45 protein-coding genes (1 of these 45 running past the window's edge) are annotated in these 57,671 nt (G+C 34.2%); 17 read left to right on the top strand and 28 right to left on the bottom strand.

All coding sequences use genetic code 11. The annotated features are described in order from the left end of the window. The 14 genes from FND99_RS09525 to FND99_RS09460 form a co-directional block, all read right to left on the bottom strand. Positions 1 to 213 carry the 5' portion of a RagB/SusD family nutrient uptake outer membrane protein gene (locus tag FND99_RS09525; protein WP_144337761.1) on the bottom strand. 1,719 nt of this gene lie to the left of the window's left edge, so only the first 213 of its 1,932 coding nucleotides appear in the window; its start codon is at positions 211 to 213; its stop codon lies off the left edge, out of view. Positions 214 to 224: 11 nt separating this feature from the next. Then, entirely contained in the window at positions 225 to 3,317 is a 3,093-nt protein-coding gene (locus FND99_RS09520) for a SusC/RagA family TonB-linked outer membrane protein (protein ID WP_144337760.1), read from the bottom strand. Between the two features lie 551 nt (positions 3,318 to 3,868). After that, complete coding sequence (locus FND99_RS09515; RefSeq protein ID WP_144337759.1) at positions 3,869 to 4,843, bottom strand: aldose epimerase family protein; 975 nt, start codon at positions 4,841 to 4,843, stop codon at positions 3,869 to 3,871. A 37-nt stretch (positions 4,844 to 4,880) separates the two neighbouring features. Further along, positions 4,881 to 5,537, bottom strand: a complete 657-nt coding sequence (fsa, locus tag FND99_RS09510) for a fructose-6-phosphate aldolase (RefSeq protein ID WP_144337758.1) — start codon at positions 5,535 to 5,537, stop codon at positions 4,881 to 4,883. 213 nt (positions 5,538 to 5,750) lie between these two features. Continuing rightward, the gene (gene xylA, locus FND99_RS09505) at positions 5,751 to 7,076 is read right to left on the bottom strand and encodes a xylose isomerase (protein WP_144337757.1); all 1,326 of its coding nucleotides are present in this window, start codon (positions 7,074 to 7,076) and stop codon (positions 5,751 to 5,753) included. A gap of 8 nt (positions 7,077 to 7,084) precedes the next feature. Then, a complete protein-coding gene (locus tag FND99_RS09500) occupies positions 7,085 to 8,566 on the bottom strand; it encodes a xylulokinase (protein ID WP_144337756.1) in 1,482 nt (493 codons plus the stop codon). Positions 8,567 to 8,569: 3 nt separating this feature from the next. Then, positions 8,570 to 9,577: a GntR family transcriptional regulator gene (locus FND99_RS09495; protein ID WP_144337755.1), complete on the bottom strand. Its 1,008-nt coding sequence runs from the start codon at positions 9,575 to 9,577 to the stop codon at positions 8,570 to 8,572. 437 nt (positions 9,578 to 10,014) lie between these two features. Further along, positions 10,015 to 11,040, bottom strand: a complete 1,026-nt coding sequence (locus FND99_RS09490; RefSeq protein WP_144337754.1) for a glycoside hydrolase family 43 protein — start codon at positions 11,038 to 11,040, stop codon at positions 10,015 to 10,017. Positions 11,041 to 11,069: 29 nt separating this feature from the next. Beyond that, positions 11,070 to 12,503, bottom strand: a complete 1,434-nt coding sequence (locus tag FND99_RS09485) for an MFS transporter (protein ID WP_144337753.1) — start codon at positions 12,501 to 12,503, stop codon at positions 11,070 to 11,072. Between the two features lie 220 nt (positions 12,504 to 12,723). Next, on the bottom strand, positions 12,724 to 13,833 hold the full coding sequence (locus tag FND99_RS09480) for an endo-1,4-beta-xylanase (protein ID WP_144337752.1): 1,110 nt from the start codon (positions 13,831 to 13,833) through the stop codon (positions 12,724 to 12,726). 205 nt (positions 13,834 to 14,038) lie between these two features. After that, positions 14,039 to 16,891: a glycosyl hydrolase 115 family protein gene (locus FND99_RS09475; protein ID WP_144337751.1), complete on the bottom strand. Its 2,853-nt coding sequence runs from the start codon at positions 16,889 to 16,891 to the stop codon at positions 14,039 to 14,041. Between the two features lie 462 nt (positions 16,892 to 17,353). Next, complete coding sequence (uxuA, locus tag FND99_RS09470) at positions 17,354 to 18,517, bottom strand: mannonate dehydratase (protein ID WP_144337930.1); 1,164 nt, start codon at positions 18,515 to 18,517, stop codon at positions 17,354 to 17,356. A 182-nt stretch (positions 18,518 to 18,699) separates the two neighbouring features. Then, the gene (locus FND99_RS09465; RefSeq protein WP_144337750.1) at positions 18,700 to 19,437 is read right to left on the bottom strand and encodes an SDR family NAD(P)-dependent oxidoreductase; all 738 of its coding nucleotides are present in this window, start codon (positions 19,435 to 19,437) and stop codon (positions 18,700 to 18,702) included. Between the two features lie 167 nt (positions 19,438 to 19,604). After that, a complete protein-coding gene (locus tag FND99_RS09460; protein ID WP_144337749.1) occupies positions 19,605 to 21,761 on the bottom strand; it encodes an alpha-glucuronidase family glycosyl hydrolase in 2,157 nt (718 codons plus the stop codon). A 509-nt stretch (positions 21,762 to 22,270) separates the two neighbouring features. Between FND99_RS09460 and FND99_RS09455 the strand changes: the two genes are divergently transcribed. Further along, entirely contained in the window at positions 22,271 to 23,884 is a 1,614-nt protein-coding gene (locus FND99_RS09455; protein WP_144337748.1) for a L,D-transpeptidase family protein, read from the top strand. Positions 23,885 to 23,934: 50 nt separating this feature from the next. Here FND99_RS09455 and FND99_RS09450 read toward each other — a convergent pair whose 3' ends face one another. Beyond that, positions 23,935 to 24,861 (bottom strand): hypothetical protein, encoded by a 927-nt coding sequence (locus FND99_RS09450; protein WP_144337747.1) that lies wholly within the window; start codon positions 24,859 to 24,861, stop codon positions 23,935 to 23,937. Between the two features lie 375 nt (positions 24,862 to 25,236). Here FND99_RS09450 and FND99_RS09445 point away from each other — a divergent pair, with 375 nt between their 5' ends. The 8 genes from FND99_RS09445 (at position 25,237) to FND99_RS09410 (ending at position 30,853) form a co-directional block, all read left to right on the top strand. Beyond that, the gene (locus FND99_RS09445; RefSeq protein ID WP_144337746.1) at positions 25,237 to 25,416 is read left to right on the top strand and encodes a hypothetical protein; all 180 of its coding nucleotides are present in this window, start codon (positions 25,237 to 25,239) and stop codon (positions 25,414 to 25,416) included. Positions 25,417 to 25,692: 276 nt separating this feature from the next. Continuing rightward, complete coding sequence (locus FND99_RS09440; RefSeq protein ID WP_342777778.1) at positions 25,693 to 27,168, top strand: tetratricopeptide repeat-containing sensor histidine kinase; 1,476 nt, start codon at positions 25,693 to 25,695, stop codon at positions 27,166 to 27,168. 6 nt (positions 27,169 to 27,174) lie between these two features. Continuing rightward, entirely contained in the window at positions 27,175 to 27,843 is a 669-nt protein-coding gene (locus tag FND99_RS09435) for a response regulator (protein ID WP_144337744.1), read from the top strand. A 142-nt stretch (positions 27,844 to 27,985) separates the two neighbouring features. After that, entirely contained in the window at positions 27,986 to 28,543 is a 558-nt protein-coding gene (locus tag FND99_RS09430) for a hypothetical protein (RefSeq protein ID WP_144337743.1), read from the top strand. A 29-nt stretch (positions 28,544 to 28,572) separates the two neighbouring features. Next, on the top strand, positions 28,573 to 28,911 hold the full coding sequence (locus FND99_RS09425; RefSeq protein ID WP_144337742.1) for an ABC transporter: 339 nt from the start codon (positions 28,573 to 28,575) through the stop codon (positions 28,909 to 28,911). Between the two features lie 182 nt (positions 28,912 to 29,093). Continuing rightward, a complete protein-coding gene (locus tag FND99_RS09420; protein WP_144337741.1) occupies positions 29,094 to 30,149 on the top strand; it encodes a type I restriction endonuclease in 1,056 nt (351 codons plus the stop codon). 76 nt (positions 30,150 to 30,225) lie between these two features. Beyond that, positions 30,226 to 30,633 carry a hypothetical protein gene (locus FND99_RS09415; protein ID WP_144337740.1) on the top strand — a complete coding sequence of 136 codons (408 nt, stop codon included), beginning with the start codon at positions 30,226 to 30,228 and terminating at the stop codon, positions 30,631 to 30,633. 10 nt (positions 30,634 to 30,643) lie between these two features. Beyond that, positions 30,644 to 30,853: a hypothetical protein gene (locus FND99_RS09410; RefSeq protein ID WP_144337739.1), complete on the top strand. Its 210-nt coding sequence runs from the start codon at positions 30,644 to 30,646 to the stop codon at positions 30,851 to 30,853. A 112-nt stretch (positions 30,854 to 30,965) separates the two neighbouring features. Here FND99_RS09410 and FND99_RS09405 read toward each other — a convergent pair whose 3' ends face one another. Then, entirely contained in the window at positions 30,966 to 31,883 is a 918-nt protein-coding gene (locus tag FND99_RS09405) for a hypothetical protein (RefSeq protein ID WP_144337738.1), read from the bottom strand. 547 nt (positions 31,884 to 32,430) lie between these two features. On the opposite strand from FND99_RS09405, the gene FND99_RS09400 reads away from it, so the two are divergent. From FND99_RS09400 to FND99_RS09390, 3 genes are all read left to right on the top strand, one after another. Then, on the top strand, positions 32,431 to 34,095 hold the full coding sequence (locus FND99_RS09400) for a tetratricopeptide repeat-containing sensor histidine kinase (protein ID WP_342777777.1): 1,665 nt from the start codon (positions 32,431 to 32,433) through the stop codon (positions 34,093 to 34,095). Between the two features lie 7 nt (positions 34,096 to 34,102). Beyond that, positions 34,103 to 34,771: a response regulator transcription factor gene (locus FND99_RS09395; protein WP_144337736.1), complete on the top strand. Its 669-nt coding sequence runs from the start codon at positions 34,103 to 34,105 to the stop codon at positions 34,769 to 34,771. A gap of 257 nt (positions 34,772 to 35,028) precedes the next feature. After that, positions 35,029 to 36,381: a GH1 family beta-glucosidase gene (locus tag FND99_RS09390; protein ID WP_144337735.1), complete on the top strand. Its 1,353-nt coding sequence runs from the start codon at positions 35,029 to 35,031 to the stop codon at positions 36,379 to 36,381. 60 nt (positions 36,382 to 36,441) lie between these two features. Here FND99_RS09390 and FND99_RS09385 read toward each other — a convergent pair whose 3' ends face one another. After that, positions 36,442 to 36,807 (bottom strand): hypothetical protein, encoded by a 366-nt coding sequence (locus FND99_RS09385; RefSeq protein WP_144337734.1) that lies wholly within the window; start codon positions 36,805 to 36,807, stop codon positions 36,442 to 36,444. A 1,002-nt stretch (positions 36,808 to 37,809) separates the two neighbouring features. On the opposite strand from FND99_RS09385, the gene FND99_RS09380 reads away from it, so the two are divergent. Further along, positions 37,810 to 38,022, top strand: a complete 213-nt coding sequence (locus FND99_RS09380) for a hypothetical protein (RefSeq protein WP_144337733.1) — start codon at positions 37,810 to 37,812, stop codon at positions 38,020 to 38,022. Between the two features lie 51 nt (positions 38,023 to 38,073). After that, positions 38,074 to 39,783 carry a tetratricopeptide repeat-containing sensor histidine kinase gene (locus tag FND99_RS09375; protein ID WP_144337732.1) on the top strand — a complete coding sequence of 570 codons (1,710 nt, stop codon included), beginning with the start codon at positions 38,074 to 38,076 and terminating at the stop codon, positions 39,781 to 39,783. Between the two features lie 222 nt (positions 39,784 to 40,005). Here FND99_RS09375 and FND99_RS09370 read toward each other — a convergent pair whose 3' ends face one another. The 5 genes from FND99_RS09370 to FND99_RS09350 all read right to left on the bottom strand — a co-directional run bounded on the left by FND99_RS09370 (position 40,006) and on the right by FND99_RS09350 (position 47,022). Continuing rightward, positions 40,006 to 41,445 (bottom strand): TolC family protein, encoded by a 1,440-nt coding sequence (locus FND99_RS09370; RefSeq protein ID WP_144337731.1) that lies wholly within the window; start codon positions 41,443 to 41,445, stop codon positions 40,006 to 40,008. Beyond that, entirely contained in the window at positions 41,438 to 44,605 is a 3,168-nt protein-coding gene (locus tag FND99_RS09365; RefSeq protein ID WP_144337730.1) for an efflux RND transporter permease subunit, read from the bottom strand. Before FND99_RS09365 ends, FND99_RS09370 begins: the two co-directional genes overlap by 8 nt. A gap of 112 nt (positions 44,606 to 44,717) precedes the next feature. Beyond that, positions 44,718 to 45,800 (bottom strand): efflux RND transporter periplasmic adaptor subunit, encoded by a 1,083-nt coding sequence (locus FND99_RS09360; protein ID WP_144337729.1) that lies wholly within the window; start codon positions 45,798 to 45,800, stop codon positions 44,718 to 44,720. A gap of 174 nt (positions 45,801 to 45,974) precedes the next feature. Further along, positions 45,975 to 46,358 (bottom strand): hypothetical protein, encoded by a 384-nt coding sequence (locus FND99_RS09355; protein WP_144337728.1) that lies wholly within the window; start codon positions 46,356 to 46,358, stop codon positions 45,975 to 45,977. A gap of 259 nt (positions 46,359 to 46,617) precedes the next feature. Beyond that, a complete protein-coding gene (locus FND99_RS09350) occupies positions 46,618 to 47,022 on the bottom strand; it encodes a GNAT family N-acetyltransferase (RefSeq protein WP_144337727.1) in 405 nt (134 codons plus the stop codon). Positions 47,023 to 47,202: 180 nt separating this feature from the next. Between FND99_RS09350 and FND99_RS09345 the strand changes: the two genes are divergently transcribed. Further along, entirely contained in the window at positions 47,203 to 47,766 is a 564-nt protein-coding gene (locus tag FND99_RS09345; protein WP_144337726.1) for a hypothetical protein, read from the top strand. A 46-nt stretch (positions 47,767 to 47,812) separates the two neighbouring features. Here FND99_RS09345 and FND99_RS09340 read toward each other — a convergent pair whose 3' ends face one another. From FND99_RS09340 to FND99_RS09325, 4 genes are all read right to left on the bottom strand, one after another. Continuing rightward, complete coding sequence (locus FND99_RS09340) at positions 47,813 to 48,424, bottom strand: hypothetical protein (RefSeq protein ID WP_144337725.1); 612 nt, start codon at positions 48,422 to 48,424, stop codon at positions 47,813 to 47,815. Positions 48,425 to 48,576: 152 nt separating this feature from the next. Then, entirely contained in the window at positions 48,577 to 50,448 is a 1,872-nt protein-coding gene (locus tag FND99_RS09335; protein WP_162615546.1) for a M1 family metallopeptidase, read from the bottom strand. 265 nt (positions 50,449 to 50,713) lie between these two features. Next, positions 50,714 to 52,294 (bottom strand): NADP-dependent glyceraldehyde-3-phosphate dehydrogenase, encoded by a 1,581-nt coding sequence (locus FND99_RS09330; RefSeq protein WP_144337724.1) that lies wholly within the window; start codon positions 52,292 to 52,294, stop codon positions 50,714 to 50,716. Positions 52,295 to 52,369: 75 nt separating this feature from the next. Then, the gene (locus tag FND99_RS09325) at positions 52,370 to 52,681 is read right to left on the bottom strand and encodes a rhodanese-like domain-containing protein (RefSeq protein WP_144337723.1); all 312 of its coding nucleotides are present in this window, start codon (positions 52,679 to 52,681) and stop codon (positions 52,370 to 52,372) included. Positions 52,682 to 53,117: 436 nt separating this feature from the next. Here FND99_RS09325 and FND99_RS09320 point away from each other — a divergent pair, with 436 nt between their 5' ends. Beyond that, positions 53,118 to 53,759 carry a Crp/Fnr family transcriptional regulator gene (locus tag FND99_RS09320; RefSeq protein ID WP_144337722.1) on the top strand — a complete coding sequence of 214 codons (642 nt, stop codon included), beginning with the start codon at positions 53,118 to 53,120 and terminating at the stop codon, positions 53,757 to 53,759. Between the two features lie 274 nt (positions 53,760 to 54,033). Then, complete coding sequence (locus FND99_RS09315) at positions 54,034 to 54,819, top strand: sulfite exporter TauE/SafE family protein (protein WP_144337721.1); 786 nt, start codon at positions 54,034 to 54,036, stop codon at positions 54,817 to 54,819. 197 nt (positions 54,820 to 55,016) lie between these two features. Here the strand turns inward: FND99_RS09315 and cydB are convergent, their stop codons facing one another. Then, entirely contained in the window at positions 55,017 to 56,093 is a 1,077-nt protein-coding gene (gene cydB, locus FND99_RS09310) for a cytochrome d ubiquinol oxidase subunit II (RefSeq protein WP_144337720.1), read from the bottom strand. A 2-nt stretch (positions 56,094 to 56,095) separates the two neighbouring features. Continuing rightward, a complete protein-coding gene (locus FND99_RS09305; protein ID WP_144337719.1) occupies positions 56,096 to 57,442 on the bottom strand; it encodes a cytochrome ubiquinol oxidase subunit I in 1,347 nt (448 codons plus the stop codon). Between the last annotated feature and the right edge of the window lie 229 nt (positions 57,443 to 57,671).

Raw genomic sequence — 57,671 nt, 5'->3', positions numbered from 1 at the left:
GGTTTCTGTTGTATTGTAATAGTAACCTTGCCCGTAAATATAGCGTAAGTGTGCATACATAGAAGTCAATCCTGCCGTAACTCCTTTTTCGGTTTTGAAATATTCAGGAGTATAAATACTGCGAGGCTCTTCTTCTAAAACATTAGAACATGCTCCCAAGAACAGCGCTGTTATTGCTGTTGCTATAAAAGTTTTTATTTGTATAGGTTTCATTGTTTTCTTTTTTAAAATGTTAAATTAAGGCCAAGCAAGAAAGTGCGTGTTGAAGGAGTATTTGTTCCTAATGTCAGTAAACGTCTTTTGTAAAAATCAGTTACTGCTGCATTTTCGTTACCATACGAGTTCGTTTCAGGATCCATACCCGTTTCTTTGTGGTAAGGAGAATAAATTACGAACGGATTTTGCACCGTGCAATAAAGTCTGAATCTATCTACTCCTAAGTCCTTAATGAATTTTTCAGTAATATTATAACCAAGTGTAATCGTGCGGATTTTAACATAAGAAGCATCAAAATATCCTAAAGTCGATCCGTATTTTGGGTTGTCATTACTTGAAATTCCACCTGGTCTTGGGTATTTAGCATCTGTATTTTCTGGAGTCCAATAATCTACTTTTACGTTTCCTCTACGTCCGCTCAACATATTTAAATATCCTGTAGAAGAATAAAGCGTACTGATCAAAACTCCTCCGCTTTGAAAAGCTCCTACTACACTAAGATCTAAATTTTTGTAAGCAACACGTGTATTGAAACCTCCAAGGAAATCAGGATTTACATCGATGATTTGTCTGTCAGCAGGTCCAATTTGTCTTGTTGGCGTTCCGTCAGCATTAAAATCTCCTGTATATTTCACTTTAATCATACCCACATTTCCTCCTGGCTCATATTTAGTAAGATTTGCATCTCCTTGCTGCCAAAGTCCAATTTTCTCATAGTCGAAGATTACGTCGATTGGATGTCCAACAAACCACCAGTTATTTTCATCTCTGTCTTGTCCAGAAGATAATGCCGTTAGCTTGTTTTTGTTTGAATAAAAGTTAACTCCAACATCCCAAGACCAGCCATTCGGATTGTTGAATATTGATCCGTTAAGCGTAAATTCATAACCTTTATTTTGAGTTTGTCCAATATTTGCTGTGTAGCTTCCCACACCTGCTGTTGGAGGCAAACCAACACTTAAAAGAATATCTTTTGTATCTGTAACATAGTATTCTGCTGTACCTGTTAAACGATTTTTGAAGAAACCAAAATCAATACCATAGTTCATTGTAGTCGAATATTCCCAGCCTAAATCAGGATTTGGAAGTGTCGATACGTAATATCCAGTTGCATTTGTTTCACCAAAATTATACGGTCTAGAAGCTAAACTTCCTAATGTAGAATAAGGTGCAACTGCTTGGTTAGAAGTTTCTCCATAACCTGCACGCAATTTTAATTGGTCAAGCCAACTAACATTCTGCATAAATGATTCATTTTTCACATTCCATCCAGCAGATACCGCAGGATAAGTATGCCATTGGTGTCCTTTTGCAAGTCTTGACGAAGCATCTGAACGAACAGTAGCTGTAAGCATATAGCGATTATCGTAAGAATACATTGCACGCGCCATGTATGAAACCAGTCCGCTTTGTTGATAATCTTGATTGTCTGGGTTAACGGCAATTTCACCATTTGCTCTTCCTAAATTGTAGAATTGGAACGAGTCAGAAGGGATATCTTTTGCACTAACCTGCGATTTATTGTAGGTAGTTTGTTCTGACGAATACATAGCAACTGCATTCACTTGGTGTTTTCCAAAAGTACGATCGTACGTAATCAAGTTTTGGATTGCCCAGTTTGTATTAAGTGTATTTGTGATCGAAGCTGTAGAAACAGTTGTCGGATTGATGCTGAAAACACCTTCTCCTGTATATTGACCTCCGCTTGTAGTACGGAAATTACCACCTAAATCGATATGGTATTTCAAACCTTCAACGCCTGGTATTTTTACTTCAGCATATAAAGTGTTGTAAGAGCTGTACGCTTTTGTCTGGTCGATCCATTTATCACCCAAATTATTTACTGTTTCTCTTGTGTACACCCAGTTTTCATCCAAAGGCATTTTTACTGTTCTCTTCAAAGATCCGTCTGGATTATAAGGATTCGAAATTGAAGTTGTACTTAACGTATTATACAAACTTAAATTTGAACCATTTGAAATAGAGTAATTGTTATTTGTAGTAAAACCAACTTTAAAATATTTTCCTATTGCCTGATCTACAGCAGCTCGCAATGAAATACGGCTATAATCCTGTCCTGGCACAACTGCTTCTTCTTTATAATAACTAGTCCCAAAATTATAGTTTCCAGTCTCCGTTCCGCCCGAAACACCTACATCATGATTGGTTACCAAACCTGCACCATACATTAAATTCTGCCAATCTGTATTTATATTATCAGCTTCGTCAGCACCATTTGTATAAAGCGGTGCTGTTGATCCCGGAAGCGTCGCGATTTTACGTAAAGCAACAAATTCAGGTCCGTTCATCATTGGGAATTTTGCAAAAATTGTTTTCAAACCACTATAAGTGTTGTATGTAAATTTAGCTTTTTGCCCTTTTAGCCCTTTATTTGTTGTAATCAAAATAACACCATTTGCTCCACGAGAACCGTAAATCGCTGTTGCTGAAGCATCTTTCAAGATATCAATACTTTTAATATTGTCTGGACTGATATCGCCAATTGAACCTGCAAACGGAATTCCGTCTAATACGACAAGCGGATTATTATCAGCCGTTAGCGAGCGCGTACCTCTAATACGAATCTGCATTTCAGAACCTGGTTTTGATGAAGTCTGATTCATTTGAACCCCAGCCAAACGACCTTGCAAAGCCTGAGTAATATTTGCCGATGGAACCTCGCGAACAACATCTCCTTTAATTGACCCCACAGAACCCGTTACCGCTTCTTTTCGCTGCGTACCGTAACCTATGACTACAACCTCTTGCAGATTATTTTGGTTTTCTTCTAAAACTGCATTTACCTTATTTTTTCCCGCAACAGCAATTTCTTTATTCTTTAAACCTAAAAAACTGAAGACCAACACTCCATTTGAAGGAACGTTAGTTATAGAATAATTTCCGTCAAAACCTGTAGCAACACTGTTTTTAGTGCCTTTAACAGTAACATTAGCTCCTGGAATTGGCCCATTTGCATCAGATACAACTCCCGTTACTGTAGTCTGAGCTGTGGCACTCACAGAAAACAGAAACATAAGGGATAAAAACCCCAGACATTTCAGGAGCTTTTTTTTGCTTTTCATTGTAAAAAAGTCGGTCATAAAAATTGATTTAGATAATTAATATATAGTTTGAGTTAGTTTTATTTTTAAATATAAACGCAGCTGTTTTTGAGGTCGAAAAAAAACAACTGTTTTACATTTCTTTAACAAATATAAATAAAATTCTAAATCACACAACCGGTTGTGTATATTTTTTTTATTTATACCGAAAAAAATTACCACATAAATTAGACTCTAAATAATTTTAAACCTAAAAATTTAAACGATTCTCAACAAAAGTTCAGTTTTAACAAAACAATTAAAACTATATTTAGGGTTTTTAAAAAATAACAAACAATTCATTAAAATCTACAGAATTACAGATATACAGCATTTTAACACTATAAAAAAGATTAAAAAACAAGTGTGTTTTCAACAGTTAAAAAAGAGCATTTAAAAGCAATCCGCGCAATTTTAAGAACATAGACTCCTATCAAAATTCTTATTTTTTTGTACGAAAAAGCGAAGGCTTTTTACACAATCGCTTGCATAAAACAATAAAAAAAGCTTCTTTTATAAAAAAGAAGCTTTAAAATTTAACTTGGGATTAACTATAAAAAAGTAAACGCAAAAACCATTTCGTTTACATAGGTTTCATGCACATTCAAAATTGAATTTGGGAAATGTTTTTGGTTTGGTGCATCGGGAAAATTTTGCGGTTCAAAACAAATCGCCGGAAACGTTTCATATTGGCTGTTATTTGAAAATGGCAAAACCGGAAATTCCTTTGGAGTATAAACCACCATTGCTGGCTGATTTGAAAAAATTTCCATATTGATCCCGCTTTCTGAAGATGATAAAGATGCTTTTAACTGCTTGTCGTTAAACACAAAAGTATCATCAAAACCTTTAAAATCTTCTCTTCCGATTTTATCTTTTTCATTTCGGTCAAAAGCAGTTCCTTCGGATTTATTTAATTTTCCTGTCGGAAGCAATTGCGAGTCAACATCTAAATGAAAATCGCTGTTGATTTGAAGTTCATGATCTAAAACAGAACCTTTTCCGTTTAAATTGATATAAACATGACTGGTCAAATTTACAGGAGTCGCATGATCGGTTGTTGCGGTATATGTAATTTTTACTTCATTTTTTGGAGTAAGCTCAAATCGAGCTTCAACATCTAAATTTCCAGGATAACCTTCTTCTAAATGTTTGCTTTGATAAGAAAAAATCACAAAATCAGCAGCCACTTCTTTTACCGACCAAAACCTTTTAAAAAAACCATTTTCGCCTCCATGAAGATGAACGCCATTTTCATTTTCGATTTTGTAAACAACATCATCAATTTCAAATTCACCGCCAGAAATCCTGCCTGCATACCTGCCAATGCTAGATCCTAAAAAGAGTTTTACATTTGAATACGGCGCTTCAAGATAATTCGACGCTTCTTTTAAACCCGCCGCAACATCATAAATTTCACCTTCCGAATTTTTAACTTTCAATCCTATTACCGTCGCACCGAAATTAGAAATTGTCATTTCTAAAGCGCTGTTATTCTTAATTGTAATTACTTCTAATTTTTCCATTTTAATGCTGTTAAAGCTTTTGACTTTTCAGAAAAAATTACAAATTCATTTTTTTAGCATCAGCTATAAATTGGTTTAAACCAATGTCTGTCAAGGGATGTTTCAACAAACCTTTAATTGCAGATAACGGCCCCGTCATCACATCAGAACCAATTTTAGCACAATTGATTACGTGCATAGTGTGTCGAACTGAAGCCGAAAGAATTTGGGTATTGAAAGCATAATTATCATAAATTTCTCTGATTTCAGAAATCAAATGCATTCCATCAGTCGAAACATCATCGAATCGTCCTAAAAACGGAGAAACATAAGTTGCACCAGCTTTTGCTGCTAAAAGTGCTTGCCCTGCAGAAAAAACCAATGTAACATTTGTTCTTATTCCTTTGTCCGAAAAATATTTACAAGCTTTGATTCCGTCAGCAATCATTGGCAATTTCACGACGATTTGTTCGTGCAAAGCCGCAAGTTCTTCACCTTCTTTAATCATTCCGTCATAATCAGTCGAAATAACTTCTGCCGAAACGTCGCCGTCAACAATATTGCAGATATCCAGATAATGTTTTAAAATATTTGCTTTTCCTGTAATCCCTTCTTTCGCCATCAATGACGGATTTGTGGTTACACCGTCTAAAACACCTAGAGCCTGAGCTTCTTTAATGTCTTCTAAATTTGCTGTATCTATAAAAAATTTCATTGTTTTTTGTTTTGAGGTTGGTTTAATAGGATGGTTTGAAGAGTAAGTTTGTCATTTCGACTGAAAGGAGAAATCACACTAGAAATTCCACATGCAAAATCGCCAATCTTTGTAGAGTTTCTGGTGTGATTTCTCCTTTCAGTCGAAATGACAAAGATTACTTAAAAAAGACCCGACAGTTTTTAAAAACCTGTCAGGTCTAAAAAATTTCAATTAAATATATTGATTGATAATATTTTCAAACAATTCTTGTTTACCGCTTTGAAGAGTTAATTCTCCGTTTTGGTTCGCGATATCATAAAGATCTTTAAGCTTTAATTTTCCTTCTGCAAAATCTTTTCCTTTACCAGAATCGAATGAGCTGTATCTTTCTTTTCTTAATTTTTCGTAAGGAGAAGAAGTGATGATTTTATCAGCAGTCAACAACGCTCTTGCGAAAGTATCAGCTCCACCAATGTGTGCTAAGAAAACATCTTCTAAATCTGTAGAATTTCTTCTGATTTTAGCATCAAAATTAACTCCACCACCTTGCAATCCACCAGCTTTTAAGAAAACTAACATCGCTTCAGTTGTTTCTTGGATGTTGTTTGGGAATTGGTCAGTATCCCATCCGTTTTGGTAATCTCCTCTATTTGCATCGATGCTTCCTAACATTCCTGCTTTTGCAGCCACTTCTAATTCGTGTTGGAAAGTGTGTTGTGCCAATGTCGCGTGGTTTACTTCGATATTGATTTTGAAATCTTTATCTAAACCATAATTTTTCAAGAATCCAATTGCTGTAGCTGAGTCAAAATCGTATTGGTGTTTTGATGGTTCCATTGGTTTTGGCTCGATGAAGAAAGTTCCTTTAAAACCTTGTGCTCTAGCATAATCTCTAGACATTGTTAAGAATTGCGCCATGTGGTCTAATTCTCTTCCCATATCTGTGTTCAATAAAGACATATAACCTTCTCTACCACCCCAGAATACATAGTTTTCTCCGCCTAAAGCGATTGTTGCGTCCAAAGCCAATTTTACTTGTCCTCCTGCTCTTGCAACTACATTGAAATCTGGATTTGTAGCCGCACCGTTCATGAATCTTGGGTTTGAGAAACAGTTTGAAGTTCCCCAAAGCAATTTAATTCCAGAGTCTGCTTTTTTCTGTTTTAAATAATCAGTAATAAAAGCCAAGCGTTTTTCTGATTCTGCGAAAGTTGCTCCTTCAGCAATCAAATCGTAATCGTGGAAACAGAAATAATCGAATCCCATTTTGCTGATGAATTCAAAAGCAGCATCTGCCTTATCTTTTGCCGCTTGATACGGATCTGATGATGCATCCCAAGCAAATTGCTGTGTCCCTGGCCCGAATGGGTCGCTACCTTGTCCGCAGAAAGTATGCCAGTAAGCGATTGCAAATTTAAAGTGCTCACGCATTGTTTTTCCAGCTACAACTTGATCTGGATTGTAATATTTAAATGCCAACGGATTATCAGATGCTGCCCCTTCAAATTTAATTTGGCCAATACCTTTGTAGTATTCTTTATCTCCTAAAACTATCATTTGATTTTTTATTTATTTGTTAATATTAATTCTAATTCTTTTTTCCATTTTTTATAAGCCGTTTCATAAGGCTCTTTATTGTGCAACGGTAAAAACGTCATTACGTGGTCGTTGTCGCTTACATTAGCTCCAAATTTGCTGTAATCACCATCTTTTAAACCAACTGCTCTTCCCGCTCCAACTGCTCCGGTTGTGTTGTAAATTTCGATTTCATGACCAATTAAAGTCGCCACAGTATTTGAGAAAATTTCTGAACGGAAAAGATTATCATTTCCGGCTCTAATGACATTAATGGTCGCATTGTCATCTTTCAAACATTCCATTCCGTACACGAACGAAAACGCAATTCCTTCAAGAGACGCTCTAAACAAATGCGCACTGTTGTGAATATTTAGGTTCAGATTTAAAAAATGGGTTCCGATGTTTTTATTGTTGAACATACGCTCAGCACCATTTCCAAACGGAATTACAACTAAACCTTCTGAACCAACTTCAACATTCGAAGCCTTTTCGTTCATTACCTCATAACTTTCATTCCCCATATTATTGCGAAGCCATCTGTACTGAATTCCTGCTCCGTTAATATTCAAAAGTTTACCTACTCTTGGCGTTTCCAATTCGTAGTTTACGTGAACAAAATTGTTTACTCTTGTGCTTTTTCCAGACGACATTTCGCTTACTGCATAAAACACGCCTGAAGTTCCGCCGGTCGCAGCCACTTCTCCTGGATTCAAAACATTTAACGACAACGCATTATTTGGCTGATCTCCTGCTCTGTAAACAATCGGAATTCCTGCCGGAAGACCAGATTCTGCTGAAGCTTTTTCAGTAACAAAACCTTGATTCGTAAAATTCTCTACGATTTTTGGAGTTAATGACTGATCGATTCCGTAATAATCCAAAAGCCAGTCTGCTACTTTATTTTCTTTATAATCCCAAAGCATTCCTTCAGACAAACCATTTTTGGTTGTCGTTACTTCGCCTGTCAACTTCAAAGCGATATAATCTCCCGGAAGCATGTATTTAGCGATTTTATTGTAAACTTCTGGTTCGTTTTCCTTTACCCATTTCAGTTTCGAAGCCGTGAAATTCCCAGGTGAATTCAATAAATGCGACATGCATTTTTCTTCTCCAATTTCGGCGAAAGCCTTGTTTCCAATTTCAACCGCACGGCTATCGCACCAAATAATTGAATTTCGAAGCGCTTTTCCAGCATTATCAACAATCACCAATCCGTGCATTTGATATGAAATTCCAATTCCTTGAATTTTCGATGCGTCGATATTCGCTTCTTTAATCGCTCTTTTGGTTGCTGTACAAATGTGCTGCCACCAAATTTCTGGATCTTGTTCTGCCCAGTCTGGGTGAATTGACAAGATTTCCATTTCGTTTTGAGGTTCATTCAAAACGATTACTTTTTTGCCCGTTTCTGCTTCTACCAAGGCTGCCTTGACAGAAGAACTTCCAATATCATATCCGATATAATACATAACTTATAATGATTCTCTTATTATTAATTTTGTCGGCACATAACACTTCGTTTCTTCCTCGTGTGTGATAAATGCCGCTGCTTTGGTTCCTATTTCTTTAAAATCAGTTGACACAACCGAAATTCCTTTGTAAATAAATTTCTTCATTGGCGTTTCGTTGTAAGACAAAAATCCAACGTCTTTTCCAGGCTCGAAATCCTTCTCTTTGCATTGCTCTAAAAAGTGCCCTAAAATCCTGTCGCTTACACTTATATAAGCAATTCCTTTTTCGATATTGAACTTTTTAGGATCCGTACTGATTTCATATTTAAATTTAAAATCGGCACAGAATTTTTTGAAATATTCTACCGTTTCCCAAGGGTGATTCGTAAAATCCGGATATACAAATTCTATTTTTTTGTACTTTTTAAATAAATCTACAGCCTCGGTTAAAGCATCATAAAACGCTTTTCCAAAATCCTGAAAAACATAATTATTCGTTTTTTCAGCATGAATATTCCAATCGATCAAAAGCAATTTATCACTCGAAATTGCCGACAAGGCCGGCGCAATATCTTCGTGATCAAAATTCATGACTACATATTTGTAATACTTACCAATTCCGTTATTGACGATCGTTTTAAAAACATCAATATTATAATGATGAAATTGCACATCGATAATCACATTATCCGGCAAATTATTCACAACCGAATGATACAAAACCTCTTTATAAGCCTTGAAAGTATCTAAAACCAAAAGCACTTTTCGCGTTTCTCCCGCTACATAATATCCTTTATTTGGCACCGAATCAATTGTATTCTGGTCCTTCAAAATCGAATATGCCTTAAAAACCGTATCTCTCGACAGCTGATAGGTTTTGCAGATCACATTCACTGACGGAAGCAAATCTCCCTTTTGCAAAATGTTCTCAGCAATCGCATTTGTAATTCCGTCAACCAATTGCTGGTACTTCGGAATATCACTTTCGTGATTAATTATAAACTCAAATTTTCCTTCTTCTTTTAGCATACCGTTCTGTTCCGTTCTGTTATGCTAAAGTAGCTAAAAATCTTTTATAAAAAATTAATTTTTATATGAAATATGTTATTTTTTTAAATGTTGTATTTAATTATTTAACCGCAAGGTTCGCAAAGGTTTTTGTCATTTCGACTGAAAGGAGAAATCACACTCGGGATTCGACAAAGATTGGCAACGCACTTTGCGGCGCTTCTAGTGTGATTTCTCCTTTCAGTCGAAATGACAAAACTATACTTAATTTTTTTTTAATGTAATTAAACCAATCAAAAAAAAAAAACTGCCGCATTTTCTTAAACAACCGGTTGTGGTTTCGTGAAAATTTTTTTTCATGCCATTACATTGACCATAGAAAAGGTCAATAAAATACTATTTGAACCGGCTGTTTTTAAATTAATCATAACTCAGAAATACTTTTGAAAATCCTCTGTTTAGTCTTCTTTATCGTACGGATCTATTGTTACAATCGAACCATCTTCATTATAATTGATTTTGGTCACTTTTATAGATCTTAAATGTGTTACTCCTTTTGACAAGCTCGAATCGTGGTAAAACAAATACCATTCGTTATTTATCTCGCAGATAGAATGATGCGAAGTCCAGCCCACAACCGGATTCAAAATTCTTCCTTGATACGTAAAAGGCCCATACGGACTGTCGCCAATGGCGTAACAAATAAAATGTGTATCACCTGTTGAATACGAGAAATAATATTTTCCGTTGTATTTATGAACCCAAGAAGCTTCAAAAAAACGACGGTCGTTATCGCCGGCAAGGAGCACATTTCCGTTTTCATCCAAAATTTTAATTTCTTTTGGTTCTTCGGCAAATTCCATCATATCATCTGTCAGCATCGCTACAATTGGCCCTAATGCTGGCTCATTTGCTTTTGGCTCTTCATTTGATTTATCGTACTTATTGTCTCGGTATTTTTGAAGCTGACCACCCCAAATTCCACCAAAATAAATATAAAACTTACCGTCGCAATCCTCAAAAACAGCCGGATCAATACTGTAACTGCCTTCTATCGCATTTTCCTCAGGCGTAAAAGGTCCGGTTGGAGAATCGCTTACCGCAACGCCAATTTGGAAAATTCCGTCTGGGCGTTTTGCTGGAAAATACAAATAATACTTTCCGTTTTTGCAGGCAGCATCTGGCGCCCACATTTGCCTTACAGCCCATGGAACGTCGTCAACATGAAGCGCAACACCATGGTCTATAGCTTCTGCGTCGACATTTTCCATTGAAATGACATGATAATCTTCCATTCCAAAATGGTCGCCATTATCATTAAACGGAATTCCCGCATCAATATCATGCGATGGATAAATATATATTTTGCCGTTAAAAACGTGTGCCGATGGATCAGCAGTATAAATATGATTTACTAATGGATTTGAAATTGCACGTTTATCTAATGCTGCAAAGTCAATGTTTTCAATACTATCTTCAGGCATGTTCTCTTTTTTTAATTTTTTTTAATACATTAAACTCTTCTCTCTTTTAAATCAAATTCAATCTGCACTTCCATTTTCTTGTCAATTTTGTAGAAAAACAATAATCCAACACCAATCAAAAAAGGTATTGCCGGAAAAATACTTACTAGCAATTTTATTCCGTTTATTGCAATATCAGTCTGTTGTGCGGCATTTGGCACGTAATTAAAATGTCCTAATAATGAAGTTGTCAAGGCTCCGCCAATGCTTAAACCTGCTTTTAATCCAACCATCATAGCCGAGAAAATAATAGCAGTTGCACGACGATTGTTCAGCCATTCCGAGTAATCGGCGACATCGGCAATCATCGCCCAAAGAAGCGGAATGGTGATTCCGTAGAAAAATCCATGCAAAATTTGGGAGAAAAATATAAAGCCAATCGATGTTGATGGAAAGAAATAAAAAGCGATAATAAAAAGTGTTGAGATGAATAGAAACAACCCAAATATATTTCGCTTTCCATATTTATCAGCAAGTTTTTTAGACAACGTGATTCCAACAATCATGAAGATAATTCCTCCTGCATTGAACAATCCGAATCCGGCAGCAACGGGATCATTACCAAAATGATTCAATCCAATACTTGACAAAGTATCTAAAATTGGCTGAATAAAAATCGCTAATTGATTTTTATCTACATAGTTTTCAAAATAATACACGTATGATCCGCCTTTCATTGCCAACGTAATAAAAACCAAAGTCGTTAATGAAAGCATGATTACCCACGGTCTGTTTTTTACCAAATCGCTTAAATCTTCTTTTACGCTTGATTTTTGCTCTGGTTTTGGAATAATTCTTTCTTTCGTAGTGAAAAAAGTAATCAAAAGCATAATAGTTCCAACGATTGCCAAAACGGTCATGACTTTTTCAATTCCAACAGCTTTATCGCCATTTCCGGCACTTTTTATAATGCCGAGCATAAATACCTGAACAAAAAACTGGGCAAACATAACGGCTACAAAACGGTATGCCGACATACTGTTTCGCTCGCCCATATCGCCAGTAATAACACCACTTAAAGCCGAATATGGCAAATTGTTTCCGGCATAAAAAAGCAGTAATAAACTATAGGTTGCAACTGCATAAATTACTTTTCCTTGGTATGAGAAATTTGGTGTCGTAAAAGCAAGCAAGGCAATTACGCCTAACGGCACGGCAGTCCATAAGATCCAAGGTCTGAATTTCCCCCATTTGCTGGTCGTTCTATCTGCCAAAACACCAATAATAGGATTAAAAATAAAAGCTGCAATTAAACCGACAACGAGCATTATTATAGATGAATGGGCTGGCGATAATCCGTAAATATCAGTGTAAAAATACGCCAGATACGTCATGAGCGTTTGAAAAACTAAATTTGCGGCAAGATCACCTAAGCTGTATCCAATTTTTTCTTTTATGGATAATTTTTGGGAATTAAAATTCATTATTGGTTCGTGGTTATTTTGGTTAGTTCTATAATCAACATTTACAAAATATTGATTATTTAGTTAGCTCTTGCACTGATTTCAAAAGGTTTCTGCTTAAGCAATCGGTTGTGTAAATTTAGTAAAAAAAATATACCGTCCAAATTTACTTAGCGTTATTGCATAATTTTCACAAAAACAGTCTGTAAGCATTCTCAATAAGCAGAATTCGCACTCTTTTTTATTCTTTTTTCTCTTTAAGCTGCAGAATACTATTGTACGCTTTTTTATGTTTTAAATTAGCATCAAATGGCAACGGATAATTTGTTCTTCCTTTTATAGGCCAGTCGTTTAACCAAGATTGCCCGTCATGAACTCCCCAAAAAGTAACTCTGCTGATTTTGTCTCTATGCTTTAAAAACAACTTGAAAATAGAAGCGTAACGCTCTGCCAATTTGTTCTGAATAGAATCTGGCAATGCTTTTGGATACGGATTCATTTTGTCATTTCCTTCAAATTTCTGATTCACATCAGCACCTTTTAAATCCCACGGATTTGGCAAAACTGTAATGTCTAATTCTGTAAACGCTACTTTAATTCCTAAAGCAGAATATTCCAAAATACTTTTTTCGATTTCCTCTAATGATGGGCTGTTCAATCGCCAATGTCCTTGAATTCCAACGCCGTCAACCTTTCCTCCCGCTGCTTTTATTTTTTTGATCAAAGCAATTGCTCCCGCTCTTTTTGCTGGTTCTTCGATATTATAATCGTTGTAATACAAATCAGCTTTTGGATCTGCTTTTGCTGCCAATTTAAAAGCATCAACTAAATATTTTTCTCCAAGCGTATTCAAAAAAACCGATTTTCTCAACGTTCCATCATCATTTAAAGCTTCATTAACAACGTCCCACGACTTCACTCTTCCTTTGTATTTAGAAACAATTGTCGTGATATGATCTTGCATAAACGCTTTCATTTCGGTACTGTCTTTTATTTTTTCCATCCAAGGAGCTAATTGACTGTGCCAAATCAAAGTATGTCCGTGAACAAACATTTTATTTTTTTCTCCGTAAGCAACAAATTTGTCCGCCAGAGTAAAATCATATCTATCTTTTTCCGGATGTGTGAACATTGATTTCATAATATTTTCTGCGGTAATCGCATTAAATTCTTTTTTGATCAATGAATCTTCTTTGCTATTTTTTTCTTGAATTTGGTCTGCGCTTAAAGCCGTTCCGATATAGAAATCGTTTTTATAGGCGTCTTTTAACGACAGTGTTTCTTTTTTCGAAGAACAACTTACCATCAGCAACGTTGCGACGGCAAACACATAAGGGTTAATAAATTTCATATATTTTGGTTTTAATAGTTAATAGTTTTTTTATCTTAAAGTAGACCCTGACAGGTTTTTAAAACCTGTCAGGTTTAATCTATGTTCATAGTTTTGTCATTTCGACGGAGGAGAAATCTCCACAAGTAGCTCCGCAATTAGAATCAAAACTTTATAGAGTTTCTTGCGGAGATTCCTCGTCCCTCGGAATGACAAACTTTGCGCATCATTCCTTCCTAAAACTCTCCGGCGGTCCTAAATACGACTCCAATACTTTTCCTTCTTCTGTCTCAATTACAATTTTCTGAAGCACCAAAGCCGGATCAATTCCGTAAAATTTAAGGATATGATTTCCAGATTTTTCAATTGTATGCGATGATGTTATAATTTTGATATTATTTGCAACCGATTCTGCCCAAGCTTTTTCTGAAGAATCTGCATTGAGGTTCATTATCTGTGGTTTTTCCGAATCAAAACCAACTCCATATTTCAAGCCGTCACCTATTTTAAAATTAATTGTCGGTGAAAAATAAGCACGGACCTTTACGTTTCCTTTGCTGAAAAAGTGAACATCATATTCTAGTCTAGGCGATTGTTCGGAAATTTCAAATGGTTTTATATTCGACGGTTTGATTGTAACTCCTGAGTCTGTTTTACCAAGATTTGGAATTATCGTCCATTTTGCAGCATTAGCATTTATTGCTTTTGAATAATTCTGAGCTTCTATAGAAATACAACCATTGCTTTCTATAAAACCATGTACTTTATTTGGATTTACATTATTAGTTTTCAATGAAAAAGTGTACTTCAGAAAATCCCCCATAACCGTAAATTGACTCTTGGTTGCTCCTTTTGGCGCCTTATTCCAATCAATGCTTACAATAATTCTTTGTTCTGTTTTTACCAAACCTTCCCTAGAAGAAAAATTAATCCAATTTTTATCGCAAATAATTTTATACCAATAACTTCTCTCTCCACAGTTTATCAGATCGAAGTATGTTGTTTTATTATCTAGCGAATTTAAATCCCTTAAATCAGCTTTGCTTTTAAGAACGCCATCCAAAACTTCTTTGGTTCCTTCAGTCGCAATTACTTTATTCACTATCGGGTTATAAAAAACGAAGTTCGTTCCCGGAATCACATTTTTATCTGGTTGTTGCCAATTTGTGTAACCAATATGCGTTTGCGACATCATGTGATTCCATTTGCCGTTTGCCACTTTAGTATGATAATAATCAGTCAACAGACTGTCTTTTTCGAATAACTCTTTTACTTTTTCTTTATAATCATTTGCCAAAGGCGTTCCTTGTTCTGTATATAAAAAATTTTTCGCCTGAGCAAAATACAATTCATTCAAATTTGCACTTGCCAAAACAGGAAATAAAACCAGCTGATAAAAAGCATCTTTATATTCGGGCTGCAGTTTCTCGTTTATTGTACTGGCTATTTTTGCCAATTTCTGATAATCGGCTACCACTCGATTTGCTTCATTGTAATTAGTTATGCTATAGGTTTTCCTGTCTAATAATTCAGGTTTTCTTCGAGCATTATATTTGGTGTATAATTTTAAAATCTGCGCAATTTCGCCTGTAAATTGATTTCCAAAATTCTCTTTCGCCCAATTCACATAATAATCTTGTAAATTTCCGGCATTAACCTTTTCAGGATTCCAAGCCATGTCTAAAAAAAACTCAATCGGAAATTCCATTGGTTTTATGTCACCCACATTTACAATCCAAATTTTATCAACTCCATGTTGATATGCCAAATCCATTTGTTCCCAAGTTCGCTCAATTTGGTTGGTGTTGATCCATTTATAATTTCGCGGTCCGCCAACGTAATCATAATGGTAATAAATTCCGTAACCGCCTTTTCTTGTTTTGGCATTCAATTCTGGCAGTTTACGGATATTTCCCCAATTGTCATCACATAATAAAAGCGTAACATCATCAGGCACCGTCATTCCTTTGTCGTAATAATCCTGAACTTCTTTGTAAAGCGCCCACATTTGAGGTGTTTCTTCAATTGGCTTTTTAGTGATTTCTTGAATGATATTTCGCTGGGTTTTTACAATATTTTCCAAAAGTCCAATTGCAGTTCCTTGCGTCATCGGTTCATCGCCGTCGCCTCGCATTCCAATAGTCACAATGGTTTCTTTATTTCCCATTCTTTTAATTCCGTCTTTCCAGAAATTAATCAAAGCTTCAGAATTGGTATTAAAATCCCATTTTCCTTTTTCTTTTCCCCATTCAGCGTGCGCACGTGTCAGCGGTTCATGATGTGAAGTTCCCATCACAATTCCGTATTCATCGGCCAAAACAGCATTCTGCGGATCATCAACATAAAACATTCTTCCCCACATTGCCGGCCATAAATAATTGCCTTTCATTCTCAAAATCAATTCAAAAACCGTATCGTAAAATTTCGAATTGAATCCGCCGTATTTTTCATAAGCCCAACCAGTTAATGCTGGCGCTTCATCATTTATAAAAATACCGCGATATTTTACTTTTGGTTCTCCCTGCGAATGAATTCCAGGCAAAACATGTAATTCCGATTGCTTTTTAACCGGAACATCTGCCCAAAAATACCAAGGTGAAATCCCAATTTGACTGGACAAATCGTAGATTCCGTAAATCGTTCCGCGTTTATCTGAACCTGCAATTACAAGTGCTTTTTTTATTCCTTTAAATGGATTTTCAACAATTTGCGTTGTAAATTTTTCCCATTTTCCGTCGAGTTGTTTTCCATCAATTTTTCCGTCTTTGACTAATTGCTTGATAATTTCGCTTTTCCCAAATGTTCCAATAATTACAACAAAATCTTCGGCTTCAGCAATATTTTTTATTTGTTTTGGATGCAAATCTGAAACTTTAAAAATATCATTTTCCAAATGTCCCGCAACTTTCAAAACGCCCGAAAAATCAGTTGAACTCACTAAAATTGAAGTTGCTTTTCCTTTTGAAACCAAAGGAAAATTTTCAGCAGAAGCTTGATTTACTACGTATTTTTCTGGATTTATAGCATACGATTTTGCGCTTAATCCGATAAGGAAAAGCGATAAAATGATATTTAGCATCTTAAATTTTAAACACATAGAATCATAGTTTTCGGATGTTAGACCCGACAGGTTTTAAAAACCTGTCGGGTCTAAAATTCATTATAAGCGACGTCTTTTTTGTCATTCCGAGGAACGAGGGCACGAGCGATAGCGAACTGGCGAAGCAATCTCCACAAGAAACTCCGCACAGAATGTTGCCAAGCTTTGTAGAGCTTCTCGCGGAGATTCCGCGTTCCTCGGAATGACAAACAAGACGTTTTGTTTTTATCATCACAATTTTGTCATTTCGACGGAGGAGAAATCACAATAGTAATTCCGCATAGCATTTCGCCAATCTTTGTCGAATTCCGAGTGTGATTTGCTTCGCCTGTTCGCTGTCACTCGGGTCTCGTTCCTCGGAATGACAAATAGTACGTTTTTCTCTTCTCATCGCAAACCTGACAGGTTTTAAAAACCTATCAGGTTTAACACAAAGGATATTTACAAATTCAATTTATAAGCAATTCCCATTTCCAAACCTCTCAACTCAGCAAGACCTTTTAAACGTCCTGTCAATGAATAACCAGGATACGTTTCTGTAACCTCATCAACTGCGTGTAGAAATCCGTGATCTGGGCGCATTGGCAGACTTACTTTTGTTTTATTCATTAACAATAGAATCTTTTCCAGAATAACCTCCATTTTTACATCACCATTCAAATGTTCGGATTCGCGGAAAATAGTTTCGCTTTCGCGGATGGTATTTCGTAGATGCAAAAAGTGGATTCGGTCACCATAATCATCAATTATTTTCTCCAGATTATTTTTTGGATCGGCACTCAGCGAACCCGTGCAATAACACAATCCGTTAGCTTCAGAAGGAACCTCATCAAAAATCACTTTTAGGTCGGCTTCAGTAGAAACAATTCTTGGTAAACCTAAAACCGAAAACGGCGGATCATCAGGATGAATTGCTAATTTGGCTCCAACTTCTTCCGCAACCGGAGTAACTTCTGACAAAAAGTAAATCAGGTTTTCTCTTAGTTTTTGATTGTCGATATCAGCATAATTTTCTAAAAGCGCCAAAATTTGTTCGGCAGTAAAATTGATTTTGCTTCCCGGTAATCCTAACAAAACATTTTTAAACAATAGCGCTTTTTCATCTTCAGATAATTGATTCCCGAACTTTAGCGCATTTTCTTTTTCTGGATCCGAATAATCATTTTCTGAGTTTGGTCTTTTTAACAGAAAAATATCAAAAAACGTAAAAGCGTCTTGATTATAAAGCAATGCTTTGCTTTTGTCCTGATTAATAAAATTGTGATTTGTTCTTACCCAATCCAAAATCGGCATGAAATTGTAGGTAATGATTTTAATACCGCATTCCGCCAGATTTCTTAAACTGATTTTATAATTTTCAATGTATTGAAGATAATTTCCAGAAGCTCTTTTGATTTCTTCATGAACCGGAAGACTTTCCACAACCGACCATTCCAAACCAGCATTTCTAATGATTTGCTGTCTCTCTTGAATCTCACTGATTGTCCAGATTTCTCCAACCGGAATATGATGCAAAGCCGTTACAATTCCAGTTGCTCCGGCTTGTTTGATATCTATTAAAGTAACGTTGTCCTGAGGTCCAAACCAACGCATTGTTTGTTGCATTTTTGTCATACTAATCTATTGTTAGATTTTTTTTAAACACATAGAAACATAGTTTTGAAACAACGTAATAAAAGTTTAAAATAAAATCAAGATTTTACACATAGCTATGTTTGTTAAAATAAGTGAAACGCCTTTTTTTGGAGACAAAGAAAAGCTATGACTCTATGTGTTTAAATAATTTTTTAAAAACCAATACTATTTCCGCCGTCAACAGGCAAAATAGTTCCTGTTGTGTATTTTGATTCACTTAAAGCAAAATAATAAACGGCATCTGCAATGTCCGAAGGTTCGCCCAAAAATCCCATTGGCGTTCTTCCCAATACTTTATTTTTTCTTTCTGGATCGCTGTCTAAAGCTTTTGCCGACATTTTAGTTTTGATAAACCCTGGTGCAACACAATTGACACGAATTCCAAACGGCGCCAATTCTACCGCCATAGCGCGCGTCATCGACTCGATTGCGCCCTTGCTCGCTGAATAAGCAATTACTTTTGGGATTCCGTATTGCGATGCCATCGAGCTGATGTTTACAATACTTCCTGAACCATTTTCTTTCATATTTTTTACAACCGCTTTGCTTACTGCAAAAACACTCAAAAGATTGGTGTGAATTATCGACAGAAAGTCTTCATCTGTCACATCTAAAAATTCTTTTTTCAGATTAATTCCGGCATTATTCACCAAAATATCAATTGGGCCATTTTTAGCGATGTTTTCAATCATTGCTGGAATTCCAGCCAAATCATTCAAATCGAAGATTACCGGAATGGCGTTTTCTCCAATTTCCTTGCAAGCTTCTTCTGTTTTTTCTTTCGATCTTCCTATAATGTAAGTCGTGATTCCGTTATTACAAAGTTTTTGTGCTGTTGCAAATCCTAAACCCGAATTTCCTCCTGTTACTATTGCTGTTTTTTTGCTCATAATTTTTTAATCTATAAATATTTTTGACGCAGATGAAACGGATTCGCTATCACGAAAACGCTGATTTGAACGGATTTTTTATTATTATTTTAAAAGGAAAAAATCCGTCTTTTTTCCGTGTCTTCACGATAGCGAATCCTTTTTATCCGCTTTACAATTACTCCAATTTATTTTCCATTTCCCGGTGCAAACGGGAATTTTAATGATTTAAAATACTCCAATGTCTGCGTTGGTTTTTCCACTCCTGCCGGAAGCTCTTTCCCTGAAAACTGCTGAAAATATAACAAACAAGCATCTCGCCACCATTTTGCTTCTTTGTTCTGAATTTCTAATAACATTTGAACTTCATGAAAACGCTCGCTATCAATATATTTTTCAGTTTTATTCCAAACGTTCTGCATTGCCGCTACTTGATTTACGCCTTCTTGATATTTTAATGCCAAACCATTCCAAAGAGTTTGTCCGTTTTTCAATTTATAATCCCACGAAACATGATGAAACCATAATAAATCTTTCTCTGGACAGGTTTCTAAATTATCAAAAAGTTTTTCAACTTCGGGTGCGTATTGTGCGGTGGCATTTGTACCCGATTTTGATCGGTCAAAACCAATTCCGTTTTTATCTGCTTTATGATAATACGTCGGGTTCCATTCTGGTCTTGACAAATTTGAAACCCACGGTCCTGGTCCGTAATGATGACCAGTATCCATAATATGATGCAGTCCGAGCGGTGTCATATAATTTACAACTGCTTCGCGTGATTCTATCATTATATTTTTAACTGGTTTTATAAAATTCTCATCGTTAGAAAAAGTACACCTCAACCATTCGTCAGCAATAGTTTCGGAATCTAAATAAGGATTCCACGCCAACCTTCCGAAACCGTACCAATTTGCCTGTGCAAAAGGATGTCCCGTCCAGTTTAAATCATTTCCAATATTTGCCACGCCGGCAATTCCGGTTAATTTATGTTGATATAAAGTTCCGTCGACGGCTTTGGCAACAGTCGAACCTTTTCCTTTTTGGTACGTATCTGATTCTAAAACTTCTTGAAATAATTTAGGTAGAAAAACCAAATGTGTGCTGAAACCCAAATATTCCTGCGTGATTTGAAATTCCATCATTAAAGGCGTTTTGGGCATCGCACCAAACAAAGGATGAAAGGGTTCTCTCGGCTGAAAATCAATTGCTCCGTTTTTCACTTGAACGATTACATTTTCTTTGAATTTTCCGTCATAAGGCTGAAATTCGGCGAAAGCCTGTTTCGCGCGGTCGTTTGCATCGTGCTCCGAATATACAAAAGCACGCCACATAATCACACCGCCAAAAGGCGCAACAGCATCGGCAAGCATATTCGCTCCATCAACGTGATCTCTTCCGTAATTTTGTGGTCCCGGCTGGCCTTCAGAATTTGCTTTAACCAAAAAACCTCCAAAATCCGGAATTCGTTTATAAATTTCAGCTGCTTTATTTTTCCACCAATTGATCACTTCTGGATCTTTTGGATCGGCAGTTTTTAGATTTCCAATTTCAATTGGTGCCGAAAATCTTGCGGTTAAATACACTTTTATTCCGTACGGCCTAAAAACATTGGCTAAAGCTTCGACTTTTTCTAAATATTGTGGTGTTAAAATCAGCGCATTGGCATTTACGTTGGTCAAAACCGTTCCGTTGATTCCTATTGAAGCATTTGCTCTCGCATAATCGATATAACGCTGATCAATAAAATCAGGCAGTTTTTGCCAATTCCAAAGTGAAATTCCGGCGTAACCGCGTTCAACGTAGCGATCGAGATTGTCCCAATGATTTAAGATTCGGATGTTTGTTTTTGGAGAATCGGCAATATTTAAATTATTGATCGGCTTGTTTGTTTGTAGGATTCTCAAGAAACTGAAAACACCGTATAAAACAGCAACATCATTTTTTCCGGTAATAATCAACTGTTTTTTATTTTTTACAGCAATTGATTTAATGATAAAACCTTCCTTATTTATTTTTTCAAAATCGGCTTCAAGTGTTTTTAGCAGATTTGAATCCAAAGAAGATTTACTTCCAATTATCAAATTGTTTTCGCCTTCGATTTGAGTTTTGACTTCTGTTTTTTTATCCAACATGCTGAAAACTCCAGTTTCTAATTCTTTTACTGAAATTTTAATTGTTTCTGAATTTCCAAAAGAAACGATATTGTTCAAACTGTTTTTATATTCTGAAGCAATTTCGGCATTGTCAACTTTATTATACTGCAACCACAATTTATAGTCTTTTTGGGCCGAAGCCGAAAAAGAAATCAGAACAAACAGGAAAACAAATCGTACTAAAGCCATTTTAATTTATTCTTTAAAATTTTCATTCTGAAAGAATCAATGTTTTTAAGCGGAATAAAAATATTTGATAAAAATTTAATCTAAAAAATACATTATCACGAATAAAACAACAATTGCAATCGGTTGCGTAAAAATATAGGATTGTTAGAGAAGAAAAAAATTTTAACTCCACTTTTATTCAAAAAATAATTTCTAACACAAATAAAAGCATGAAAATTTAAAAAACTGTCCTGCACTTTCTTTGCACTAAAAATTGAGAAGTCAAGCCATAAAACAGCGGAATTTCAATTCTAGAATCGGCAAATTTTTTACGTACAAAAAGCCCTTTTTTTGATCTTAAAAGCAATTTGTTTTTTGGTACAATTTCTTAAAACATAAAGATCTGAATATTAAGATATTTTTTATAAATTTGAGTAGAAATACCGATTTTCCCCCAAATCATTTTTTTGCCAGATTGCCTTTTATTTTCAATGTTTCATTAAAGGACTAATAACGTAAATCAAAAAAAAATGAAAAACTTTACCTTTGTTGTAATTCTTTTATTTGGGTATTTTTTAAATCCTTCATTTGCTTACTCAAATCATCATCTGGACTTTCCTACAGATAAAAAGAATCATTTTATTGTTAGCGCACCTGCCATTACAAGCGCCTCGATTACCGCTTTTTTCAAAAAATATTCTGCCTTAAAAGACTATCAAACGGATGTTGCGGCTTTATATAAAAGTAAGGCGTATAAATCGATTTGGTATGACGGAAATGACATAAATGAATTTGGATATCTTTTATATCACAAATTAAATTCAACTTACGAAGAAGGTGTACATATTGAAATTCCGTACAAAGATAAACTTGATGAAGTTTTTAATGAGGAATCGAAATCAAAATCGAAAATTTCAGACGCAGATACCGAGCTTTTGCTGAGTTCCATGTATATTTTATACGCAAAACATGTCTATCAAGGAATTGATGGTGCTGAACAAGATAAAATTCAATGGTATCTGCCTAAGAAAAAATTATCATATGAAACCTTATTGGATTCTATTGTAAGCAATCCCAACTTATTGCAGGAAAACAAACATGTTCTTTTTAGCCAATATTACAAGCTTCAGGAAGTTTTGAAAAAATACCGCGAAATCGAAAAAAGCAAACAATGGACTCCTATCTATATGGACAACCCTTATCAAGATTTGCGTCCAGATGCTACTTCTCAAACCATTGCCGATGTTAGACATCGTTTATTCATAATTGGCGATTTAGCAAACGACTCCAAAAGCAATTTTTATGATCGTGAATTGATGGATGGCGTAATGAAATATAAAATTCGCCATGCCTTGACGCCAAATTATATACTTTCAAAAGAACATATCGACCAAATGAACGAACCGATCAGCGATCGTATAAAAACCATAATGTTGAATATGGAACGCTGCAGATGGATTCCGCCAACGCTGGAAAATCAAGACGAATTTGTTATGGTCAATATTCCGTCGTTTATGCTGTATTTTGTACGAAACGGAAATTTTGATATTGTCTCGAAAGTTTTCATTGGAACACCGCTAACTAAAACTGTGATTTTTAGTGGGCAAATTGACCGCATTGTCTTTAGTCCGTATTGGTATGTTCCAACAAGTATTATTCAAAATGAACTAAAACTAAAAATGGCCGAAGACAAAAATTATCTTGCCGATCACGGTATGGAATGGAACGGCGGGAAAGTGAGACAAAAACCGGGTCCGGAAAATGCTTTAGGACTTGTGAAATTTATGTTCCCGAATCCGAATGACATTTATATGCATGATTCGCCATCAAAAAGTTTATTCGGGTTTGAAAAACGTATTTTCAGCCATGGTTGTATCAATGTTGAAAAAGCCAAAGAACTTGCCGTTTCGATGATGAAAGATTATCCAGAATGGACTATAGATAAAATAAATGATGCCATGAGCGGCGAAAAAGAAACGCCGTTTTTCCTAAAGAAAAAAATTCCTATTTATATTGGTTATTTCACCGCGTGGGTAACCAGAGATGGAAATATGAATTTCTATCCTGATGTTTATCAACGAGATGTCAACTTAAACAAGTTGCTTTTTCCTAACGACACCGGTTATAAATCGGATCAAGAATAAAAATCAAGTCAATGAAACCTCCCAAAAAGATCTCTTTTGGGAGGTTTTTTTTATTTTTTAGAACCACATTTTTCTGCATATCTCTCAAAAATATGTTTTGTTACAGCTCTAAGTGGTTTATCATTTACTGGATTTCTTCCGTGTGTATTAAAAAATTCTACAACATTATCACATTTGGAATACCATATATCGGTATAATTAGTTGTTGTATCGCAGACTCTTATTTTTTTAAACTCAAGAAGATTACCATCATACGGAATTATCTTGTTTTGATTTTCTGTTTTTACATTGCAATCAACAACATCAAAATGATCTTCAGACCATTGCATACAATGCTTTTTAATAAAAGCAAAATAGATTGTTGCTGCTATCAAACAAAAAATTACCGCAGTTGTAATCATTGTCGGTTTTGATCTATTAAATAGCTTTTCAAAATATTTATTTCTCTTAATTGATTTTTTTGATTCTGAATTTCTTTCTTCAGTAACATAATCAGTTTTTAAAACATTAAAATCTTCACTTTCTGCTTGAACTTTCAAACTATTAGAAGAATCCTCTTTATCAGAATTGTTAGTAAGCCTCAACTCATTTATCAACTCTAAATCTTCTTGATCAATAAGCTTCTTAAACTTATTAAAAGGTCTTGGCTGAAGATCAACAAGTATGGCCGCTAATTGAATAGTATCTTCTGCTGGTTTCTCAGTTCTACCTAAAAAAAATCTCTTAACAGATTCTAATTTATTCAGTTCATCTTCCCCAAATAAGTTTTTTTTATCCTTGTCAAATGGAAAATTAAAAAAATACTCAAAAGCGCTTAAGTCATCTTTATTAGTATTTGACTCAAATCTTTTGATGCATAAATTTCTAAGATTTGCTGTAGTTGGCGAACTTAAATTATTTGAATATTCTCCATTTATTTCCTTTTCATATTTAGCTTTAATAGCTTTTCTGTAATCTTCAATAGTAAAGTTTGACATAGGCATTTTGAACTTTTTACAACTTTTTCTAAAGCACTTTATTCGACTTTTTGCAACTTCTTCGAACTTATCCGGACTTTAAAAAAACTAATTAGACTTTCCCGACTTTTCGATCAATACAGCTCTTAACCCCACATAACTTTGCCTCAACAAAATTAGTTAACGTAATAATCTGCAGATTAAAACAAAAATACAAAACTGGTTTTATTAAAATTATGGAAAACCGTAAGACGGAGTTTAGCCGGGAAGTCTAAATAAAAATCTTGCGGTTCTACATCGTTCACTTCCCAAAATCAACTTGGTATTGCCTTTAAAAAATGCTCTGGAAAAGTTCCAGACGGCAATGCCCATGTCTAAAATTTAATCTTAAAAAAAATGAAAAAAATATTTTTATTGGGAGCGTTCGCCCTATTGTCAACGACATTATTTTCTTGCACAGCCGACGAATATCAAGATGCAAAAAAGGAAATTAATCCTGCAAAACCTTCTTATGCTGATGATGGTCCTGGAGACGGAACGATAAAACCACCGCCACCGCCACCAGCTGATGAATAAATAAAGATGATTAGTTTATAAAATAAATTATTAATTTCGGGGAAAGTAAGTTTTATGCTACGATCCCCGTTTTTTTATTCCTTAATTTTTCTGCTCCTACTTTCGTGCAACGAAAAGAAATCTAGTATTTCTCGACCTGAACCTATTAGAAAAGAAGCAAGCGCATATCGTGAAAAAGGCATAATAAACTTTGACAACAAAAATTTCAATGAAGCATTTTTCAATTTCAATAAAGCAAAAACAGCATATGAGACCCTAAAGGACAGCGCCAATATCATGTATAATCTCATACAAATGGCGTCTATTCAGCAAATAAATGGAGATTATTACGGAAGCAAAGAAACGCTGACTGAGGCTTTGCCCTATCTCAAGAAAAAAGACATTTATAGTGTTTCGATCAATAATTTTTTTGGCATTGCTGATAAAGAATTATCAAATTATGATGATGCTATTTACTACTATAATGAGGCATTAAAAGATTGTGCTGACTTTTTATGCAAACAACCTTCTTTAAACAATATTGCAGTTATTTATATTCATCAAAAGAAATACGATAATGCTATAAAAATCTTTGAATCCATTTTAAAAACAAAAAAATCTGGAGAAGGATATCAAAATAGCAATGCGCTTATCTTAGATAATTTAGGCTATGCTCTATATAAAAAAGGATTGCATGAAAAAGGTCTTTTGTTCATGCAAAAAGGTTTAGATTCAAGAAATAAATTCCGTGACGATTACGGAAGTATTGAAAGTAATTTACATTTAACGGAATACTATACCGAAAGCGATCCTCAAAAATCGAAACAATATGCCTTAAATGCTTATGAAACTGCCACAAAACTCAATAGTATCGACGAACGCTTAGAAGCGCTATCCTTTTTAATGACCAATAATTCTGTGATCAATAAAACAGGACACATTCAAAAATTCATTTTCTTAAATGATAGTATTCTAAAAGTCAGAAATAATTTTAAAAACAAATTTGCAAAAATCAAATACGATTCAAAAAAGGAAAAAGACGAAAATGAAAAATTGCGTTTAGAAAAAGCTATAACTCAAAAAGATTCCGAAAACGAGAAAATCGTATTTATTGCAACGCTAATTATTCTTCTATTTCTACTTGCCTATTTGAAAAAACATTATGATAATAGAAACCGAATAGAAAAAATAAAAACGGCCTATAACACTGAAACAAGAATTGCAAAAGATATTCATGATGAACTAGCAAATGACGTCTTTGATACAATAACCTTTGCACAAACGCAATCTTTAACACCCGAAAATAATACCGGAATCTTATTGCAAAAACTAGATCGTATTTACATACGTGTTAGAGGTATTGCAAGAGAGAATAATGATATCGATACTGGGACAAATTATTCTAGAAATTTAAAAGACATGCTCTCAACTTACAGCGACAAAAATATAAATGTGTCAATTAATGGACTAGAGAAAATAAATTGGGACTTAATAGAAGAACTAAAAAAAATAACAATTCATCGCGTTTTACAAGAATTGATGGTGAACATGAAAAAGCATAGCCAAGCTTCGGTAGTTGTTTTAAAATTTGAATACGACGGTAATAAAATCTTTATAAATTATTCAGACAACGGAAAAGGCGGTGAAAAATCAAAAATTATAAAAAATGGTTTGCAAAATATGGAAAACCGTATTTTATCAATAAAAGGAGCAATTACTTTTGAAACTGAACCTCAAAAAGGTTTTAAAGTAAAAATAACTATGCCTAAATAAAAACCTATGTTTAAAAAAGTAATAATAGCTGAAGATATCGATGCAATGAATTTAGGAATTCAGCAGGTTTTGAAAGATTTAAATATTGCCGATTACGAACATTCTAGATTTTGCGATGATGCATTTCTAAAAATACGTGCGGCAATTCACAAAAATGAACCATTTGAATTATTAATCAGTGATCTTTCCTTTAAAAAAGATCATCGTGAACCCAATATTATTAATGGAGATGAACTGGTTCAAAAAGTACGCGAATTACAACCTGATATTAAAATAATTGTTTACTCGATCGAAGACAAAAGCTTTCGCATTAAATCGCTTTTTGAAAATGCTGAAATAGATGGTTTTGTTTTAAAAAGTTTGAACAGTATTGAAGAATTAAAAAAAGCAATCAATCTGATTTCAAGTTCTGACAAAAAATTTATTTCTCCAGAAATATCTTCCGCTTTACAAGAAAAAAACAATTTCGAAATAGAAGAATTAGATATTAAAATTTTAAAATATTTAGCCGATGGCGTTTCTCAAGATGAAATAATCGAAATTCTAAAAACTTTAGGAATTAAACCAAACAGCAAAAGCGCTATGGAAAAAAGACTTTCAAGATTAAAAGACTTTTTTAAAGCTAACAATACGCTTCATTTGATTTCTATTGCAAAAGATATGGGGATAATTTAAATTCCTTCTATTCCTATTTTAAAGCTCCTTCGGGGGCTTTTTTTATTGCCGAAATTTAAAATTTTATGAATTATGGATTTCCGTAAAATTCTGGTTTTATTGATTTTACTTTTGGGTTATTAAACAACTAATTCAAAAAAAAATGAAAAACCAAGTCTTACAAATCATCGTATTATTTAGTGCTTTACTATTATTTTCTTGCCAAAAAACAGTCTCATCATACGATGAAATAGCAGTAGCAGTAGATTCAGCGGCAGTAGTTGTTGATTCAGTTGCACCAACTTTAAATAATGCATGGGAATATCATCAATCAATTGATAAAATGACATCAAAATCGATCAAGTTTGCCCAGATAATATCTAATGAAAGCTTAAATCTAGAATTCCCTTATGATGGAAATAATTACGGTCATTTAACATTAAGAAAAAATAATGGTACGGATATATATGTAAGTATTGATAAAGGACAAATTAGTGGAGGATATGATAATAATTTTATCAAAGTTCGTTTTGATGACGAGAAACCAATAAAATTTAGCTATAGTGAACCTCAAGACAACAGTAGTGACTTAATTTTTATTGATAACGAAGCCAAGTTTTTATCAAAATTAAAAAAATCAAAAAAAATACTTATTTCATTACCCTTATATCGCGAAGGCAATCAAATATTGGAATTTAATACTATAGATTTAAAATGGTAACATTTTTTAAATTAAAAACTAAAATAATAATGAAAAAAACTATCCTATTTTTTATAGCAATTATAATGCTTAGCTGTTCAAATAAAAATGAATTATTCAAAGAAACTGATTCATTTGTACAATCTCTACAAACAGAATATGAAAGTTATGGGCTTCTTGGCGATAAATATTCTAAAACTACTAGTGATGGTTTGTATACCATTTCTCCAATTGGTCGTTTAATAAATGTAAAAATACAAAAGGTTGTAAGCTCAGAAGAATATGAAGATCTAAAAAAAGATCTTGAAAGTCATTATAATGGTGATTCAAGAGTTAATAGTGTTTATATATGCCAGGCCGGCACTATTATGATTGATTGTAGAAACTAAATTTTAAATATTCTACAAAAACTTTTAGCTTGCATTATTTTTAAAGAGGAACTTCATATTCCTCTTTTCTGTTTTAATCCTTTCTAAAAACTTCTCTAAAAGATTTTGCCGCATTATGGATTTCCGTAAAATTCTGGTTTTATTGATTTTACTTTTGGATAACTAATCTAAAAATCAATCAAATGGAAATTAACATTCAACTAAAATCGTTAGCAGATAAAATAAATCAGCTGAAAAGTAAAATTGAAACAGAGGAATCTACAAAACATGCTTTTGTATTGCCTTTTATACATATTTTGGGTTATGATGCTTTTAATCCCTTAGAAGTTGTTCCCGAATTTACCGCAGATCTTGGGTTGAAAAAAGGAGAAAAAGTAGATTATGCAATTTTTCAGAATGGAGAACCTATTATAATTGTTGAATGCAAAAGCTGGAAGGAAAATCTTACGGTTCATAATTCGCAGTTATTTCGTTATTTCCATGTTACAAAAACCCGATTTGCACTTTTGACAAATGGCATTACGTATCAATTTTTCACCGATTTAGATGATCAAAACAAAATGGATGAAAAACCATTTTTGGAATTTGACATTTGCAATCTGAAAGAAAATACAATAAATGAAATTGCAAAATTTCATAAAGCCAATTTTGATGTAAATAATATTGTAAGTAATGCCAGTTCTCTAAAATATATTAAAGAAATAAAAAAGCAAATAAATGCCGAATTAGAAAATCCTTCAAATGATTTTACAAAGCTTTTTGCCAATAAAGTATATTCAGGCAGACTAACTGAAAAAGTTCTTGATGAATTTAAGGACTTAGTTCAAAAATCCGTGAATCAATTTATCAACGATAAAATTAATGATCGCTTAAATGCCGCTTTAACTAAAGAAACAATTAAACAGCAAGTCGAAGAAATTTCAGTTATTGAAGACGACAATAAAATTAATACAACTGAAGAAGAACTTGAAGGTTATCGAATAGTAGTTGCCATTTTACGCCGAAAACTCCCGACTAACAGAATTGTTTATCGCGATACGCAATCTTATTTCGGAATTTTACTAGACGACAATAATCGCAAACCTTTATGCAGGCTACATCTTAATGGCAGCAAAAAATATATAAGTCTGTTTAATGATAATAAAACAGAGTCAAAAGTTTCCCTTTCGTCAATTGACGATATTTATCAGTTTGAGAAAGAATTATTAGATACTGTTGCTCTCTACGAAACAGAATAAAAATCCCGTATAATTACTCATTTCAAGCTACATTATTCTATTTAGATTTATCGTAAAACCAAATACCAAAAAGCCTATGCTAAAAAACTACCTCAACTTATTGCTATTAGTTGCGTTTTATTCCTGCAAAAAAGCTGATGCTCCGCCTCCGCAGAAAATCAACACATTTTATAAAGAAACGGTTACCGCTGATGATCGAAAGACTATCACGGCTGAAGAAGCCAAAACATATCATGTAAATAAAACCTATCATTACGAATACCGAACTGGAGATCCGGGAAACTACGAATACAATTATGATGTAAAAGGAATAAATCAAAAAGGCGATTCGGTTTTTGGGAATATAAATGTTCAGGGGAAATTTGGTGCTGGAATTTTAATAGACAGTATTGCTGAAATAGAAATCAATACAGAATGGATTTCATACGGAAAATTGAAAGCTAGCGATAAAAAAGGAAACCAATATGATTTAGTTGTCAAGTAACATTATCTAAATGAAATATACTTTACTCTTATTATTTATACTTTTAACTTCATTTAGTCTGCCGGAAACCAGCGTTTATATCTGCGGACCAAAGGGTGCAAAAAAATATCATTACAACGAAAACTGCCGAGGATTATCAGCCTGCAGCCACACCATTATAAAAACATCGTTGAAACAAGCTCAAGGATATGGTTTGACACTCTGTGGCTGGGAAGATTAAAATTATTTTATCAATAGCTCCACATGAGTAACTTAACCTTCTTAATTAAAAATTAAAAAACAGGTATTGAATTGTATAACCTCCCAAAAAAGATTTTTTTTGGGAGGTTTTTTTATTTATCGGCGTGAGATTTATGTGCGTATTTTTTAAAAATAGATTTTGTGACTGGTTTTAGTGCAATATTATTTTCGGGATGTCTGCCGTGACCGTTAAAAAAGTCAATTCCGTTTGGTGTTTTGGCGTACCAAATTGTGGCGCGTCCGTATTTATCAAAACAAACTGTATCATCATAAATATCTACTTTTTTTAGATGAACCAAACTTTCATCCAGCAATTCGACAGGATTTCTTGTTAACGAACCTTCATTTTTTACGTCGCAATTAACGAGTTCATAATGATCTCCCGACCATTGCATGCATTCCTTCTGCGGAAGCGCTAAATAAATTATAACGCCAATCAAGCTAACAACAGCAATTATGGCCGCAGTTCGCAACATTTTAAATTTCAGCTTGAAGATTTTGATTTTTGTTTTTTTCGATGGTGTTTTTACGAAGGCATGAGTTTCTGGTTCTTTCAAAATTGAGGGTATTTTTTCAACTTCATTTTTACTCAAAACCTCAGCACTATGCACTGTGATTTGTTCTTCGCGTGACATTGCTTTTGCCTTAAATTTTCGAAAAGGTCTTGGCTGAAAATCGATCAAAATTGCCGCCATGTCAACCGTATCAATTTTTTGAGGCTCTTTTTCCCCTCTTAAAAAGGCGCCAACTTTTTTATACTTGTCTGTATACGTTGTACAAGTATCCGCTTCTTTTGTATTGAATGGAGTCCCTTTAAAATCCCAATATACTTTTAAATCATCTGGAGCTGGATTTACACTTAAAATTTTCCAACATAAATCTCTCAAATGCGCTTGAGAAGGTGTTTCCAGATAATTAGAGTATTCTCCTAATTCTTTTTCAATATTATATTTTGCTCGTATCGCTTCTTTATAAGCTTTTTCATAATTGCATCGTGTAATGTTGTCCATACATTCAGGATTTTCAGGATTTTTAGGATTAATACTTATGTTTTCAGGAAAACCAGGAACATTAAGAATCTCCGGATTTCCTTCGCAATTCAGAGAAAGACACCTATTTACTTTGTCTCAGAATTAGTTCTTGCTCTGACTCGCGATTAGGGCAAATGTACAAAACTAGTTCACTTATAAAATGCGGAAAACCGTAAGGCCAAGTTTAGGAGGGAAGCCTAAATAAACCCTTACTTTTCTACGCATTTTCTTCCCAAACAAAAATTGCATTGCCGAAAAAAACGATTCAGAATACTTCTAAACAGCAATGCTTATGCCAAATTTTAAAATCATAAAAGTCATGAAAAAAATATTTTTATTGGGAGTTTTTGATTTATGTTGTACAACATTATTTTCTTCAGTGATGACGGACCTGACGATACACCATCTCTGCTTCTACCTCCAAAAGATGAATAAAAAATTTGTACTAAATAATTAATTAGTACTTTCGGCGAAATTAAATTTTATGTTGCGGTTCCCTTATTTTTGTTTTCTTCTCTTTGCTCTTGTGATTTCTTGCAAAGACAAAACAACAGTTATTCCCAATGAAAAAATCATAAGAAAAGAAGCAGGACGCCTTAGAAGCAAAGCGATTGAAAATATTACAAAAGAAAACTATGATAATGCTTTTTACCATTTTAGCAAGTCTCTAACTTTATATAAGAAGATTAATGACAGCGCTAATGTTGTTTATGCTCTTTCTCAAATAGCCAATATACAGCAAGTCAATGGCGATTACTATGGAAGCAAGGAAACACTCACAGAAGCTTTGCCTTATATTAGAAAAAAAGATATTTACTCCTCTTATATAAAAAATCTTTTTGGAATAGCCGAGAAAGAATTGTCAAATTACAACGATGCAATTTACTATTACAATGAAACGATAAAAGATTATAATAAGCCATCATCAAAACGATCTTTTTTAAACAATATTGCGGTTATATATCTAAATCAAAAAAAATACGATAAAGCCATAAATCTATTAGAATCTGCTATAAAAATTAAAGTACCCAAAGAAGAAGAACTAGACTATTTGTCTCGAGTAATAGACAATTTAGGTTTTGCTTATTTTAAAAATGGGCAACCCGAAAAAGGGCTTTTATATATGCAAAAAAGCTTAGAATTGAGAAAAGATAGTCCAGATGAATACGGTAGCATCGAAAACAGTCTTCATTTATCAGAGTTTTATGCCGAAACTGATTCTCAAAAATCAGAAGAATTTGCTTTAAAAGCATACGGCACCGCTACAAAAATGCATAGTGTTGATGAGCGTTTAGAGGCATTAGCTTTATTAATGTCAAATAAATTTGTTCCAGAAAATACCGAATATGCTAAAAAATTCACTCTTTTAAATGACAGCATTACCAAAATAAGAAATAATTTTAGAAACAAATCGGCCAAAATCAAATACGATTCTCAAAAAGAAAAAGATGAAAACGAAAAACTTCGTTTAGAAAAAACCGAAAATCAGCTGGCATTACAACGTGCAAACTATCGTCAATTTATATTCATCACGATTTTTCTTTTCCTTTCTGTTTTGATATTTTATTTGAGAAAATACTACCGAAACAAAAACCGAATCGAAAAACTTGAAACGGCTTATGAAACTGAAATCCGAATTTCTAAAGACATTCATGACGAACTCGCAAATGATGTTTTTCATACCATTGCATTTTCGCAGACGCAACCTCTGGAAAACGAGAACGCAAAAGAAATTCTGATAGAAAAATTAGATCATATTTATAACCGAGTTCGTAATATTTCTAAAGAAAACAATACGATTGACACGGGAATACATTATTTGGAAAACTTAAAAGAACTGCTTTCTACTTACAACAGCGATACAAGAAATGTCATTATAAACAGTATCGAAAAAATAAATTGGGAAGCGATTGATGACATAAAAAAAATCACAATTCAGCGAACACTGCAAGAATTAATGGTCAATATGTCCAAGCACAGTGAGGCTTCGCTGGTTGTTGTGAAATTTGGCAGCGATGCAAATAAAATTTTTATAGACTATACAGACAACGGAAAAGGAGCTAAAAAAAATAAAATTATTAAAAATGGTCTCCAAAATATGGAAAACCGTATTTTGTCTACAAAAGGAACTATTACTTTTGACACAGAACCCAATAAAGGTTTTAAAGTAAAGATATCCATGCCTAAATAGTTTTTATATGTTTAAAAAAGTAATTATAGCCGAAGACCTTGACAGTATCAATTTTGGAATAGAACAAGTCCTAAAAGATTTGGGAATTGAGAATTTTCATTATTCGAAATATTGCGACGATGCCTTTTTAAAAATACGCAAAGCTATACAAGACAATGAGCCATATGATTTGCTGATCAGCGATCTATCTTTCAAGACAGATCATCGTGAAGTAAAATTGGCGAGCGGTGACGAATTAGTTCAAAAAACACGTGAATTACAGCCTGATATTAAAATTTTAACGTATTCTGTAGAGGACAAAAGATTTCGCATTAAATCACTTTTTGAGAATGCGTCAATAAATGCTTTTGTTTTAAAAGGTAGAAACAGCATTGAAGAACTAAAAAAAGCAATTACAATTATTGCTTCTTCTGATGAAAAATTCATTTCGCCAGAAGTTGCTTCAGCATTACAGGAAAAAGACAATTTCGAAATTGATGACATCGATATTAAAATCCTAAAATATTTAGCAGATGGCAAATCGCAGGACGACATTATAAACATCTTCAAAAATGCCGAGATAAAACCCAACAGCAAAAGCGCTATTGAAAAAAGATTAGGCAAACTCAAAGATTTTTTCAAAGCCAATAACAGCGTTCAACTGATTTCGATCATAAAAGATATGGGAATTATTTAATTTTCCTAACATTCCAAAAATTTCAAAAGCTCTATTTAAGAGCTTTTTTTTATTCCGACTATCTTATTTAATCATTTGATAATAATGAGTTTACAATTTATTCACATTAGTTTTATTAATTTGAATAAAAGTAAAAGTTATGAAACTCTTTAATCTAAATTTTCTAGTATCATTCAAAGAATGGCTTTTTTTAAGAGCTATGCAATCTTCTTTCCTTCATTAAAAAATCAATTAAAAATCAAGGAATATTTATTTGAATGAATAAAGTCGAAAACTCATTTCTAAACAAAAGTCAATTTGGACAGGATTTCTTGTGGGGTGTTTCAACCGCCGCTTTTCAAATTGAAGGAGCTCATGATGCAGACGGAAAAGGTTCTTCTATCTGGGACGTTTTTACCTCTCAAAAAGGGAAAATCAAAAACGGACATCATGCCATAACTGCTTGTGATTTCTATAATTCGTATGAAACCGATATTAGTTTAATCAAAGAATTAAATATCCCTAATTTTAGATTTTCAATCAGCTGGCCACGAATTATGCCAACAGGAACTCATCCTGTAAATCAGGCCGGAATTGATTATTACAATAAAATCATAGACGCTTTACTTGCTCAGGGAATTGAACCTTGGGTAACACTTTACCACTGGGATTTGCCACACGCGCTCGAGGAAAAAGGCGGCTGGACAAATCGCGAATCGGTTTCTTGGTTTTCAGAATATGTTGAAATCTGCGCCACGCATTTTGGCGATCGTGTAAAAAACTGGATGGTCATCAACGAACCTTCTGTTTTTACCGGAGCAGGTTATTTTTTGGGCATTCACGCGCCAGGAAAAAAAGGAATTACAAATTACCTAAAAGCCATGCACCACGTGACGATGGCAACGGCAGCTGGAGGAAAAATACTTAGAAACAAAATTCCCGACGCCAATATTGGCACTACGTTTTCTTCAACTCATATCGAACCTGCGACAACAAGCCAAAAAGATGTTGAAGCCGCAAAACGTGTCGACACTTTGCTTAACCGAACTTTTATCGAGCCACTTTTAGGACTAGGATATCCGCAGGGCGATTTGCCTGTCTTAAAAAAATTGAACAGTTATATTGCGCCCGATGATTTGGAAAACATAGCGTTTGATTTCGATTTTATAGGTCTGCAATGTTATACTCGAGAAGTCGTAAAATCATCATTGATCATTCCGTACATAGGTGCCGAATTAATTAGTGCCGAAAAAAGAAACGTCATTGCAACTGATATGGGCTGGGAAGTTTATCCTCCTGCACTTTACCACGTTTTAAAACGATTTAACGAATACGATGGCATCAAAAAAATTATTATTACCGAAAATGGCGCCGCTTTTCCAGATACTGTAAAAAACGGAAAAGTGCACGATATCAAACGTACGCATTACATTCAGGATCATTTGGAGCAGATTTTAAAAGCCAAAGAAGACGGTTTGAATGTCGATGGTTATTTTGTTTGGACACTTACTGACAACTTTGAATGGGCCGAAGGCTACAATGCAAGATTTGGACTTATTCATGTCGATTTTGAGACTCAAAAAAGAACCATTAAAAACTCGGGATTCTGGCTCAAAGACTTTTTATCTTAAAAAATACAACATCATATACAAAAGGCCTTTCTAATTGAAAGGCCTTTCGTATTTTCAGATTTAAAGGAATCGATACTTATACGACTGTTTTAAAATCCCGATATGAACTTTACCGTTCTTTTTCAAATGAGCCATGATCACAATATATTTTTCTTCGGGATATTTTATATCATAACTAAAAATAGTGTCATTTACTTTAATTTGAAGTTGGTGTTTTCCATCGTCTGAAATTGGCAATTCTTCTGTATTATAAGTCGGAAGCGCTTCCGTTGCCTTTAAATTAATGTCTTTGACCTTTTGCTTATCCAAAAGTATTTCTAGTTTTAAATTGTCCAGTTTCATTTCTGTTGGTTGTTCAAAAGATACAACGTATTTTTTGCATCCAACAATGCAAAAAACAATCAGCAAGTAGAGAAGCTTTTTCATAAAAAAGGAGTTTTTATTGACTACAATTATAGTGTAAAAATAAGGTTATTATCTTCAAAAATTACCGTCTTCTTCAAGTAAATTTCGAGGCAAAAAAAATGCCTTTTTTTACAAAAAAATTTACTTATTTCATTGATTTTATTTGGTTTAACCGTATGTTTTTCGTATCTTTATAGTGTAAATAACAGTAGATATATGCCGAAAAACAAACTTTTTAAATGCCTGAATTACACTTCAAAAAATTATTCTTTTTCCAACATTTTGCATTTTATTTCTCAAAATGTTTTTCCTCTTCATTTAGAAATTATTCTTCCCAATCTTTTTTCTGCGCAAAGTTTAAGCACGCAGAAAATAAGATCATTTCAATTGCAATCCTAATTATTTTTCAGAGAGATATTTTCTAAACTTTTGTAGAAAATATGTCTTTTAAATTCAACAAAGATTTCCTTTTCAGGAAGCTCTTTAGAATCTCCATGTTTATTATTCACCTAAATATTTTTTATATGCCATTATTTTCAACTTCTGCAATTAAGTGCTTATTTCCATTTCCAACTTTTGCTTCAAAGCTAAATTTCTGCGCTTTTTAATCCTCCAAATCCAACTTTTGCCGGACTTTTTGCATCTATAATTATAGAGCTTTCTATAAACCAAAATAACTTTTAATAGCGCAAACTAGTCCTGCGAATTTATTTTGTCGGGAATTTTCAGGAATGTCAGGAAAAGGCAGGAATTCCGGGAATTCCTTATCAGTCAAGGCGTAGAAACGTCTTTACTTTGCATCAAGAAATTAGTTCAAGTTTTGTCTGCAGACTAAAACAAAAATTTAAAACTAGTTCTAATTATCATTGTGGAAAACTGTAAGACCGAGTTTATTCGGGAAGTTTAAACTACGTCTTACTGTTCTACACGATCAACTTCCCAAAATCAATTGGTATTGCCAATAACAAGATCTGGATAATTCCGGACAGCAATACCTATGTCTAATTTCTAAATCAAATCAAAATGAAAAAACTATTATTCTTTAGCGCTATTGCGTTATTATTCAGCATATTTTCTTGTACTCCGGATGAAATTGAAACGAATCCAAAACAAGAAACCAAAAAAACAATTAGTCCAGCAAAAGATACTTTTGCTGATGATGGTAATCCTAGTAATGATGGTCCTGGTGATGGAGGTACTGGTGGATCAAAAACACCACCTCCAACAGATGAATAAATATATTTTTAGTATCTAATTAATTACTATTTTCGGGGAAAGTAAATTTATATGTTACGGTCCCCGTTTTTTTATTTTATAATTCTATTTTTTCTTTTTTCCTGTAACGAAAAAAAAGCCATCAATCCTAATACGGAAGCTATACGAAAACAAGCACTTAGTTTACGAAACAAAGGACTTGATAATTTTGCAAAACAAAACTTTAACGAGGCATTTCATGAGTTTAATAAATCTAAAATACTTTTTGAAACTTTAAAAGACAGTGCCAATATTGGATATATCCTTATACAAATGGCAGAAATACAGCAGATCAATGGAGACTACTATGGTAGCAAGGAAACCGTTACTGAAGCATCAGCATATTTCAAAAAAAAGAACATGTACACTGCCTGTATAAATAATGCATTAGGAATTGCTGACAAAGAACTTTCTCTATATGATGATGCTATTTTTTATTATAAAGAATCTGTAAAAGAATTTAACGATCCTATTGCAAAACTACGCCCTTTAAGTAATATTGCACCAATTTATATTCAGCAAAAAAAATATGCCAACGCGATTACACTTATAGAATCAATATTAAACACGAAACTTTTAGATGGCGAGCCTGAAGCCTCTGATAAAGCTAGAATTCAAGACAATTTGGGTTATGCCTATTTTAAAAATGAAATGAATGATAAAGGATTCAGTTTAATGAATGAAGCACTCAAGAAAAGAAATAAAATAAAAGATACTTATGGAAGTATTGAAAGCTACTTACACTTAGCGGATTATTATTCAAAAAAAGATGTTCAGAAATCAGATGAACATGCATTAAAGGCATATAATATTTCCACAAAACTAAATAGTGTTGATGAAAGACTAGAAGCGTTACAAATTTTAATTTCAAATAACCATAGTTCTCAAAACACTAAATATGTACAAAAGTATTTTACACTAAACGACAGCATCATTAGGATCAGAAACAACTTTAAAAATAAATTTGCCAAAATTAAATACGATGCTAAAAAGGAAAAAGACGAAAATGAAAAACTTCGTCTAGAAAAAGCTGAGAACCTATTAGCGCTTCAGAAAGAGAAATACCTGCGAATTGTATTAGTAATCATATTCATTTTTCTAGTCATTTTAATCGCAATTCTAATACGCTATTATAAAAATAAAAACAAGGCAATCGAATTTAAAGCTTCGTACGAAACTGAAACCCGAATTGCTAAAAAAATCCACGATGAACTAGCAAACGATGTTTTTAATGTCATTGCATTTACTGAATCGCAGTCTTTGTCGAAGGAAAATACAAAAGAGAACCTGCTTCAAAAATTAGATGATATTTACGGCCGTGTAAGAGGAATTTCGAAAGAAAACAACAAAATTGATACAGGCATAAATTTTAAGAGCAGTATAAAGGAAATGCTTTCGGTTTATAATACCAATGAAAGAAATATCATGGTAATGAATATCGAAAACATAAACTGGGAAATTATTGATGATATAAAAAAGATCACTATTAGCCGTGTTTTGCAAGAACTGATGGTAAATATGAAAAAACACAGCCAAGCGAATCTTGTAGTTGTTAAATTTGAAAATGACCAAAATTCGATCTTAATAAATTACACCGATAATGGTATTGGTTGCGAGAAAAATAAGATCTCCAAAAATGGACTCCAAAATATGGAAAGTCGTATTCAAACCATTAAAGGAACTGTAGATTTTGAAACAGAACCTGATAAAGGTTTCAAAGCGAAAATAACGATTCCTAAATAAACTATACCTAAACTAGACTGATCCCGAAGCCTCGGGACAGCTCTACAATTTGGTTCGTTCCTTCGGAACTTTGAAAAGAGCCTAAGGCTCGATGTATGTTGTAGGGCTGTCCCGAGGCTTCGGGATCAGTCCAGTTCAGCTTTGGGGTTTGTTCATCAAAAAAAACCTCCCAGAATTTTACTTCTGAGAGGCCTCTACTAATAACTAATTAAAATGGGTATTCTACTTCCAACCTCCGCCTAGGTCTCTGTAAACATGAACGGCAGCGTTAAGTTGTTCTTTTTTAGTATCAATCAATTCTAAATTTGCTTCTAATGCGTCACGTTGCGTCATTAAAACTTCAAAATAATCTACTCTTGCCGATTTAAACAAATCATTTGAAACATCAATTGATCTGTTTAAAGCATCAACTTGCTGTGATTTTAAATCATAGCCTTTTTGCAGATTATCAATTTTAGAAAGCTGATTAGATACTTCTAAATAAGCGTTTAAAATCGTTTTATCGTAATTATATAATGCCTGAAGCTGTCTTGCATTTGCACTTGCAAATTCGGCTTTAATTGCATTTCTGTTGATCAGCGGTGCAGCAAGATCTCCGGCTAATGAATATAAAAGCGATTCTGGAAGCGTAAACAAATAAGATGGCTTAAATGCTTGAACTCCAAACGCAGCTGTAATATCAAGTGAAGGATAAAATTCTGCACGAGCAACTTTTACATCTAATTTCGCAGCAACTAATTCTAATTCTGCCTGTTTAACATCAGGACGGTTCATTAACAATTGAGACGGAATTCCGGCACTAACTGAAGCTGGCAATAAAGTCAGGAATTTTGAATTGCTTCTTTTAATTTCCTGCGGATAACGTCCTAATAAGAAATTAATCTTGTTCTCCGTTTCTTTAATTTGCTGTAAAATATCAAACTCCATGCTTTTTGAAGTCAATACCTCAGCTTCAAACTTTTTAACTCCAAGTTCTGTAGCTCTTGCAGCTTGCTTCTGAATTTTTACAATTTCCAAAGCGTTTGATTGCAAAGTAATTGTTTGTTTTACAATATCAAGCTGACTGTCTAAAGCCAATAATTCATAATATGAATCGGCAATTTCTGCAATCAGATTGGTAACTACAAAGTTTTTACCTTCAACAGTTGCTAAATATCTGTTTAATGCTGCTTTTTTAGAATTGCGCAGTTTTTTCCAGATATCTACTTCCCAGTTTGCATAAGCGGCAATTGTAAAATCACCAAGCGGATCTGGCGTTTCAACACCAGGTTTGATTTCTGTAGTAGCATCACCAGCACCTTGGCTAGTGTATCTTCCCACTTTCTCTACTCCTGCTCCTGCGCGAACGCCAACTTGCGGCAATAAAAGTCCTTTGCGAACTCTTACGTCATTTTTGGCAATTTCGATCTCCTGAAGCGTCATGTTTAACTCCTGATTGTTTTTCAGCGCTACATCAATCAAATCAATAAGGTTTTGATCCTTAAAGAACTCATTCCATTTTACAGTTGAGGTATTGGTTGTATCCTGAGAGGCAACAGCCCCAAATGCTTCCGGAACCGGAGCACTTGTGGTTGCAGTATCTGGTGCAGGAGCTTTACAGCTCACTGCAGCAAGACCTAATGCCAATACAGCACTATATTTATATACTTTTACTTTATACATGATTATTGTCAATTTCTTCAGTTAATGGATTCTCTTCTTCATGTTTTACCAGTTTGTGCTTCTCTGCAATCTTAGCAAAAATGAAATACAATCCCGGAATTACAAACACCCCGCAGATGGTTCCTATAAGCATACCTCCGGCAGCCGCAGTACCAATAGTTCTGTTTCCAATTTTACCTGGTCCAGTTGCAAAAGCAAGTGGTAATAAACCTGCGATAAAAGCGAACGAAGTCATTAAAATAGGACGGAACCTCGCTTTTGCTCCTTCCATAGCTGCTTGTAAAACGTTTAATCCTGCTGCGTGTCGCTGAATAGCAAACTCTACGATCAATACGGCATTTTTACCTAATAAACCAATAAGCATTACCATGGCAACCTGAGCATAAATATTGTTTTCCAATCCTGCGATTTTCAATAAAAGGAAAGCTCCAAAAATACCTGCTGGCAATGAAAGAATTACTGATAATGGCAAAATAAAACTCTCATATTGAGCCGCTAATACCAAGTAAACGAATCCTAAACAGATCAAGAATACCCAAATAGCTTGATTACCTTGGGCAACCTCATCGGCAGAAATACCCGCCCAGTCAATGTCATATCCTCTTGGTAATTTTTTTGCTGCAACTTCCTGAATTACTTTAATTGCAGTACCAGAACTATAACCTGGCGCTGCAGAACCACTAATTTGTGTAGAAGTGTACATATTATGTCTCGTAATTTCCGAAAGACCATATACTTTTTCAAGCTTCATGAAAGCAGAAAATGGTACCATTTCGTCACGATCGTTTTTCACGTACAGTTTTAAAATATCATCTGGCTGCGAACGGTATTCTGGCGAAGCTTGAACAATAACTTTATAGTTGATACCAAATTTGATAAAACTGATCTCGTAGTTACTTCCCACAAGAGTTGACAAAGTATTCATGGCATTTTCAATAGAAACACCTTTTTGTTGTGCTAAGTCATTATCAACTTTCATCATGTATTGAGGGAAACTTGAACTATAGAAACTAAATACGTTTGATAATTCAGGTTGTTTGTTCAATTCAGCAACGAAATCATTGTTAACCTGCTCCATTTTCTTGTAATCAACAGAACCAGTCTTATCTAATAAACGAAGCTCAAATCCTCCGGCAGCACCATATCCAGGTACAGCTGGCGGTTGGAAGAATTCGATATTAGCTCCTGTAATATCTTTACATTTTTCCTCCATTTCGTGCATGATCTCCAATACAGATTCTTTACGATCACTCCAGTCTTTAAGGTTCACCAAACACGTTCCTGAGTTAGATCCAGTACCTTCTGATAAAATCTCGTAACCTGCTAATGAAGAAACAGATTTAACTCCGTCAATTGTCTCAGCAATTTTTTGAACTTTCTCAGCAATATTATTAGTTCTTTCCAAAGATGAACCTGGAGGTGTCTGAATTACGGCATAGAACATTCCCTGATCCTCATTCGGGATAAATCCTGAAGGAACATTACTGCTTATAATCCATGTTCCAGCACAGAAACCAAGAAGCGCAACAATAGTAACAACTCTTCTATCAATAATTTTACCTAATAGATTTTGATATTTGCCTTGCGCCAAATTGAATTTTTCGTTGAAAGCATCAATAAATCTATTTGCTGGTGTTTTCTTTTTAGGCTGACCGTGATTGTTTTTCAACATCATCGCACAAAGCGCTGGTGTCAACGTTAAAGCCACAATACCTGAAAGAATAATCGCAGTTGCCATAGTTACAGAGAACTGTCTGTAAAATACCCCAACCGGACCAGACATAAATGCAACCGGAATAAATACCGCAGCCATCAAGAATGTGATCGCGATAATCGCTCCTGCAATCTCGTGCATTGCTTGTTTAGTCGCTTTAAATGGTGAGAGATGTTCCTCTTCCATCTTGGCGTGAACCGCCTCAATAACCACAATCGCGTCATCGACAACGACCCCAATTGCAAGTACTAAAGCAAATAATGTTATTAAGTTCAATGAAATATCAAAGAATGTCATGAACACAAAAGTTCCAATCAACGATACAGGTACCGCAATTGCCGGAATAACCGTAGAACGCCAGTCTCCTAAGAAAAGGAATACTACTAAACCAACCAAAATAAATGCTTCAACAAGCGTATGAATTACTTTTTCGATAGAAGCGTCAAGGAATTTAGAAACGTCATAAGAGATTTCATAATCCATTCCTTTTGGAAATCTTTGTTTGATTTTTTCCAGTTTAGCCTTAACCTCTTCAATAACCTGATTCGCGTTACTTCCAAAAGATTGTTTCAATACAATCGCCGCCGATGGTCTTCCATTCAAATTAGAATAGATATCATACATCGAGCTTCCAAATTCAACTTTTGCAACATCTTTCAAACGTAAAAGTTCTCCATTAGGGCTTGCTTTTACAACGATGTTCTCATATTGTTCTTTAGTTGTAAAACGTCCAGAATATTTCAATACATATTCAAATGCCTGAGAACGTTTACCAGAACTTTCTCCCGTTTTACCCGGAGAAGCCTCCAAACTTTGACTTGATAATGCTTCCATTATCTCGTCTGCAGAAATTTTGTATGCCAACATACGATCTGGTTTCAACCAAATACGCATTGCATATTCACGTGTTCCTAAGATATCTCCAGCACCAATACCATTTACCCTCTTCAATTCTGAAAGTACGTTGATATCAGCATAGTTGTATAAGAACTTCATGTCGGTATTTTTGTCTGTACTGTAAAGGTTCACGTACATCAACATACTCGGTACTTCACGAGTAATTTTAATACCTTCTCGAATTACCAATGGAGGTAATTTATTTGTAACCGAAGCCACACGGTTTTGAACGTTAATAGCGGCCTGGTTTGGATCTGTTCCTAAGTTAAAAACTACTTTAATTGTTGCTTCACCATCATTTCCAGCATCTGAAGCCATATATTTCATTCCTGGAACCCCATTTAGAGCTCTTTCCAAAGGAATAACAACCGCCTTGATCATCAACTCACCATTAGATCCTGGATAATCTGCGGTAACGTTCACCATTGGTGGCGAAATAGTAGGGAACTGCGTAATTGGCAAATTCAATACCGACAATACCCCTAAAAAGACAATTATCAGCGATATTACTATCGACAGAACAGGTCTCTGTATAAATTTATTAAACATTTTATATTTTTTTAATGATTAAACCAATTGAAGTTTAAAATTGTTTCAAGTTTTATGTTTCTCGTTTTACAAAACTTGAAACCTGAAACCTGAAACTTTCAAAACAAATAATCTACTCCGCTTTTACTCGTAAATGATTGATTACCGTTTGTGGAGATTGGTATTCATACTTAATTTTGTCGTTCTCTTTTACTTTTTGAACTCCTTCAAGCAAGATTTTATCATTTTCATTAAGTCCGCTTTTAACCACATATAAATCAGGAACTTCACCTGTAATTGTGATTTCTCTAGAGCTAACTTTGTTGCTTTTGTCAACAACGAAAACATATTTTTTATCCTGAATTTCGTAAGTCGCTTTCTGTGGAATTACAATGGCACCTTTCAACGGAACAAGCATTTGTACTTTTCCTGTTTCACCATTTCTAAGCAATTTTCCAGAATTTGGGAATCTTGCTCTAAAAGCAATGTTTCCAGTTTCGTTGTTAAATTCACTTTCTATAACTTCAACGTTTCCTTTTTCTTTAAAAACATCTCCGTTAGCTAAAAGCAAACTCACTTTATTATCAGCACGGTCTTTAATATTAGTTTCATATTGAAGATATTCTGGCTCAGTAACATTGAAGTAAGCAAACATTTGGCTGTTGTCTGAAAGACTTGTCAATAATTCACCTTCATCAATTAAACTTCCTAGTTTCAACGGAATTCTATCGATTGTACCGTCAAAAGGAGCTCTGATTTCTGTAAATGATAAGTGTAATTTTGCCAATGAAACTTCTGCTTTCGCTGATTGAAGTTTAGCCTGAGCAACGCTCAATTCGTTTTTAGAAACGATATTTTTATCTGCTAAAAGTTTAGCATTTTGTAATTCAATTTCAGTTGATTTTTGTTCTGCCTGTGCTTTAAGCAATTCTGCTTGATACATATTTGGCATAATTCTGAACAAAAGCTGACCAGCTTTTACAAACTGTCCTTCGTCAACATATATGTTTTGTAAAAACCCTTTTTCTTGGGCACGGATTTCAATGTTACGTACAGATTTAATCTGCGAAACATATTCTTTAGTAAATGAAGTGTCAATTTTTACTGGATTTGTCACAGTAAACGTTTCCACTTCTTCTTTTTCTTCTTTTTTAGTTGTACAACTAACAAGGCACACAAAGGCAATTAAGCCTGTGAACAAAACAATTCTTTTCATGATTTAGTTTGGAAATTAAGCGATTGAATGCTTGGAATACAGTGATTCCCTTAGATGGAAAATGCATCAGGAACCGTTAAGTTATAACCTCACTTTTTACAAGAAGAAGTAGAAAAAAATATACATCAACAAGACAGTGGATTACAGCTCAGGTAACCGATGTATAACAATAGATCAAATTCTTAATACGCGCTGCGTAATGTAAATAGGATTTGAAGGCGCAAGAAAAGGCGCAAATAATTTAAAACGATTTGATTCATTTGCAGCAGATTGATCTGAAAATGTCAAATACCATTTGTCAAGTAAACTGTAGTTAACTGCAAAGAATTTAGCAGTAAATCCATCATTAACATCATCATTTCCAAGTAAATCCTCTTCAAGATCGATATCAGCATCTTCAATAAGTGAAGCGCCATGTTCTTGATTAGTGAATTTTACACGGTGCTTTTTTTCAAAACTGTGATGGTGAGAAATTCCAAAAGTACTTGCATTAAGATTTTGGCCTCCGCCCAGCAGAAGCAAATTCATGAATACTAAAAATACTATTAACTTTCTCATTTGGGTGCGAAAGTAAGCAAAGTATCGAAACAAAAAAATATTTTTTTATAAGCTTTAACATTTAATAAAGACGAAAACGTTTTCAAAGTTTTTTAAAACATCATTTTTATTAAAAAAATATTTTTTTATGCAGAAAAATCACAAAAAAACAGTTAAGAATTAGAATACTATTATAAAAAAGGTAAACGGAGAGCAAAAACTATCAAAATATTAAAGATCTGACTCTGTTTATTTTATTATTTAATTTTAGCCATTATTTTTAAAGCAAAATTTCCATTATAGTAAATTTCTCACCTTCTTTAACAAAATTTTGATACGTATCTTTCATTCCAAATTTTTCATAAAATGACTTCTTATTGCTTCTGGCATTGCACCAAACTCGTTGTACTTTTTTCTCTTTTGCAAAATTTAAAATGAATCTCATCAATTCTGTCGCAATTCCTTTTCCTTGAAATTCTGTTAGCGTTGCGAGTTTTCTAAATTGCATTTCATCTTCCGCAAAAAAACAAGAAACAATCGAAACTAGTTTTTCATCTTCAAAAACACCAAAATGAAACCCAAAATCATCTTCCTTTAATTGTACAAATTCAAAAGGCTGGTCAGGCCACATTACTTCATGCCTAATTTGCCAAGTTTGTTGAGGTTCGATTGCTTTAATTTTCATTTTTAAAATGTATTTGATCTTTTGCCAAATTTACATCATTTAAAAATGTGATTTTCCTTTAAACAAAAAAACAACATAACTCTATAAATCAAAAAGATACCTTAAAATAAATCAGAAAAATCATTCTCTTTCAATTTATAATAATTAATTTTATAGAATCAAAAACAAATAAAACTAGTTATGAAAAAATTCTTTCTTGCTACATTATTGTGTATTTGTGCCAATGGATTTGCACAGCTTATACAAGTCGGACCGGTATTTTCAACCAATATTACATCTGTTCTTACAGACGATTTTAGTTCTAAAAGCGCTGGAACTGATTATGGCTTTGGAGGATTTGCAAGAGTAAATCTGGCACTTTTTTATGGTCAAGGCGAATTTGGATACGCGGAATCAAAATTTAGTGTTTCTCAAACCGGAATTGGCGAAACAGAATACAAATTAGCAGGAACTGATGCCACTTTAATCGCAGGTTTAAAAGTTGTCCCATTAGGGAAACTTGGAAACGTAAGACTTTTTGTTGGCTATAACTGGAAAAATTACTCTAGCATTCATGCTAGTAACAATCTCAATTACATACCAATAGAACGTAACAACAGCAGTTTCTTGGGTGGTGTTGGTGTTGATTTATGGCGCTTTACCGTCGATTACAGATATCTTGCAGGAGTAACCGATATTGATGCTTCTGGAAGAAACATAAAAACCGCAGTTTCAAATTTTTCTGTCGGATTTAAATTTTTATAATATACTGCGAAACATAAAAAGAGGGAATCAAACTGATTCCCTCTTTTTATTTCACCTTTACAAAATAGGCTTCATCATTGTCCGTGGTTATTTTTTCGACACCAGAATCATTCTTTTTTCCAATATTTATCACTCGTAAAATATTGCTTTCTTTATTTAGTAAACAACTCCAGATAGTTCCGTCAGAAAGAATAATATCAGAAAATGACGCATCAGAAGCATCTTTATTGTAATACTTTAAATCCTCTGTTTTGATTAGTTTTCTTGCATGGGTTTTTAGATCTGTTTCATAAAAAACAATCTTGTCTTTGCTGATTTCAACTACTTCTTCAGTTTGATTTTTTTCCGTTTCGTCAGTCTGAGCCCAAGTAGGTCTGTCTCCGGCTAACTTCCATGTACCAATAATATAATTTAAGGCGTCGTCACGCAATATAGTTTTCAAAGTATCGATCTTTTTTGCCGATTCTTTTCCTAATTCATTTTCGGGTTTAAGTTTAGAAGCAATCGAAAATAAATCCAATGCTTTTTTAAAATCTGCTTTTTGATAGTAGGAAACAGCCAGCTCATATCTACTCTTTTGAAATGCAATATTCGGAGTGGTTTGGGCAAAACCTTTAAAACAAAGCAATAAAACAATTAGAATGGGGAAATTTTTCATTAATAATTCAGTTTTTAAGTTTTTGCAAACCTAACTTTTAAAACTCACACTTCATTACGGATTTCCACATTTGTATTATTTTCCCTAAAAAACAAAAAAAAGCCGCCACTTTAAACAGAAATGACGGCTTCTTATTATATTATAAATTAAGATTATTTAGTAGACCAAGTATTATTCGCAGGAGTAGCATCCATAAAAATACCGCCATCAAGCACGATTTGCTTAATTTGTTTCTTTGTTTTTAAATCAATTAAAGCTAATTTTTGATTTGTTTCCCATATTGCCGGCGTTTCATGAATGGTTTCAGATGAATTATCTGTATAAACCACTTTTATATCAAACGGAACCGCAAAACCTCCAATATTTTCAATAGAGACTTTGTTCTTGTTCACCTCTTTTACTGAAAGATCAATATAATTATTGGTAAAGAACCAATTATTAAAAAACCAATTCAGGTTTTTTCCTGTTGCCGTGTTGAATGAGTTGAAATAATCCCAAGGAATTGGGTGTTTTCCGTTCCAATTCTCCATATAAGCGTGAAGTGCTTTTTTGAATAAATCGTCACCAAGCATGTCTTTTAAAGCAATATAAGAAAGAGACGCTTTTCCGTAAGCGTTGTTTCCGTAACCCGCCTCAGAAACCTGAGATGACATTGAAATAATTGGTTGATCTTCTTCTGTAGATGGATCATTGATGTAGTTTTTCACTCTAAAATCTTTGTAGAATTTGTCTGCAGCTTCTTTGCCATGTTCAGCGGTTCCAATTAAATATTCAAAAGTTGTCGCCCAACCTTCGTCCATAAAAGCATAACGCGTTTCATTGATTCCCATATAAAAAGGAAAATAAGTATGTGCTACTTCATGATCCTGAACCAATTGTGCAAAAACAGCATCGCCTGTTTGTGAATCGTTGCACATCATTGGATATTCCATATCTGCAAAACCTTGAAAAGCTGTCATTTTTGAAAACGGATACGGAACTCCCGGCCAGTTATTCGAAAAGAAATCTAATGCATATTGATTATTTTTTACCGAAGCCACAAAATCAGTTCCTTTTACATCATAAGCCGCTTGAATACTAGCACGTCTATTTGTTTTTTTATCGACTACAACACTGCTCGCATCCCATAAATAATGATCACTTAAACCAAAACAAACGTCAGAAATATGTTTCGCCTCAAACTTCCAAACGTTCCAGTCATTTTGTTTGGTCACCAATCCGTTTTTCATTTCCTGCTCATTTGCGATGTGCAGAACTTCATTTGTTTCATATGATTTTTTTATACGAGCCGCAAACTCAGGCTGTAAAACCTCATCTGGATTCAACAAATCTCCTGTTGCATACACAACATAATTTTTAGGCGCTTTAACAGAATAGCTGTAGTCATTAAAATCATTATAAAACTCCTGACGATCCGTGTGAGGCAATCTATCCCATTTGTTATAATCATCAAAAACAGAAACTCTTGGATAACTGTAAGCTACAAAAAATGTGGTTTCGTCAATTTGTCCTTCTCTCCCGCTTTCTTTAGACAAAGGATAATTCCAGTCAATATTTATTGTAGCAGTAGTATGAGGCGGAATCGGTTTTTTCATTCGGATCATTCCAACCGTTCCCCATTTTCTGCCGTCTTCTTTATATACATCACCTGCAATTTTCAATGACGTAATTGTTAATCCGTCACTTAAAAAATCTTGACTAACGACACCACTTCTAGGCGAAGATGGTTTATGAAGATTATTCACAAATCTAATAGGCAAGTTTTTTAATGTATCATTGCTATCGTTTGTGTATTCAATTATTTCTGTTCCGCTAACGATTTTTGTTTTGGCGTCAACAGTAATTTCCATTGTATATTTCCCGTGATTCTGCCAATAATTTTTTCCCGGTTTTCCGTCCATCGAACGTGTTCCTTTCGCGTAAGCATCTTTTATATTTCGAGGCATATAAAGTTCTTGCGCAAAACTGTTTTGTGCAAAAAATGCAAGCGCAATTAATAAAAACTGCAGTGAATTTTTTCTCATAAATTGTTTTAAGATTTTGATGATTTAATTTGATATAATATTAGTGGATTTTTTTAACTTATTGTTACAAGTGGGTTAAAAAAATAAGTTTCAAGTTTCTCCCGAGGCTTCGGGATCAAGTTTCACGTTTGCGATGCTGAGTGAAGGCGAAGAATTAAAACTTCAGAACCTTTGTCACTTTGCACCTTTGTCCCTTCCAAAAAAAAACCGTCTTTCTCAAAAAGAAAAAGACGGCTCCCCTACAATTAATATATAACCCTGATGACTACAAAATATAATCGGTATTAATGAAATTTGATTCTTTGCTGTTTAGCAATTCCTGCAAAATTTCATTGTTGTAATCGATATCTTTTGAAGCTACAAACGTACGTATTGAAAAAGAACGCAAAGCATCTGGAATACTTAAAGTTCCTACTGCCGAATCCTTACGGCCTGTAAACGGAAACGCATCTGGTCCACGCTGACAAGAACTGTTCAAATTAACTCGGCAAACTAAATTGACCAAAGCATCAATAAGTGGTGCCAATGTTTTAATATTTTTTCCGAACAAACTCACTTGCTGGCCATAATTTGATTCAGCCATATCGTCAAGAGGTTCGTTGATATCTTTAAAAGAAATAATTGGAACCACTGGACCAAATTGTTCTTCATGATACACTCTCATTTCTTTATTTACCGGATATAAAACGGCTGGAAAAATAAAGTTTTCTGTATGTTTTCCTCCTTTTTCATTAATAATGCTTGCACCTTTGCTTTTTGCATCATCAATTAATCCTTGAATGTAAGCTGGCTTATCTGTTTCTGGAAGCGGTGTTAATGAAGCGCCTTTTTCCCATGGATTACCAAATCCTAAACTATCTACTTTTTCAGCAAAACGTTTGTTGAACTCTTCTCTGATTGATTCGTGAACGTACAAAACTTTTAAAGCTGTACAACGCTGACCGTTAAAAGACAACGATCCTGTTATACATTCTTGAATAGCCAAATCTAAATCGGCATCTGGAAGAATAATCGCTGGGTTTTTAGCTTCTAATCCTAAAATCAAACGAAGTCTATTTTTATTTGGATGCTGATCCTGCAAAGCAATCGCCGATTTACTGTTTCCAATCAATGCCAAGACATCAATTTTCCCTGATTTCATAATTGGCGAAGCAACCTCTCTTCCTCGTCCGTAAACGATATTGATAACACCTTTTGGAAAACTGCTTCTAAAAGCTTCCAATAATGGAGAAATACATAAAACACCGTGTTTTGCCGGTTTAAAGATTACGGCATTACCCATAATCAAAGCCGGAATCAACAATGAAAAAGTTTCATTTAAAGGATAATTGTAAGGTCCAAGACACAATACAACGCCAAGAGGTCCACGACGAATCATTGCATTTACGCCTTGCACTTTTGAGAAATGCGAACTGCGTCCGTTCAATTCTTTATAACTATCAATAGTATCTTGAATATATTCTACCGTTCTATCAAATTCTTTTTGTGAATCGCCAAGGTTTTTTCCAATTTCCCACATTAAAAGTTTCACCACTTCTTCGCGGGTCTCTTTCATCTGTTTAACAAAATTCTCCATGCATTTAATACGGTCAACCACTTTCATAGTTGGCCATAAACCTTGACCTTTATTATAGGCGGCGTTTGCGGCTTCGACTACTTCGGCAGCTTCTTTTTCTGCCATAAACGGAATCGATCCCAGCAATGTTGGAGCGTATTTTTCAGTTGATGAAATAGTCGAAAATACTGGTGTTGTTTGCCCTGTCCATTTTTTCAGTTCTCCATTTACAAGATAGGTATCTTGATTTATCAGACTTTTGATCTGATATTCTTCGGGTATTAAACTCATAATCTGGTTATTTATATTTGGTTATTAATAGCATTTTAAAACGAAAAAAGAGGCTTTTTTACGCCTCTTCTTCTTTTATGGTTGTACGGTCTCGCCTTCCCAGTCCAGTATACCACCAAGCAGATTATAGGCATTTTCAATACCTAATTCATTCATAATCTGACATGCTTTTGCACTTCTGGCACCAGAACGACAATACACATAATAGTTTTTGTTTTTATCTAATTCTTCAATTTCATAAATAAAAGCCTGTCCTTTATTGATATCGATATTTAAGGCATTCTCAATATAGCCATCATTAAATTCGTCTTCAGTTCTTACATCAAGTATAACTGCATTTTCGTCAGCGTTTAACTGAGCAACCCAATCTTCTTGTGATAAATTCATAGTAATATGTGTTTTTGTAAAATTACGACGTTTCTATTAATTAAAAACGTACCAAATGCGATTTCGATTATTATTCTCAGAAAACGTTTTAGAGAAAGGATTATAATCAGTGATTTACAAATTTACTTACTATTTTTAAAAATTCAGTCTATAAAATCGATAGAAAATAGGTTTTTTGCATTTACACAAAATGCATCTTATTTATTATTTTCTAATAATTAATACCAGCCGAATCTATTATCTTTGTAATGAATTACAATTTTTGATTCGATTTTGATAAAAATATTAGCTACGAATTGCACAAATTTCCGCAAATTAAAGTGTAGAAATTAATGTTTTGTCAACAAAACAAAAAAAAATATTCGCCATCAAGTGCAAAGCAGACACCAAATCAATTGGTGAAAATTTGTGCAATTCGTGGCAAAAAAAATAATCCATGCAAAACTCCGTAAAAAATATCTTTCCAAATTTCTCCAATGAACTTGTTTCAACAATTGAAGAAAACGGAAGTCAGCAAAACTTTGAAGCCGGAACCATTTTAATGCGTACCGGACAATATATTAAGAACACGGTTTTGATTCTTAAAGGGAAAATCAAAATTTACCGTGAGGGCGAAGATGGCGGCGAATTCCTAATGTATTATTTACAACCCGGACAAGCCTGCGCTATTTCGATGATTTGTACTGCCAAAAGCGAAAAAAGCCAAATCATGGCAAAAGTTGTTGAAGATGTTACCGTCATGATGATTCCGCTACAATTGATGGACAAATGGATGATGGAGCATCGATCTTGGTACGAATTTGTAATTGAAACCTACAGAAGCCGCTTTGAAGAAGTTCTAGAAGTAGTGGATAATATCGCTTTTCGTTCCATGGATGAGCGTTTGGAATTTTATTTGAAAAGACATTCGGATGCCTGTGGTTGTTCTGAAGTTAAACTTTCGCACCAAGAAATCGCAACCGAATTAAATACCTCTCGAGAAGTTGTTTCGAGATTATTAAAAAAAATGGAACAGCGCGGTTTGGTAAAACTCAACCGAAACCAGATTGAATTATTAAACACGAATTTCACGAATTAGCACGAATTATTTAAACACATAGAAATATAGCTTTACTAAATCTAGAAAAAAGGCGTTTCACTTTCCATGAACTCACATAGCTATGTGTAAATGACTAAGTCATTTATTGTAATCTTTTTTAAAGGGCAAAAATCTATGTTTCTATGTGTTTAAAATTTATGCGGCAGACAAATTAGTGTCCATTCGTGAAATTCGTGTTTAATAATTTCCTTCTGTGATAAATGTTACTGTAGGTTTCTAATTTCCGAAGCACCTTTGCATCAAAATAAATGCAATGGAATATTTAGGCTATTTTGCTTCAATCATAATCGGAATTTCGCTGGGACTAATAGGTGGTGGAGGTTCTATTTTGACTATTCCAATTTTGGTTTATTTGTTTAACGTAAATCCGGAGCAAGCTACATCTTATTCACTATTTATTGTCGGCTTGACTGCACTTTCTGGAAGCTACAGTCATTACAAAATGGGAAATTTAAAATTAAAGTCGGCATTGTATTTTGCGATTCCTTCTGTGATTTCCATTTTAATTATTCGCGAAGTTATTTTTCCGCAAATTGCTTCTACCCTATTTTCAATAGCTTCTTATTCGGTTTCAAAAGATTTTCTGATCATGATCGTCTTTTCGGTTTTGATGATTACGGCAGCAATTTCAATGATTAAGAAACCACAGCCAGAAATAAAAAGTGCCGAAACAAATTATATTCAATTAAGCATTATTGGCTTTTTAGTCGGTATTGTAACGGGATTCCTTGGCGCCGGCGGTGGATTTTTAATCATTCCTGCACTTTTGTTTTTTGCAAAATTACCCATGAAACAAGCCGTTGGAACTTCTCTTTTAATTATTACAATCAATTCTTCAATAGGTTTTGCAGGCGATTTATATATCGGAACTCCTATTGATTATACTTTTTTATTAGGTGTTTCAGGAATGGCACTTCTCGGAATGTTCATCGGAAGTCAACTTTCTAAAAAAATGGATGGCGCAAAATTAAAACCACTTTTTGGCTGGTTTGTTCTCGTAATGGGATTTTATATTATTGCGAAAGAGGTTTTATTTTAGATTTTATAGTTTCACGCAGATTTGGCAGATACTTTGTGAGATTGCTTCGTTCCTCGCAAAGACATACACAACGTCCTTCCGAGGAACGAAGCAATCTCACTTTTCATTTTTTTTTCTCCAGTTACAACTGGAGGCAATTCATTTGGTAGAAAAATTCAATTCGTGAAAATTCGTGCAATTCGTGGCAAACAAAAAACTCAATGTTCCCCATACCCAACATCATCCATTTTTCCACTAAAAACACGGTACTGAATAATAAAGTAAACAATTACCAAAAACAAAGCGACAAAAAACCAGCTCAGTCCGGCATTTAAACCATATTCTCCTGCAGCAGTATTATAAATTGTCAACGACGGATTCACATTATTAGTCGAAGGCAAAACATTCGGGAAAATTGAAACGGCTGTCGAAGCAAATCCGCCAACTAAAAATAAAGTTGAAAACAGAAATCCGTGGCCGTCTTTTTTGAAGGAACGAACTTTAAATAATCCAGCAATTCCAACGAAAGTCATAATCGGAAAAAACCATAAAATTGGATTTTCTACGAAATTGTGAAATGGTTTTGGTTCAATAAAATGCCAAATTCCCAAAGAAATAAAAACCAGAATCAGCAAAACAAAGTTCAGTTTAAAAACCACATTTTTAAGCTTGGGGTTTAAAGATGAATTGGTTTTATATATAATCCAGTTCGCACCATGAATCGTTAAAGCAACTGTACTCACAATTCCGAGGAAAAGTGTAAACCAGTCAATAATTCCCAATTCATTTGCTTGCGGACTAAAAGTTGGATTCCATAAAGGCAAAAAGAAAAAATGCGGTTCTTGTGTTGAAACGCCGTTTTGCACCATTCCGAGATTTACTCCACGAACGATATTTCCCAAAGCAATTCCAAAGAAAAGTGCCAAAAGCAAACTCGCAATTCCGAACGCTTTATCCCAAATCGCTTCCCACATATGATTATGTACTTGCCCGCGCATCTCCAATCCGATGGCGCGGAAAATCAAAAGCCACAAAATCATAATCAATGGCAGATAAAATCCGCTGAAAGACGAAGCGTATAAAGTTGGAAAAGCAAAAAACAAAACGCCTCCTGCAGCAATCAACCAAACTTCATTAGCATCCCAAAACGGTCCAATAGAATTCGTGATTACTTTTTTATCTCTTTCGGTCTCGGCAAAAAATAAATGAATAATTCCTGCACCAAAATCATAGCCGTCTAAAACCAGATAAACAGCCAAAATTCCCATTAAAACTACGTACCAAAAAAATTCCATACTTATATTTTTTCTGTTGAAAGTTCCACATGATGAGGTCCTTTATTGATAATTTTTCCAATCAAAAGCAAAAACAACATTCCGAGCAAAAGGTACAAACCAATAAAACCCAATAATGTAAACAAAGTATTCCCTGAAGAAACCGTTGGTGAAGCCCCAGCTCCAGTTCTCATTAAATTATAAACCAGCCAAGGTTGTCTACCTAATTCGGCAGTGTACCAGCCTGTTGTATTGGCAATGTAAGGAAACGGCATCATGAACATTAAAGACCATAAAACCCATTTGGTTTCGAACAATTTTCCTCTGATTAATTGAAAAAGCGAAAGTAACATCAAACCTATAAAAACCGTTCCGAGTCCGACCATAATATGATACGCATAATACAAACCGGAAATATTTGTTGGATGAAGATCTTCTTCAAACTGATCCAAACCTTTAATTTCCTGATCCCAGTTTCCATAAGTCAGGAAACTCAAAATATTAGGAACTGCGATTTTATTATCCAGCTTTTTGTCTTTCACATCCGGCTGACCGATTAAGACGATTTCAGAACCTTTTTGTTCCGTATGAAAAATTCCTTCCATTCCGGCGAAAGTTACCGGCTGGTATTTTACCACATTTTTTGCCAATAAATCCCCTGTTGGAACAGCCACAATTATGCTCGAAATCAATCCGAAAATAACGCCAGTTTTAAGAAAGAGTTTTCCAAAAGAAACGTTCTTTTTACTCAAAATATAAAAAGCCCCAATTCCAGCCACAACAAAAGAACTTGTTACTAATGAAGCAGCTTGATTGTGCAAATAAGAAGGCCAAAGCCACGGATTTAAAAATAAAGCCTGAAAATTATTGAGGACAAATTTTCCGTTTTCGATAATTTCAAAACCCACAGGATTCTGCATCCAAGAATGCGTTGCGATAATTAAAAATCCGCTGGCCCAAGAACCGATACAAATCAATAATCCGGTTACAAAATGCCATTTATGTCCGAGGAGTTTTTCTCCAAATAAAAATATTCCTAAAAATGAAGATTCGAGAAAGAAAGAAAACATTCCTTCCATTGCCAACGTTTGGCCGATGATTCCACCGGTTAATTCAGAGAATTTTGCCCAGTTGGTTCCGAATTGAAATTCCATCGGGATTCCGGTAACAACGCCCATAGCAAAATTCAGGGCAAAGATTTTCATCCAGAAATGTGTCGCGTGATTGTATTGTTCGTCTTTAGTTTTAAGATATTTCCACTTGAAGTAAACAATGATCAAAGAAAGACCCATTGTAAGTTGCGGAAAAAGATAATGAAAGGTAATTGTGAAAGCGAATTGCATTCGGTCATAAAAGAGCATTTCTTCCATAAGTGGTAATTGTTTTATGAGGTTCAACAAATTTACCCATTAAAACCCGAAATGTCACTCTTAAAAAAAAGTTTATCGCTTGATATTTGTGAAACTTTTCAACAATTTTAAGAGTGTGAATAACACTTATGATTGGTATTATCCTCCAAAGTTTGTCATTCCGATTTCTATGATAAAACCAAATCTTTTTCATAAAAGGTTTGGTTTTTTATTACTGCAAAAACACGAT

Source organism: Flavobacterium daemonense (genome assembly GCF_007341385.1).
GTDB lineage: Bacteria > Bacteroidota > Bacteroidia > Flavobacteriales > Flavobacteriaceae > Flavobacterium > Flavobacterium daemonense.
This window is presented reverse-complemented; position numbering and strand designations above follow the sequence as displayed.

Bases quoted from the DNA above. Each gene is read 5' to 3' on its own strand.
- FND99_RS09520 (WP_144337760.1), bottom strand. From the start codon at position 3,317: ATGACCGACTTTTTTACAATGAAAAGCAAAAAAAAGCTCCTGAAATGT.
- FND99_RS09515 (WP_144337759.1), bottom strand. From the start codon at position 4,843: ATGGAAAAATTAGAAGTAATTACAATTAAGAATAACAGCGCTTTAGAA.
- fsa (WP_144337758.1), bottom strand. From the start codon at position 5,537: ATGAAATTTTTTATAGATACAGCAAATTTAGAAGACATTAAAGAAGCT.
- xylA (WP_144337757.1), bottom strand. From the start codon at position 7,076: ATGATAGTTTTAGGAGATAAAGAATACTACAAAGGTATTGGCCAAATT.
- FND99_RS09500 (WP_144337756.1), bottom strand. From the start codon at position 8,566: ATGTATTATATCGGATATGATATTGGAAGTTCTTCTGTCAAGGCAGCC.
- FND99_RS09495 (WP_144337755.1), bottom strand. From the start codon at position 9,577: ATGCTAAAAGAAGAAGGAAAATTTGAGTTTATAATTAATCACGAAAGT.
- FND99_RS09490 (WP_144337754.1), bottom strand. From the start codon at position 11,040: ATGCCTGAAGATAGTATTGAAAACATTGACTTTGCAGCATTAGATAAA.
- FND99_RS09485 (WP_144337753.1), bottom strand. From the start codon at position 12,503: ATGAATTTTAATTCCCAAAAATTATCCATAAAAGAAAAAATTGGATAC.
- FND99_RS09480 (WP_144337752.1), bottom strand. From the start codon at position 13,833: ATGAAATTTATTAACCCTTATGTGTTTGCCGTCGCAACGTTGCTGATG.
- FND99_RS09475 (WP_144337751.1), bottom strand. From the start codon at position 16,891: ATGCTAAATATCATTTTATCGCTTTTCCTTATCGGATTAAGCGCAAAA.
- uxuA (WP_144337930.1), bottom strand. From the start codon at position 18,517: ATGCAACAAACAATGCGTTGGTTTGGACCTCAGGACAACGTTACTTTA.
- FND99_RS09465 (WP_144337750.1), bottom strand. From the start codon at position 19,437: ATGAGCAAAAAAACAGCAATAGTAACAGGAGGAAATTCGGGTTTAGGA.
- FND99_RS09460 (WP_144337749.1), bottom strand. From the start codon at position 21,761: ATGGCTTTAGTACGATTTGTTTTCCTGTTTGTTCTGATTTCTTTTTCG.
- FND99_RS09455 (WP_144337748.1), top strand. From the start codon at position 22,271: ATGAAAAACTTTACCTTTGTTGTAATTCTTTTATTTGGGTATTTTTTA.
- FND99_RS09450 (WP_144337747.1), bottom strand. From the start codon at position 24,861: ATGTCAAACTTTACTATTGAAGATTACAGAAAAGCTATTAAAGCTAAA.
- FND99_RS09445 (WP_144337746.1), top strand. From the start codon at position 25,237: ATGAAAAAAATATTTTTATTGGGAGCGTTCGCCCTATTGTCAACGACA.
- FND99_RS09440 (WP_342777778.1), top strand. From the start codon at position 25,693: ATGTATAATCTCATACAAATGGCGTCTATTCAGCAAATAAATGGAGAT.
- FND99_RS09435 (WP_144337744.1), top strand. From the start codon at position 27,175: ATGTTTAAAAAAGTAATAATAGCTGAAGATATCGATGCAATGAATTTA.
- FND99_RS09430 (WP_144337743.1), top strand. From the start codon at position 27,986: ATGAAAAACCAAGTCTTACAAATCATCGTATTATTTAGTGCTTTACTA.
- FND99_RS09425 (WP_144337742.1), top strand. From the start codon at position 28,573: ATGAAAAAAACTATCCTATTTTTTATAGCAATTATAATGCTTAGCTGT.
- FND99_RS09420 (WP_144337741.1), top strand. From the start codon at position 29,094: ATGGAAATTAACATTCAACTAAAATCGTTAGCAGATAAAATAAATCAG.
- FND99_RS09415 (WP_144337740.1), top strand. From the start codon at position 30,226: ATGCTAAAAAACTACCTCAACTTATTGCTATTAGTTGCGTTTTATTCC.
- FND99_RS09410 (WP_144337739.1), top strand. From the start codon at position 30,644: ATGAAATATACTTTACTCTTATTATTTATACTTTTAACTTCATTTAGT.
- FND99_RS09405 (WP_144337738.1), bottom strand. From the start codon at position 31,883: ATGGACAACATTACACGATGCAATTATGAAAAAGCTTATAAAGAAGCG.
- FND99_RS09395 (WP_144337736.1), top strand. From the start codon at position 34,103: ATGTTTAAAAAAGTAATTATAGCCGAAGACCTTGACAGTATCAATTTT.
- FND99_RS09390 (WP_144337735.1), top strand. From the start codon at position 35,029: ATGAATAAAGTCGAAAACTCATTTCTAAACAAAAGTCAATTTGGACAG.
- FND99_RS09385 (WP_144337734.1), bottom strand. From the start codon at position 36,807: ATGAAAAAGCTTCTCTACTTGCTGATTGTTTTTTGCATTGTTGGATGC.
- FND99_RS09380 (WP_144337733.1), top strand. From the start codon at position 37,810: ATGAAAAAACTATTATTCTTTAGCGCTATTGCGTTATTATTCAGCATA.
- FND99_RS09375 (WP_144337732.1), top strand. From the start codon at position 38,074: ATGTTACGGTCCCCGTTTTTTTATTTTATAATTCTATTTTTTCTTTTT.
- FND99_RS09370 (WP_144337731.1), bottom strand. From the start codon at position 41,445: ATGTATAAAGTAAAAGTATATAAATATAGTGCTGTATTGGCATTAGGT.
- FND99_RS09365 (WP_144337730.1), bottom strand. From the start codon at position 44,605: ATGTTTAATAAATTTATACAGAGACCTGTTCTGTCGATAGTAATATCG.
- FND99_RS09360 (WP_144337729.1), bottom strand. From the start codon at position 45,800: ATGAAAAGAATTGTTTTGTTCACAGGCTTAATTGCCTTTGTGTGCCTT.
- FND99_RS09355 (WP_144337728.1), bottom strand. From the start codon at position 46,358: ATGAGAAAGTTAATAGTATTTTTAGTATTCATGAATTTGCTTCTGCTG.
- FND99_RS09350 (WP_144337727.1), bottom strand. From the start codon at position 47,022: ATGAAAATTAAAGCAATCGAACCTCAACAAACTTGGCAAATTAGGCAT.
- FND99_RS09345 (WP_144337726.1), top strand. From the start codon at position 47,203: ATGAAAAAATTCTTTCTTGCTACATTATTGTGTATTTGTGCCAATGGA.
- FND99_RS09340 (WP_144337725.1), bottom strand. From the start codon at position 48,424: ATGAAAAATTTCCCCATTCTAATTGTTTTATTGCTTTGTTTTAAAGGT.
- FND99_RS09335 (WP_162615546.1), bottom strand. From the start codon at position 50,448: ATGAGAAAAAATTCACTGCAGTTTTTATTAATTGCGCTTGCATTTTTT.
- FND99_RS09330 (WP_144337724.1), bottom strand. From the start codon at position 52,294: ATGAGTTTAATACCCGAAGAATATCAGATCAAAAGTCTGATAAATCAA.
- FND99_RS09325 (WP_144337723.1), bottom strand. From the start codon at position 52,681: ATGAATTTATCACAAGAAGATTGGGTTGCTCAGTTAAACGCTGACGAA.
- FND99_RS09320 (WP_144337722.1), top strand. From the start codon at position 53,118: ATGCAAAACTCCGTAAAAAATATCTTTCCAAATTTCTCCAATGAACTT.
- FND99_RS09315 (WP_144337721.1), top strand. From the start codon at position 54,034: ATGGAATATTTAGGCTATTTTGCTTCAATCATAATCGGAATTTCGCTG.
- cydB (WP_144337720.1), bottom strand. From the start codon at position 56,093: ATGGAATTTTTTTGGTACGTAGTTTTAATGGGAATTTTGGCTGTTTAT.
- FND99_RS09305 (WP_144337719.1), bottom strand. From the start codon at position 57,442: ATGGAAGAAATGCTCTTTTATGACCGAATGCAATTCGCTTTCACAATT.